This window comes from Nitrosomonas sp. Nm84 (genome assembly GCF_003201565.1).
Lineage (GTDB): Bacteria > Pseudomonadota > Gammaproteobacteria > Burkholderiales > Nitrosomonadaceae > Nitrosomonas.
The window spans coordinates 1-57671 of sequence record NZ_QJJP01000006.1 but is presented as its reverse complement, the minus strand read 5'-3'; the positions used below and the strand labels follow the sequence as shown (position 1 = coordinate 57671).

General features: G+C 47.2%; 47 protein-coding genes and 1 other RNA gene (1 of these 48 running past the window's edge). 27 read left to right on the top strand and 21 right to left on the bottom strand.

Annotation, left to right across the window (positions count from 1 at the left end):
* The 8 genes from gyrB to rnpB form a co-directional block, all read right to left on the bottom strand.
* On the bottom strand, nt 1-1007 hold the 5' portion of the coding sequence (gene gyrB, locus C8R34_RS04865; protein ID WP_110338378.1) for a DNA topoisomerase (ATP-hydrolyzing) subunit B. 1414 nt of this gene lie to the left of the window's left edge; the window shows 1007 of its 2421 coding nt (coding positions 1-1007); its start codon is at nt 1005-1007; its stop codon lies off the left edge, out of view.
* An 85-nt stretch (nt 1008-1092) separates the two neighbouring features.
* Nucleotides 1093-2208, bottom strand: coding sequence for a DNA polymerase III subunit beta (dnaN, locus tag C8R34_RS04860; RefSeq protein WP_110338376.1), 1116 nt, complete (start codon nt 2206-2208; stop codon nt 1093-1095).
* Nucleotides 2209-2477: 269 nt separating this feature from the next.
* Nucleotides 2478-3851, bottom strand: coding sequence for a chromosomal replication initiator protein DnaA (dnaA, locus tag C8R34_RS04855; protein ID WP_110338374.1), 1374 nt, complete (start codon nt 3849-3851; stop codon nt 2478-2480).
* Between the two features lie 68 nt (nt 3852-3919).
* Entirely contained in the window at nt 3920-4750 is an 831-nt protein-coding gene (panC, locus tag C8R34_RS04850) for a pantoate--beta-alanine ligase (protein WP_110338372.1), read from the bottom strand.
* 14 nt (nt 4751-4764) lie between these two features.
* Nucleotides 4765-5556, bottom strand: coding sequence for a 3-methyl-2-oxobutanoate hydroxymethyltransferase (gene panB / locus C8R34_RS04845; protein WP_110338371.1), 792 nt, complete (start codon nt 5554-5556; stop codon nt 4765-4767).
* A 24-nt stretch (nt 5557-5580) separates the two neighbouring features.
* The gene (gene folK / locus C8R34_RS04840; RefSeq protein WP_110338369.1) at nt 5581-6078 is read right to left on the bottom strand and encodes a 2-amino-4-hydroxy-6-hydroxymethyldihydropteridine diphosphokinase; all 498 of its coding nucleotides are present in this window, start codon (nt 6076-6078) and stop codon (nt 5581-5583) included.
* Nucleotides 6079-6090: 12 nt separating this feature from the next.
* Nucleotides 6091-7479: a polynucleotide adenylyltransferase PcnB gene (gene pcnB, locus C8R34_RS04835; protein ID WP_110338367.1), complete on the bottom strand. Its 1389-nt coding sequence runs from the start codon at nt 7477-7479 to the stop codon at nt 6091-6093.
* Between the two features lie 102 nt (nt 7480-7581).
* Nucleotides 7582-7882, bottom strand: an RNA gene (gene rnpB, locus C8R34_RS04830) — RNase P RNA component class A.
* A gap of 257 nt (nt 7883-8139) precedes the next feature.
* On the opposite strand from rnpB, the gene C8R34_RS04825 reads away from it, so the two are divergent.
* A complete protein-coding gene (locus C8R34_RS04825; RefSeq protein ID WP_258364362.1) occupies nt 8140-11484 on the top strand; it encodes a mechanosensitive ion channel domain-containing protein in 3345 nt (1114 codons plus the stop codon).
* 47 nt (nt 11485-11531) lie between these two features.
* Here C8R34_RS04825 and C8R34_RS04820 read toward each other — a convergent pair whose 3' ends face one another.
* Both C8R34_RS04820 and C8R34_RS04815 read right to left on the bottom strand, forming a co-directional pair.
* Nucleotides 11532-12881, bottom strand: coding sequence for a TolC family outer membrane protein (locus C8R34_RS04820; RefSeq protein ID WP_110338363.1), 1350 nt, complete (start codon nt 12879-12881; stop codon nt 11532-11534).
* A gap of 88 nt (nt 12882-12969) precedes the next feature.
* Nucleotides 12970-13623: a protein-L-isoaspartate O-methyltransferase gene (locus C8R34_RS04815; protein WP_110338361.1), complete on the bottom strand. Its 654-nt coding sequence runs from the start codon at nt 13621-13623 to the stop codon at nt 12970-12972.
* A 367-nt stretch (nt 13624-13990) separates the two neighbouring features.
* Here C8R34_RS04815 and thiC point away from each other — a divergent pair, with 367 nt between their 5' ends.
* The 6 genes from thiC to C8R34_RS04785 all read left to right on the top strand — a co-directional run bounded on the left by thiC (nt 13991) and on the right by C8R34_RS04785 (nt 22093).
* The gene (thiC, locus tag C8R34_RS04810) at nt 13991-15886 is read left to right on the top strand and encodes a phosphomethylpyrimidine synthase ThiC (RefSeq protein ID WP_110338359.1); all 1896 of its coding nucleotides are present in this window, start codon (nt 13991-13993) and stop codon (nt 15884-15886) included.
* 47 nt (nt 15887-15933) lie between these two features.
* A complete protein-coding gene (locus C8R34_RS04805; protein WP_110338357.1) occupies nt 15934-16758 on the top strand; it encodes an undecaprenyl-diphosphate phosphatase in 825 nt (274 codons plus the stop codon).
* Between the two features lie 292 nt (nt 16759-17050).
* Entirely contained in the window at nt 17051-17911 is an 861-nt protein-coding gene (locus tag C8R34_RS04800; RefSeq protein ID WP_132467069.1) for a hypothetical protein, read from the top strand.
* Between the two features lie 189 nt (nt 17912-18100).
* Nucleotides 18101-19525 (top strand): glutamate--cysteine ligase, encoded by a 1425-nt coding sequence (locus tag C8R34_RS04795; protein WP_110338353.1) that lies wholly within the window; start codon nt 18101-18103, stop codon nt 19523-19525.
* Between the two features lie 2 nt (nt 19526-19527).
* Complete coding sequence (locus C8R34_RS04790; RefSeq protein WP_110338351.1) at nt 19528-20547, top strand: M14 family metallopeptidase; 1020 nt, start codon at nt 19528-19530, stop codon at nt 20545-20547.
* 214 nt (nt 20548-20761) lie between these two features.
* Entirely contained in the window at nt 20762-22093 is a 1332-nt protein-coding gene (locus C8R34_RS04785) for a calcium-binding protein (protein ID WP_110338349.1), read from the top strand.
* Nucleotides 22094-22338: 245 nt separating this feature from the next.
* Here the strand turns inward: C8R34_RS04785 and C8R34_RS04780 are convergent, their stop codons facing one another.
* On the bottom strand, nt 22339-22791 hold the full coding sequence (locus C8R34_RS04780; RefSeq protein WP_110338347.1) for a rhodanese-like domain-containing protein: 453 nt from the start codon (nt 22789-22791) through the stop codon (nt 22339-22341).
* A 103-nt stretch (nt 22792-22894) separates the two neighbouring features.
* On the opposite strand from C8R34_RS04780, the gene C8R34_RS04775 reads away from it, so the two are divergent.
* Nucleotides 22895-23626 (top strand): pseudouridine synthase, encoded by a 732-nt coding sequence (locus tag C8R34_RS04775; protein WP_110338345.1) that lies wholly within the window; start codon nt 22895-22897, stop codon nt 23624-23626.
* 18 nt (nt 23627-23644) lie between these two features.
* Here the strand turns inward: C8R34_RS04775 and C8R34_RS04770 are convergent, their stop codons facing one another.
* The 4 genes from C8R34_RS04770 to C8R34_RS04755 are packed head-to-tail and all read right to left on the bottom strand — an operon-like array spanning nt 23645 to nt 28362.
* Nucleotides 23645-24277 (bottom strand): deoxynucleoside kinase, encoded by a 633-nt coding sequence (locus C8R34_RS04770; protein WP_181415476.1) that lies wholly within the window; start codon nt 24275-24277, stop codon nt 23645-23647.
* 22 nt (nt 24278-24299) lie between these two features.
* Nucleotides 24300-25268: a hypothetical protein gene (locus C8R34_RS04765; RefSeq protein WP_110338341.1), complete on the bottom strand. Its 969-nt coding sequence runs from the start codon at nt 25266-25268 to the stop codon at nt 24300-24302.
* Entirely contained in the window at nt 25265-26296 is a 1032-nt protein-coding gene (locus tag C8R34_RS04760) for an adenylosuccinate synthetase (RefSeq protein ID WP_110338339.1), read from the bottom strand. Before C8R34_RS04760 ends, C8R34_RS04765 begins: the two co-directional genes overlap by 4 nt.
* A complete protein-coding gene (locus tag C8R34_RS04755) occupies nt 26287-28362 on the bottom strand; it encodes a ribonuclease H-like domain-containing protein (protein ID WP_110338337.1) in 2076 nt (691 codons plus the stop codon). The genes C8R34_RS04760 and C8R34_RS04755 overlap by 10 nt, the downstream gene beginning before the upstream one ends.
* 201 nt (nt 28363-28563) lie before the next feature.
* Between C8R34_RS04755 and C8R34_RS04750 the strand changes: the two genes are divergently transcribed.
* The 5 genes from C8R34_RS04750 (at nt 28564) to C8R34_RS04730 (ending at nt 31494) form a co-directional block, all read left to right on the top strand.
* Nucleotides 28564-28791, top strand: coding sequence for a DUF2835 domain-containing protein (locus C8R34_RS04750; protein WP_110338335.1), 228 nt, complete (start codon nt 28564-28566; stop codon nt 28789-28791).
* A 102-nt stretch (nt 28792-28893) separates the two neighbouring features.
* On the top strand, nt 28894-30558 hold the full coding sequence (gene ettA, locus C8R34_RS04745; protein WP_110338333.1) for an energy-dependent translational throttle protein EttA: 1665 nt from the start codon (nt 28894-28896) through the stop codon (nt 30556-30558).
* A 91-nt stretch (nt 30559-30649) separates the two neighbouring features.
* Nucleotides 30650-30901, top strand: coding sequence for a type II toxin-antitoxin system Phd/YefM family antitoxin (locus C8R34_RS04740; RefSeq protein ID WP_110338331.1), 252 nt, complete (start codon nt 30650-30652; stop codon nt 30899-30901).
* Nucleotides 30898-31152: a Txe/YoeB family addiction module toxin gene (locus tag C8R34_RS04735; protein WP_110338329.1), complete on the top strand. Its 255-nt coding sequence runs from the start codon at nt 30898-30900 to the stop codon at nt 31150-31152. Before C8R34_RS04740 ends, C8R34_RS04735 begins: the two co-directional genes overlap by 4 nt.
* 12 nt (nt 31153-31164) lie before the next feature.
* A complete protein-coding gene (locus tag C8R34_RS04730; RefSeq protein ID WP_110338327.1) occupies nt 31165-31494 on the top strand; it encodes a nucleotide pyrophosphohydrolase in 330 nt (109 codons plus the stop codon).
* Nucleotides 31495-31562: 68 nt separating this feature from the next.
* Here the strand turns inward: C8R34_RS04730 and C8R34_RS04725 are convergent, their stop codons facing one another.
* On the bottom strand, nt 31563-32711 hold the full coding sequence (locus tag C8R34_RS04725; protein ID WP_110338326.1) for a class I SAM-dependent methyltransferase: 1149 nt from the start codon (nt 32709-32711) through the stop codon (nt 31563-31565).
* Nucleotides 32712-32949: 238 nt separating this feature from the next.
* Here C8R34_RS04725 and C8R34_RS04720 point away from each other — a divergent pair, with 238 nt between their 5' ends.
* Nucleotides 32950-35064, top strand: coding sequence for a bifunctional diguanylate cyclase/phosphodiesterase (locus tag C8R34_RS04720; protein WP_110338325.1), 2115 nt, complete (start codon nt 32950-32952; stop codon nt 35062-35064).
* A gap of 228 nt (nt 35065-35292) precedes the next feature.
* On the top strand, nt 35293-36627 hold the full coding sequence (locus C8R34_RS04715) for a DEAD/DEAH box helicase (protein ID WP_110338324.1): 1335 nt from the start codon (nt 35293-35295) through the stop codon (nt 36625-36627).
* 40 nt (nt 36628-36667) lie between these two features.
* Here the strand turns inward: C8R34_RS04715 and C8R34_RS04710 are convergent, their stop codons facing one another.
* On the bottom strand, nt 36668-37150 hold the full coding sequence (locus tag C8R34_RS04710) for a DUF192 domain-containing protein (RefSeq protein ID WP_181415475.1): 483 nt from the start codon (nt 37148-37150) through the stop codon (nt 36668-36670).
* Nucleotides 37151-37401: 251 nt separating this feature from the next.
* Between C8R34_RS04710 and C8R34_RS04705 the strand changes: the two genes are divergently transcribed.
* From C8R34_RS04705 to C8R34_RS04675, 6 genes are all read left to right on the top strand, one after another.
* Nucleotides 37402-37929, top strand: a complete 528-nt coding sequence (locus C8R34_RS04705) for a DUF2141 domain-containing protein (RefSeq protein ID WP_258364361.1) — start codon at nt 37402-37404, stop codon at nt 37927-37929.
* 9 nt (nt 37930-37938) lie between these two features.
* The gene (locus tag C8R34_RS04700) at nt 37939-38760 is read left to right on the top strand and encodes an alpha/beta hydrolase (protein ID WP_110338322.1); all 822 of its coding nucleotides are present in this window, start codon (nt 37939-37941) and stop codon (nt 38758-38760) included.
* A gap of 162 nt (nt 38761-38922) precedes the next feature.
* The gene (locus C8R34_RS04695) at nt 38923-39156 is read left to right on the top strand and encodes a type II toxin-antitoxin system Phd/YefM family antitoxin (protein WP_110338321.1); all 234 of its coding nucleotides are present in this window, start codon (nt 38923-38925) and stop codon (nt 39154-39156) included.
* Nucleotides 39157-39330 (top strand): type II toxin-antitoxin system VapC family toxin, encoded by a 174-nt coding sequence (locus tag C8R34_RS17335; RefSeq protein ID WP_375342114.1) that lies wholly within the window; start codon nt 39157-39159, stop codon nt 39328-39330.
* Nucleotides 39331-39666: 336 nt separating this feature from the next.
* On the top strand, nt 39667-39840 hold the full coding sequence (locus tag C8R34_RS04685; protein WP_258364360.1) for a hypothetical protein: 174 nt from the start codon (nt 39667-39669) through the stop codon (nt 39838-39840).
* Between the two features lie 348 nt (nt 39841-40188).
* Nucleotides 40189-40737 carry a hypothetical protein gene (locus C8R34_RS04675; RefSeq protein ID WP_181415474.1) on the top strand — a complete coding sequence of 183 codons (549 nt, stop codon included), beginning with the start codon at nt 40189-40191 and terminating at the stop codon, nt 40735-40737.
* 21 nt (nt 40738-40758) lie between these two features.
* Here C8R34_RS04675 and C8R34_RS04670 read toward each other — a convergent pair whose 3' ends face one another.
* The 4 genes from C8R34_RS04670 to C8R34_RS04655 form a co-directional block, all read right to left on the bottom strand.
* The gene (locus C8R34_RS04670) at nt 40759-43887 is read right to left on the bottom strand and encodes an efflux RND transporter permease subunit (RefSeq protein WP_110338319.1); all 3129 of its coding nucleotides are present in this window, start codon (nt 43885-43887) and stop codon (nt 40759-40761) included.
* A gap of 53 nt (nt 43888-43940) precedes the next feature.
* Nucleotides 43941-45521: an efflux RND transporter periplasmic adaptor subunit gene (locus tag C8R34_RS04665; protein ID WP_110338318.1), complete on the bottom strand. Its 1581-nt coding sequence runs from the start codon at nt 45519-45521 to the stop codon at nt 43941-43943.
* 24 nt (nt 45522-45545) lie between these two features.
* Entirely contained in the window at nt 45546-46895 is a 1350-nt protein-coding gene (locus tag C8R34_RS04660) for a TolC family protein (protein WP_258364359.1), read from the bottom strand.
* Between the two features lie 213 nt (nt 46896-47108).
* A complete protein-coding gene (locus C8R34_RS04655; RefSeq protein ID WP_110338487.1) occupies nt 47109-47450 on the bottom strand; it encodes a hypothetical protein in 342 nt (113 codons plus the stop codon).
* A 113-nt stretch (nt 47451-47563) separates the two neighbouring features.
* Here C8R34_RS04655 and C8R34_RS04650 point away from each other — a divergent pair, with 113 nt between their 5' ends.
* From C8R34_RS04650 to C8R34_RS04625, 6 genes are all read left to right on the top strand, one after another.
* Complete coding sequence (locus C8R34_RS04650; RefSeq protein ID WP_258364358.1) at nt 47564-48049, top strand: Fur family transcriptional regulator; 486 nt, start codon at nt 47564-47566, stop codon at nt 48047-48049.
* A 63-nt stretch (nt 48050-48112) separates the two neighbouring features.
* Nucleotides 48113-48436, top strand: coding sequence for a hypothetical protein (locus C8R34_RS04645; RefSeq protein WP_110338316.1), 324 nt, complete (start codon nt 48113-48115; stop codon nt 48434-48436).
* Nucleotides 48437-48584: 148 nt separating this feature from the next.
* Nucleotides 48585-50636, top strand: coding sequence for a TonB-dependent receptor (locus C8R34_RS04640; RefSeq protein WP_110338314.1), 2052 nt, complete (start codon nt 48585-48587; stop codon nt 50634-50636).
* Nucleotides 50637-50913: 277 nt separating this feature from the next.
* Complete coding sequence (locus tag C8R34_RS04635; protein WP_110338312.1) at nt 50914-53148, top strand: CHASE2 domain-containing protein; 2235 nt, start codon at nt 50914-50916, stop codon at nt 53146-53148.
* A gap of 262 nt (nt 53149-53410) precedes the next feature.
* Nucleotides 53411-56725 carry a tetratricopeptide repeat protein gene (locus C8R34_RS04630; protein WP_110338310.1) on the top strand — a complete coding sequence of 1105 codons (3315 nt, stop codon included), beginning with the start codon at nt 53411-53413 and terminating at the stop codon, nt 56723-56725.
* A gap of 14 nt (nt 56726-56739) precedes the next feature.
* Nucleotides 56740-57393 carry a hypothetical protein gene (locus tag C8R34_RS04625; protein ID WP_110338308.1) on the top strand — a complete coding sequence of 218 codons (654 nt, stop codon included), beginning with the start codon at nt 56740-56742 and terminating at the stop codon, nt 57391-57393.
* Nucleotides 57394-57671: the final 278 nt, after the last annotated feature.

Genomic DNA, 57671 nt, shown 5'->3' with positions numbered 1-57671 from the left:
GACAATACGCACGACAACCCTTCACGCATGTCATCACCGGCCGTTTCAATTTTGGCTTTTTTAGTTAATTCATTCTTTTCCATGTAGTTGTTCAGTGTACGTGTCATGGCAGCACGTAAGCCTGTCAGATGGGAACCACCATCTTTTTGAGGAATATTATTGGTAAAACACAGTACTTGTTCGGTGTAACTATCATTCCATTGCATGGAAACTTCGACGGAGATATTGTCTTTGGTGCCAATGGTGTAAAAGATATTGGGATGAAGTACAGATTTTGTGCGGTTGATATATTCCACAAAATTCTTGATACCACCGACAAAAGCAAATTTTTCCTCTTTTCCGGTGCGTTGATCGATCAAGTGAATTTTTACGCCATTATTTAGAAAAGAAAGTTCGCGTAAGCGTTTGGCAAAAATATCGTAGTGGTATTCGATATTGCCAAAAATTTCTTTACTTGCCAGAAAATGCACTTCGGTGCCATGCCGCTCGCTTTCCCCGGTAATTTCCAGTGGCTTGACCGCAACCCCTAAGCGAAATTCCATCTGGTTAATTTTTCCATCGCGGCGAATGGTGAGCTTCAACCATTCGGATAATGCATTGACTACCGATACACCAACACCGTGCAACCCGCCCGAAACTTTATAGGAATTATCATCAAACTTACCGCCAGCGTGTAGTTCAGTCATAACGATTTCCGCCGCGGAACGCTTCATTTCATCATCATGCTTGATACCGGTTGGAATACCCCGTCCGTTGTCCAGCACGCTGACTGAGTTATCCGGATGTAGTGTAACTGTAATCTCGTCGCAATGACCTGCCAGTGCTTCATCAATTGCATTATCGACGACTTCAAACACCATGTGATGCAAACCCGTACCATCACTAGTATCGCCGATGTACATGCCGGGTCGTTTACGTACCGCATCCAGGCCTTTTAATATCTTTATACTTTCAGAATCGTAATCGTTCTGACTTCCATTGGGTAAATTGGTATTGGGATCACTCATCAGTTGGGGTACTTTATAGTTGTGAAGTTTGAACGAAATGTTGTAACTTTTGAGGATTTTGATGCATTCCTGCCAGGAATTTCGATCAAATTCTCATCGGCATAACGATGTATTTAAATTCATTGTTTCCAGGTACTGTTATCAGGACACTGCTGTTGGCATTTTCAAATGCACAATGTACTGTTTCATTATCCACATTATTTAATAAATCCAGCAGATAAGTGATGTTTAAGCTGATGTCAATCGATTCATCAGCATATTTAATTTCCAATTCTTCCTGGGCTTCTTCCTGTTCATTGTTTTTGCAGATAATGCATAGATTATCTTTACTGACAATCAAGCGAACGCCGCGGAATTTCTCACTTTGGTTGGAGAGAATCGATACCCGCTGTAATGCTTGCAGAAAAATTAGGCGATCTATTGCAAACAGTTTTGTGTTTTTGGTTGGAATGACCCGATGGTAATCGGGAAATTTACCATCAATGATTTTGGATGTTAAAACAATGTCGGAGAAAGAAAATCGGATTTTGTTTTGAAAATACTCGATATTCACCGGATCTTCGCTGTCGTTCAACAATTTTGACAGTTCGAAAACAGCTTTACGTGGAAGAATGATTTCCTGTTTATTCTGAGTGTTATCCAAATCGGTTGCAATGTAAGCAAGACGGTGCCCGTCAGTGCCAACTCCAATTAAGTGTTTGTTTTCTATCAATAATAAAAGTCCATTCAGATAATATCGAATGTCTTGCTGTGCTACTGAAAATTGAACATGGTGTAACAGTTTTTTTAACTCACTTTGTTTCAGTGTAACAAGTACATCAGATTTCGATTCTTCAGCGATTTGCGGAAAATCCTCAGCAGGCAATATTTGCAGGTTGAAAGCGCTTTTACCTGATTTCACTTGCAGGTGATCATCTTGTCTTGTCAGTGCAATTTCTGCGTCGGATGATAGCGAACGCAGAATATCTTGAAGCTTCTTCGCTGAAATAGTCAGGGAAAAATTTTGTTTGGCCGAAGTATCTTTAGCAGTAGATGTCTTGATTTGTATTTCTAGATCAGTCGTTAAAAAAGACGTCTTTTCTTCGTCTTGTTGAATCAAAACGTTCGATAAAATGGGTAACGTTTGACGACGTTCGACAATTCCGGTAACTGTCTGCAACGGTTTTAGCAACGTATCTCTGTTGGTTTTTATTAAAAGCATTTATATAAAAAATAATAATAATTTAATAGTGTCTTCAATACTTCTGTATATCTTATGATACTTAATGAATATCAAAAAGATAGTACAAATTTCTTGTTTGTATGATCCTTGTATAATAATTGAATAGTTTGTGGATAAAAGCTGAATATTTTTATATTAACCACTTATGCACAAATTATTAAACAATTATTAACAGAGATAAAACTATCTGCGTTTCTTCGCCAGTTTTTGTCTGGCATCAACTGCTTCGAAAGCGTTTTTTCAACTACTTAACCTCTTAAAATCATAATCAGTGCATTAAAATCGCGGCTCACAGTAGGATCGGAAACGCGTAATTCGTTAATTTTCCGGTAACCGTGAAGTACAGTCGTATGATCTCTTCCGCCAAAGGCTTCGCCGATATCCGGCAAGCTCAGAGCAGTCAGCTCTTTGGCAATTGCCATTGCCATTTGCCGAGGTCTTGCGACAATGCGTGTGCGTTTTTTTGAATACATCTCCGATACTTTGATTTTGTAATAATCAGCGACGGTTTTCTGGATGTTCTCAATCGATATTTGACGGCTCTGTACAGCCAGTAAATCCTTTAATGCTTCTTTGGCCAAATCGAGTGTTATTTCCTGGCCGACAAAGCGTGAGAAAGCCAGTATCCGTTTTAATGCGCCTTCCAGTTCGCGTACATTCGAGCGGATATGCTTGGCAATAAAGAAAGCGACATTTTCGTCCAGTCGGATTTTTTCCTGCTCGGCTTTTTTTAATAGAATCGCAACACGCATTTCCAGTTCAGGCGGTTCTATGGCTACGGTTAGCCCCCAGCCAAATCGTGATACCAGTCGCTCTTCCAATCCGGAAATTTCTTTTGGATAGGTATCGCAGGTGATGATGACTTGCTTGTGCGTTTCTATGAGTGCATTGAAAGCATAAAAGAACTCTTCTTGGGTGCGATTTTTTCCGCCGAAAAACTGCACGTCATCAACTAATAAGAGGTCCAGTGAGTGATAATAAAATTTAAATTTATCAAAAGCTTTGTGCTGATAAGCACTCACGACATCGGAAACGTATTTTTCCGCATGCACATAGCGGATTTTCGCACTTTTGTTATTATCATGCACGTAATTACCAATTGCCTGGATCAAATGGGTTTTTCCTAATCCTACACCACCATAGATAAAAAGCGGGTTGTAAGCAATTCCAGGCGATTCTGCAACTTGGATAGCGCCTGCCCGAGCCAGTTGGTTGGCTTTTCCCGTAACAAAATTATCAAATGTAAAACTGGGATTCAGGCGGCTAGTATTTTTCTTTGACGGTGGATATGCCGTACTCGATATAGGTTTCGGTTCATTGGGTATAGGTACTGGCGCTGGGTCGGTTGGCGTATTTTTAACTTCAGGTTGATCTGCAAGCTTTAGGTGAAACTGGATTTTTTTAGCAAAATATCCTTGTGCCATTACTTCTATATGAGTAATAAAGTTATCTTTTACCCATTGTGAGACGAAACGGTTCGGGGCGATGAGTACGACTTCACTGTCGCTATTGAGCGTTGGATCGATTTGTAGTGGCTTGATCCAAGTATTAAATTGTTGTGCGTTAAGTTCTTTTCTGAAATGATCCAGGCAAGATAACCAGAAGGTGTTGAGTGATTGCATAATTTTTTGTTCTTTATCTGTCTGGTTTTAAAGGCAACAACAGTGCAATGTTAGCGTACAAAAAATATTTAATCGGTTATTTCCATATTGTCGATTAACCGTGTTTTATCCAACCAAGCCGCACCTAATATTACTAGGTCATTATCGTCGCTATGCGCAGGTAGCAACGAACTGCGTTTTTGGATTCGAATGTAATCAACTTTCCATCCGCGTTTCACAAGATTTTTAGTAGCGTTTTCTTGTAGTACCGGAAAATCTTTGCGGCCGGAAATAATTTCTTGCTTAAGCTGTAGTAGCGTTTGATACAGATTGCAGGCTTCCAATCGTTGCGCTTTATTTAGATATTGATTACGAGAACTTAACGCCAATCCATCGGGTGCGCGAACAGTTTCGCCGGCAATAATCTCAACTGGCAAATTCAATTGCCGTACCATTTCACGTACGATATGCAATTGCTGGTAATCTTTTTTACCGAATACAGCGAGACTGGGTTGAATGATATTGAATAATTTCAATACGATTGTTGCAACACCACGAAAAAATCCCGGACGAAATTCTCCTTCTAACGTATCTGCTACAGATGGTAATGCTAACAAGAATTCTTGTTGTGTTGGGAAAAGAATTTCTTCATTCGGTGCAAAAAGGGTATTGACATTTAGCTCGGCAAGCAATTTGCAATCATTGTCAAAAGTGCGCGGGTAACAGTCGAAATCTTCGTGTGGCAGAAACTGTAGCCGATTGACAAAGATACTGGCAACCACGCAGTCGGATAGCTGTTTTGCTTGTTTGATCAACGCGAGATGACCCGCATGCAAATTTCCCATGGTGGGTACAAAAGCGATACGTTGTTTATTGCTGAGGCTATTACGTAGCGCAATGATGTCGGTAAATGTTTTCACACAATGACAATTAATTAAAATTCATGTTCCTGGCCTGGAAATTGGCCTGTTTTAACAGCAGCCACATAGCTTGCAACGGCTTCCTGAATGCTATTAGCGCCTGCCATAAAATCTTTAACGAAACGGGGTTTTTTACCTGGATACAATCCTAGCATATCGTGTAGCACGAGAACCTGAGCGGAACAATCAACACCTGCGCCGATTCCGATAGTGGGTATTGTAAGCGCGTGAGTAATCTTTTTAGCCAGTTTTGCTGGTACAACTTCCATGACCAGCAGGCTTGCTCCTGCTTTTTCCAGTTTTTTTGCATCATCGAGCAATTGCTTGGCTGATTTTTCCGAATTACCTTGTAGTTTATAGCCACCTAGTTGGTGAACTGACTGCGGTGTCAGGCCAATATGAGCGCACACAGGGATACCTCGGCGGGTCATAAATTCAACAGTATCCGCCATGATGTGCCCACCTTCAATTTTGACCATATGCGCGCCCGCAGCAATAATTCTGACCGCATTCTCGAAAGCCTGTTCAGGTGAAACCTGGTAGCTGCCGAAAGGCATGTCGGCGATGATAAATGCCTTGCTGGCGCCGCGCGCAACACACCGGGTATGATAAATCATATCGTCCAGTGTCACGGCTAACGTGGTGTTTTCTCCGTGCAACACATTTCCCAACGAATCGCCCACCAGCAAAACATCCACCCCTGCGTTTTCCAGTATGCCTGCAAAAATCGCGTCATAACAGGTCAGAACCGTGAATTTTTCGTTGTTATCAACTATTCTTTGCAGTGTGGCGAGAGTGGTTCTCATGTGGTGTTTTAATTATTTATCTTGTTAAATTGCTTTAATTTGTTTTAACTGTTGCCCATTGCACGTTGCAAGCAGTGGGGCGATATGACCATGTCCCGGAATATGACAGTCCGGGGCGATTTCCATCAGCGGTTTCAGGACAAATGCGCGTTGTAGCATACGTGGATGCGGTAAAGTCAATTTCTCATCATGACATTGCAGATCATCGTACAGCAGAATGTCGAGATCCAATGTACGCGGTGCATTCAAAGATTCGCGTACACGTCCATGGTTTTGCTCGATAGCCAGCAATGCATTGAGCAGATCATGCGGTGCCAGACAAGTTTTAATGAGTGCCACTGCATTGATGAAATCTGGCTGGTCCAGGCGCCCGACTGGCGCGCTTTGATAAAGTGAAGATTGTTTCATCAAACATGTACCGGGAAGTTGTTTTAATTCTTCAAATGCCTGTTGTATCTGGGAAATCGGGTTTTCCAGGTTACTGCCCAAAGCGATGAATGCCTGGCTTGGTTGTTTATTCATAGAAAGACTAGATCAACCGTGATCGTTTTTGATTGAATTTTCCGCAACCAAGGCGGGATTGGGTGAAGCTTTTTTGCGCCTGCGCCGTCTTTTGCCTTTTTTTTCTGAAGGCTGGCTGGATAACATTTTTTCGCGCTGGTTGTGGTCTGCTGATAGAAAGGTTTTCCACCATTCGCCCAATTCCATGTTCAGCTCACCACTTTCGCAGCGCAACAGCATGAAATCATAAGCAGCGCGAAAACGCGGGTGGGTAAGTAAACGAAAGGGTTTCTGTCCGGCACGAGCCTCAAAACGCGGCTGCATCGTCCAAATTTCTTGGATAATTGCATCAAAGCGACGCGGAATAGCCAGCTTTTTATGCTGTATCGAAAGAATTTGATCAATTGCTGTAAATAAAGCGGGCAAAGGTTTTTCCCCGGAAGCTTGGAGAGAATTCCAGTTTGATAGCACTTCGTGCCATAACAGTATGGCAAACAAGAATCCTGGTGAAACCGGTTTATTTTCTCTGATCCGCTCATCGGTATTTTTCAGCGCAATGGTGACGAAACGTTCACCCAATGGTTGTTCCAGTATGACATCGAGCATGGGCAGAAGCCCATGATGCAAACCGCGTGCGCGTAAATCAACAACGCAAGACAGCGCATGCCCCGATAATAGTAGTTTCAACATTTCATCAAACAAACGGGACGGCGGAACATTTTGCAATAATGGTGCCAAATCGCCAATGGGCTTGGCGGTTTCCGCTGCAATTTGCAAATCCAGTTTTGACGCCAAGCGCACGGCGCGTAACAGGCGCACGGGATCTTCCCGGTAACGTTGTATCGGATCTCCGATGATGCGTAGTTTTTTGGCTTTGATATCTTCATAGCCATTCAAGTAATCTAGAATTTCTTCTTTGGCAGGATCATAAAACAGTGCATTGACCGTGAAATCACGGCGCATGGCATCTTCTTCCTGACTACCGAAAACATTGTCGTGTAGTAGGCGGCCGTGCGCATCGGTCAACTGGATCGACGTAGAATCGTCATCCTCATTCGATGAAGGGCCACGAAAAGTTGATACTTCCACGGTTTCAGCGCCACACATGACATGAACCAGGCGAAAGCGCCGCCCGATGATGCGTGACCGGCGGAAAATACTGCGTACTTCTTCAGGTGTCGCATTGGTTGCAATGTCGAAATCCTTGGGGGTCAATCCCAGTAGCAGATCACGCACCGCGCCGCCGACAATGTAAGCTGAAAATCCGGCTTGCTGTATTTGGGTGGTTATTTTTAATGCACAAGGGGCGATTAAGTTACGCCGAATACCGTGACGTTTACAGGGAATAACGCTCAGCTTTGCGATCGACTCAGAAGCCGGCGCTTTGCGGCTGAATACCTTGCGGAGAAATTTACGGATCATTTCGAATTATTGAAAGCATTCAGTACGAGTTATACGCCGGTATCCATTTTGCATGATGTTTGCGCGATCAACTTGGGCTATATAGTTCATCAAATTATTATCAGTTGAAGTTGGCCGATAAGCCGGGTTCTGTCGTGGACAGTCATTCCTCTAGATGCACAGTTACCTGTACATTCCTGCAACCTACCCGCAAGCTCTGCGAGCAACATCATCGCTTGCCTATTTGGTCTTGCTCCGGATGGAGGTTACCGCGTTTCACCGTAACTGAATACGCTCGTCTCTGTGGCCCTATTCCTCACCTCACGGTGGACGGTCGTTAACCGTCATCCTGCTCTGCGGAGCCCGGACTTTCCTCCCCCTGTATTCAAGAAGAATCGCAGGCGGCGACTGTCTGGCCAACTTCGCCGGTTATTCTATCACTTGCAAAAATGATCGGTTGGGGAAATAATCAACCAATGATTTTGAATCTGCCTACAAAAAGGCTTGATGCAATCCTTATCCGTTAATTCGGTATTTATAGTAGGTATGGCGCTCAACCAATACATTTTTCCGGTTTTGGATGATTGCCGTACCTCTTCACCAAGACTATTGACATCTATGTTGTTAAAACCTGTGTTCAGTTTCAAATCGCTTTTTTTCGTGTTTTTGTGCAGCGCATTAGTGTTGCTGTTCTGGTTGCCCGGCAATGCGTACTCACAAAAGCAGTCATCGGCCTACAAAGCTATCGATAATGCACGCGCAGCGGTCAATCGCAGCAAGATGGATGAAGCTCAGCGGAAGGCAGCCATTGAGCAACTTGATGCTGCACGTGCCGATGAGCGCGAAGCGGAAGCGCTGAGTGAGCAATTAACAACGTTGCGTGCGGAAGCTGCCGATCAACCTGTGCGGATGGAACGTTTGAATAAAGCATTGGCAACAGACCGTGAGCGGGAATTACTCGAATGGTCCAAGCGCTTACCGACTGACGCTGATGGTGAAACACTGGAGCAGATCCTGGAGCAGGAACGCACGACCATCACAGATCTGCGCGCACAGATCGGGGTCGCCGGTGCAGATTTGGCCCAGATGCTATCGCGCCCGGTTCAGGCAACCGATGAAATCGCCGCATTGTACCGCCGCAACGAAGAATTAGCAGCGCCGCTCGTGGTTCAAGATGGTGAACCTGCTGCATTATTTGATGCGCGGCGCTTGCGCCGCAGCAGCGAGCAGCACCGTTTGCAAGCAATGTTGGAACTGCGTCTTGCTGAGCAGGATACTGCCACGCAACGTCAGAGTTTGCATGAATTTACGTTGCGCGAGTTGCGCTATCGCCTGGGATTGCACGAGAAACGCGTGGAACAGTTACAGCAGCTCATTACCAATCGTGCCCGGCATGAACTGGAGGCGCTGAGCGAACAATTAATCAAACGCGAACAAGAATTGGCTGGAGATGCTTTTGTACTCAAATCCGCTGCTGTTGCGAATCGTGCCATGGGTGCGGAGTTGATACAACAAAATGAGTATTTGGCGCGGGATCGCACCGCTTTGGCCAGTATCGAACAAGCTAGTGAGCACGTTACCGTGACCTTGCGCGATAGCCGCACCCGGCTTGACATTGGTGGAACCAGTGAACGCGTTGGTCGCTGGTTGTGGAGTGAGCGGCGTCAATTGGAGGCGCCCGCTCGCCTTGAGATGCGTCTGGAATTGATTCATAACGATCTGGCGGATTTGCGGCTAGAACGGATAATGCTCAATGAACAACAACGCAGCCTGCTGGATATGGGCGCCATTGCCCGAACGTTAGTTAAGGCACATCCGCAAGCGGATGAGGGGGGGCGCAGCAATGAAAATATTCAGGACTTGTTGTTGCCTTTGCTGCATAAACGTACCGAGTTGTTGGCGTTGCTCGAGTCTTTGCTGCAACGACGTGTTGCGGCGCTGGAAAAAAGTGAACAGGCTTTGCAGCAACAGATCCAAAATGCTCAGGAATTGCAGCAGATGCTGGATCGTTATTTGCTATGGATTCCCAGCCATGGTGTGGTCAATGGTGGTTGGCTGCAGCGTTTGCCGGATGGATTGGATGATTTGATCAAACCGTCGCGTTTCACTACGTTAATAAAGCTGAGTACGCAAAACTTTTATCAGCAACCCATGCCTTGGTTAGGTAGCTTGCTGCTCATACTGGTTTTATTGGAACTTCGGCGTCGCGCCCCGGCACATATCGAGGCCCTGGCGGTTAATACCTACGATATTCGTAAAGACAACTATCAATCAACCCTCAAAGCAGTGGGATGGACCCTGTTGGCCGCGTTACCCGGCCCTGTTACGCTAGTCTTGCTGGGAAACCTACTACAAGGTGTCGGCAATCTTGGACGATTCAGTCACTCTTTTGGTCAGGCCTGTGTGTCACTGGCGTTACCGCTATTGACAGTGCAGCTGCTGCGTTGGATCAGTATGGAGCGTGGCTTGGGGCACGCACATTTCCGTTGGACCCGGCAGCGCCGTACCGCATTGTACGATTGGCTACCGAGGATCGCTGCGATCGTGCTGCCGCTATACTTTGTCGGTTCGCTGGCATTTATCCGCAGGCTGGATCTCACTATCGATGTGCAGGCGCGTATGGCGATCGTACTAAGTTGTGTGGTGCTGGCGTGGGCTCTCTGGGTGCTGCTGGATGTCGGCCGGCTCTGGGTTATTCGAGGTGTAAACAGCGAACCGTCGGTTTTGCGTAAGTTATTGCGTGTGCTGCTGCCCGCATTCCTGCTGGCCGTCGCGATATTGGCGTTGACAGGCTATATTTATTCTGCAGGCATGATACTACGGTCGCTATTCGCCAGTTTTAGCGTGATTGTCATGACTACCATTGGACTGGGGCTGTTGGCACGCTGGTTTTTACTCGGAGAGCGGCGTTTAATGCTGCACCGCATGGATGAAAGTCGCTTGGCGGCAGAGAATGCCGCTGAAGAATCTGGGGAGGTATTGAAGCCGGAAGAGAACATCACGCTGGAACAAGTCAATACCCAGACCCGAAGGTTGCTGCGCGCATTACGGTTAAGTTTGCTGGTATTGGGTTTGATTTGGGTTTGGGCCGCCATACTACCCGCCATCACGCGTCTGGACGAAATTGCACTATGGCATATCAACGATATTGACGTTGATGGCGCCAAGATCCTGCAACCCGTCACACTGATGGCAGTATTGTCGGGTGTCTTTGCACTGCTGCTGACAACAGTTGGCGCCAGAAACCTGCCTGGACTGATCGAGATCAGCCTGTTGTCGCATATTCGTATCGATGCTGCGTCACGGTATGCCATCACCAGCGTGTTGCGTTACGCGATCGTGATTGGCGGTACCTTGGTGGGATTGAGTTTTCTGGGCATGCGCTGGTCGCAGTTACAATGGATGGCTGCTGCCTTGACAGTCGGACTTGGATTTGGCTTACAGGAAATCTTTGCCAACTTTGTATCCGGCATTATTGTGTTGTTTGAGCGACCGTTCCGGGTCGGTGATGTGATTACAGTCGGCGATCTTTCCGGTCGGGTTACCCGTATTCGTACACGAGCGACTACAGTTCTTGATCCGGATAATAAGGAAATTGTAATTCCCAATAAAACTTTTATTACGGGTCAACTGATCAACTGGACATTGACGGATGCAACCACCCGTGTTGTCATTAAGGTAGGTGTTGCTTACGGAACAGATGTTGATAAAGTCCGGAACTTGCTATTGCAAGTTGCCAGAGAAGATGAACGAGTGCTGGCAGAGCCGGAACCAACAAGCTTGTTCCTTGCTTTTGGTGCAAGTTCTCTTGATTTTGAGCTGCGTGTTTTTGTTGGCGCTTTAAATCACCGATTGGAAGTTCAGGATGCTCTCAACGCGCGAATCGCTGTACTATTTGCTGAATATAATATTGATATTGCTTTTCCTCAGCTTGATCTGCATGTGCGGGATTTGCCCTCTGAATTGGTTCGAAACCAGACATCTGCAGCGATAAAGAATGAACAGGCGAAGACAAACCAGTCTTAGTAAGAAATTGTCTAAGAAACAATTAATCGTTGTTGAAAGACTGTCAATTACTTGATGAGCATTGCATTAATTTGCGTCAGCGTATCCTCGTCCAGCTCACCGGCCTCCGCGCTCAGGCGCAATCTGGCCATTAGGTAGCTGTGGTAGGCCTTGGCCAGATCGCGCTTGGCGGCATACAGTTGCTGCTGGGCATTGAGCACATCGACTTCGGTTCTAACCCCGACTTTCTGTCCGAGAATGGTCGAATCCAATTGGCTTTGGCTGGAAACCAAGGCTTGTTTAAGCGCGTTGACCTGTGCAATGCCGTTGGTTACGTTCAGATACTGCTGACGCGTTTGTATGGTGATGTTGCGCCGAGTGTTTTCCAGATCGTGCAATGCCATATTTTGCAGCGCCATCGCCTCGCGTACTTGGGATTGCACTGAAAAGCCCTGAAATAAGGGCACATTGAGCTGTAAACCGATGGATTGAGAGGTGAGATCGATCCCGCGTCCGGTAATCGCAGCGCCGACGCCGATTTGATTGCTGTATTGTGCGACCAGATCCAAGGTCGGGTAATGTTGCGCCCAGATTCTCTTTACGTTTTGATGTGCGGATTCATAGGCCGCTTGCTGGGTTTTAAGCGAAAAGTTTTTTTCTTCGGCTACACGCACCCATTCATCCATGCTGCTATATTTTAAATTAGCTAGGTTACCGGCAATTTCCCTGGCGCCGAAGAGATTCTCCGGGAGGCGGTCAATAATGCCTTGCAAAGTGCGTTTTTTGATTTCCAATGTATTGCGCGCGGCGATTTCCTGCGACAGCGTCAAGTCATGACGCGCTTGCGCTTCATTGGTATCGACGATGGTTGAAACGCCTACTTCAAAGTTACGCTTGGCTTGCGCGAGCTGAATCAGAATGGCTTTTTTCTGCGCTTCGTTGACTTCGACATCGATTTGCGCGTCCAGTACGTCGAAATAAGCTTGCGCTACGCGCAAAATGAGGTCTTGCCCGGCAGTGATGAATTGTGACTCAGCTTTGCTGACTTCGATTTTTGCTTGCTGATAAATGACGATATTTTGCATGCGGAAAATCGGCTGCGTTGCCGAGATCGTGATACCGCCACTGTGAATGATATTGGAGCCGGGATTGGTGGCCTGTCCGGTTGTCGAATTGAGAACTTTGCCGACATCAACTTCCTGTATTTGGCGCGTGCCAGACAAGGTGATGTTCGGTAAAAAACCGGCCTTGCCTTGCGGTATTTTCTCCTGAGCCGCTTCATAAGCAGCTCGCGCAGACTTGAACTGGGCGTCTTGTGCTAGCGCTTCCTGATAGATATTCATCAGGTCGGCGGCTTGCAGCGCGGCATGCGATAGCATCCCGATACAGGCAGCCAAAACGAATGGCATAAATTTCATAGTGATTTCCGGCAATTGTCCGGAGCCGTTGATATTTCAGCTATAGGTTGATTGCTGTAACAAATGACACGCGGGCTTGCTTGAATGCTCAAAAGATAAACCTTATCGGTTGCTGCGCATTGATCAGGGGCGCCGTGCTGGTTTCAAATAACTGAGTGGTGGTGAATTCACCAGGTGCTATGCAGGTGATCAATAACGCTTCCATCACCGGGTCTTCGCCGACAATTGCAAACAAACGTCCGCCAGGATTCAGGCTGTTTTGAAAAGCAGCCGGTAAAATCGGGGTCGATGCAGTCAATACAATCACGTCATAAGGTTCATGATTGGTCCAGCCACGCGCCGCATCACCTTGTTCGAGGGTGACGTTGGTGATGTTATGCGTTTTCAGATTGTTTTCCGCCATTGCTTTCAGTTCAGGAATGATTTCAACGCTGTATACATGTGCACCGCTGTCAGCCAGCAATGCCGTCATGTAGCCGCTGCCGCTTCCGACTTCAAGAATTTTGTCCGTTTTCTTGACGTGAAGTTCCTGTAGAATGCGCGCCTCCATTTTCGGGGTCAGCATCACTTGGCCGTGACCAAGCGGAATTTCCATATCGACAAAAGCCATGGCTTTATTTTCCGCTGGCACGAATTCTTCGCGTTTTACTTTATACAGTAAATCCAGCACATTATCGTCCAAGACATACCAAGTGCGAATTTGCTGCGCAACCATATTAAACCGGGTTTCTTCAAGATTCATTTCTAGATCCGTATTGTTAATCGAGGTAAGACTTGCAATTATTTCACATTTCCATTAGCTTCACAGCATCAGCTAGGGGTCCGTTTTCAGAATCGAATGTTCTGAGAGAATTGGGTGCCTCTAAAAACCCAGAATTTTAAACCAAGCAAGGTAAGAGCAAAAATGTTGACGTCGCTCGCTAGCGTATAGCTGATAGGTGAGGAAACATTGTTTGCGGGTAACGTGCATTGTAACGAAGTTTGGGTTTTTAGAGGCACCTAATCGGTGAGATAGTCCCTTATTTACCTGACGCGGATAATGCCGCCGTAGGGAAGCTGGGATTTATCCTCCCGCTCTTTATGGCATTTACTTAAGGAGCAATACTATTATGAGTATTACAGTTTTAAACCAAAAAAATTTTTCCAGCGCCACAGCACAAGTCGATGAAGCAGCCATAAAACCACTGCCCAATTCACGCAAAATCTATGTACAAGGGGCGCGCACCGATATTCAGGTGCCTATGCGGGAAATTTCCCAAAGTGACACCGCCGCCAGCATGGGTGCGGAGAAAAACCCGCCGATCTGGGTCTACGATACTTCCGGCCCGTATAGTGATCCGGCCATAAAGATTGATATTCGCTCGGGACTACCTGCATTGCGCGAAAAATGGATTGTCGAGCGTAATGATACCGAAATATTATCCAGCCACAATTCTGCATACAGCCAAGCGCGCTTGCAAGATCCCAAATTGGCGGATATGCGCTTTAACCTTCAGCGGCAGCCACGTCGCAGCAAAACCGGATTGAATGTCACCCAGATGCATTACGCGCGCCGCGGCATCATTACGCCGGAAATGGAATATATTGCCATTCGTGAGAACCAGCGTGTCGAAGCGCTCAGTGGTCAACATCACGAATTACTGACGCGCCAGCATGCCGGACAGGATTTCGGTGCATCGCTGCCGAAAATGATTACCCCGGAATTTGTACGTGATGAAGTAGCACGTGGGCGCGCCATCATTCCGGCCAATATCAATCATCCCGAATCCGAACCGATGATTATCGGGCGCAATTTTCTGGTGAAAATCAACGCCAATATCGGCAATTCAGCTTTGGGTTCAAGTATTCAGGAAGAAGTGGAAAAAATGACCTGGGCGATTCGCTGGGGCGGCGACACGGTGATGGATCTGTCTACCGGCAAGAACATTCACGAAACGCGCGAATGGATCATCCGCAACAGTCCGGTGCCAATCGGTACGGTGCCAATTTATCAGGCGTTGGAAAAAGTCGACGGCAAATCGGAAGATTTAACCTGGGAAATTTTCCGTGATACGTTGATCGAGCAGGCCGAACAAGGTGTCGATTACTTTACCATCCATGCCGGTGTGCGATTGGCGTATGTGCCGATGACGGCGAAACGCATGACCGGTATCGTGTCGCGCGGTGGTTCGATCATGGCAAAATGGTGCCTAGCGCATCACAAGGAAAGTTTTCTGTATACGCATTTCGAAGAAATTTGCGAGATCATGAAAGCGTATGATGTCAGTTTTTCGCTCGGCGATGGTTTGCGCCCCGGTTCTATTTATGACGCCAACGATGAAGCACAATTTGCCGAACTGAAAACGTTGGGTGAATTAACCAAGGTAGCCTGGAAACATGATGTGCAAACCATGATCGAAGGGCCCGGCCATGTGCCGATGCACCTGATCAAGGAAAATATGGATTTGCAGTTAAAGTATTGCGATGAAGCGCCTTTTTATACGCTCGGCCCGCTGACGACAGACATTGCTCCTGGTTATGATCACATCACTTCCGCCATTGGCGCTGCGATGATCGGTTGGTATGGCACGGCGATGTTGTGTTATGTGACACCGAAGGAACATCTGGGTTTGCCGGACAAGGATGACGTCAAGGATGGCATCATTACCTACAAAATCGCCGCACATGCCGCGGATCTGGCGAAAGGCCATCCCGGCGCGCAGATTCGTGATAATGCCTTATCCAAAGCGCGTTTTGAATTCCGCTGGGAAGATCAATTCAATCTCAGTCTGGATCCTGATAAAGCGCAGCAATTCCATGACGAAACCTTGCCGCAGGATGGTGCAAAAGTAGCGCACTTCTGCTCGATGTGCGGCCCGCATTTTTGCTCCATGAAAATCACCCAGGACGTGCGGGAATATGCAGCCAATCAAGGTGTTGCTGAAGATGAAGCCTTAAAACTGGGAATGGCGCAAAAATCGGCGGAATTCAAGGAAAAGGGCGCGGAAATTTACAGCAAACTGTAAGGCTGGTCCAAAATTATCAATTTTATTAAAGTATAGCAACAACGTGTATGGATATTATTTTATTGTTTAAGGCTTTGATCCTGGGCGTTGTTGAAGGATTGACCGAGTTTCTACCGGTTTCCTCCACCGGTCATTTGATTCTGGTCGGTGATCTGCTCGATTTCAACGATGAACGTGGCATGGTTTTTACCATCGCAATTCAATTGGGTGCAATTCTGGCCGTGTGCTGGGAATATCGCAGCAAGATTGCCGAAGTCATTCGAGGCATCGGTACCGACTCGGCAGCCAATCGCTTTGTGATCAATTTGCTGATAGCCTTTTTACCGGCCGCCATCATGGGGTTGCTGTTTATTAAAACCATCAAATTCTATCTGTTTCATCCGATTCCGGTCGCGCTGGCTTTGATTATTGGTGGCTTCCTGATTTTATGGGCAGAACGCAGAGAACATGTGATTGAAGTCGAGCAAGTCGACGACATGGATTGGAAACACGCGCTGAAAGTCGGCTTGGCGCAGTGTCTGGCGCTGATTCCAGGCACCTCGCGCTCGGGCGCCACGATTATCGGTGGTTTGTTTTTTGGCCTGTCGCGCAAAGCCGCCACCGAGTTTTCATTTTTCCTGGCGATTCCCATTATGTTTGCCGCCACCTTCTATGATGTCTACAAACACCGCGAGTTTTTGGAATGGAATGATCTGGGCATGTTCGCAGTAGGTTTTATCGCCGCTTTCCTGAGCGCACTGCTGGCGGTGCGTGGCCTAATACGCTTTATCAGCAGCCATGACTTTACCGTATTTGCCTGGTATCGCATCGTATTCGGCTTCATTATTCTGGCAACGGCTTATACCGGTGTTATTGCTTGGTCGGAGGCATGAGTAATATTCAAGTCTGAGAACTACAAATCCGCGTTACCTGTCAAAGGATCGTACCGGCACTGAATTAATTTTAATCTCTACGGGTTCAATTCCCCGCTGCTTGCGGCGGGGTGCTTTATTTGTGAATGGCATATACTTAATTGACCATTTCTTAAAAATTTTCGTATTACCGCGAGAGAGGTGTGGTTCTGTATTTAAACTTGCAATTCCCCGTGGTCTTGCCACGGGGTCGTTTATTACAAACAATAAAGGAGAAATAACGTGGTCAACCATCAACCATCAACCATCAACCATGAATAGAGTGTCGATTTCAGAAATGTTATGCGTTGGTCTTTTGGCGATATGCTTATGCTGCAATGTTGCATTCGCGCAAGAAGTTATTAAAGACTCGTACATCATTTTGTTCCAAGAGAACGCAGGATTGATTGATCCGCCTAATCCAGCAAATGCGGGCAAAGTTCCGATGGGCCAGCCGACTTCGGGGCAGAGCAAGGAAGAACTTGCTGTAACGCTGGGATTGAATGGTGAAATTGTTGCCATTCTGGAAGCCAATAATGGCATCGTCGTTAGAATGAATGAGCAGGAAGCTCAGAAATGGCGTAATGATGGACGTGTTCAGTTGGTTGAGCAAGATTTAAAAATACCAGCAGCATTTGATACCGCGCTTGAGGATCAAGGCAATTATCCGGCCTATCGCGACGGCACATTGACTGTGCCTCGTGTCGATACCGATGAGCAAGTGGGAATTTTCCAAGGTGGCGTGTTTCAGTATGATGCCTCGATCAATGCTTGGCGGTTACAGGATTACGAGATAGCACCGGTGGTTGATATTTTCTTGTTGGAAGAAGACAGCGTGGAAGTAATCGTCAAAGAGGCATTGCCGACTCAGGTCTTCTTGAAAGTGAAAGGCAGTTTTTCTGATCCCTGTCAGAAGATTGGCAGAATCAGTCATCGTCTGAAGGGCAATCGTTTTGAAGTGGTCATCAGTACTGTAAGCACGACTTCGCCTCTTGCTCTTTGTGCTGCTGTTGTAACGCCGTTTGAGAAAGTTATTTCGTTGCCCGTGTATGGTTTATCTGCCGGAAATTATGAATATATCGTCAATGGAAAAATTACCGGTAGCTTTGAATTGAAGAGTGACAATAATCTATAAGTTAACTTGCGATTCCCCGTGGTCTTGCCACGGGGTTGGGTTGTTTATTTAAGTTATCTGGTCGCCTCTGAAAAAGTATCAAACAACAATTAGCATCTGGGTGATTTGCAAGTGTTCGTCTATGTGTAGGCTACTTTTCATAAAGGTGTTGCTGCCAACAAACCTGAATAATTAATTCGAGAGGTCGCGATGGGCCAGGAAATCAACCAAACGCAGTTTAATGATCAGGTTTTCAAGGAATATCAGCGTCGCTTATGTGATGAAACTGAGCTATTAAGGAACCGGCTCTCGGAAGGATGTTTTTCGGGTATTGGTGAAATTGGCGGCTATGAGCTCGAATCCTGGCTGGTGGATCACAATTATTTTCCATCGCCAATCAATCAAGCGTTCCTGACGCGTCTGGACAATCCTTTTGTCGTGCACGAGCTTTCCCGTTTTAATGTTGAGCTCAACGGCGCGCCTTTGCCACTTAAAGGCAATGCCTTGTCTGCCATGTTTCATGAACTGAACCGGAATTGGCAGGAATGCCAAGACGTTGCGCACGGAATGGATAGCGTGTTGATGATGATCGGCATCTTGCCGACCGTGCGGCAATCCGATTTGTGTCTGGCGAATATGTCAGAACTTAAGCGTTACCGGGCTTTGAATGAGCAATTGCTGCAGCGGCGTTGTGGGCGGCCGCTGCATATTTGTATCGACGGTCGCGAACATTTGGACCTCAATCATTCGGATATGATGCTGGAAGCTGCTGCCACATCGTTCCAGATACATTTGCAAAGCGCACAACACAACGCCGTACGCTATTTCAATGCATCCATCATTGCAGCTGGGCCGCTAATTGCAGTGGCAGGAAATTCGCCCTTGCTATTTGATGCTGATTTGTGGGACGAAACGCGTATTCCTCTGTTTGAACAGTCGGTCGAAATTGGCGATCAACCTAATCAAGGAAATCGTCGTGTCAGTTTTGGTCAGGGTTATGCGCGCGAATCCTTGTTCGAATGTTTTGCGGAAAATCTTGCCAATCATGCGGTGCTGCTGCCCATTCTGATGGACAGTCCGCCGCAACAGTTTGCGCACCTAAGATTGCATAATGGCACTATCTGGCGCTGGGTACGGCCACTCATCGGTTTTGATCCAGACGGCACGCCGCATTTGCGCATTGAGCAGCGCGTTCTGCCTGCTGGTCCTACGATTGTTGATATGATGGCCAATACCGCCTTATTTTACGGCTTGGCGCGTTTTCTCGCCAGTATGTCTGAGGCGCCGGAATCCGCATTCAGTTTTGACAAGGCCCGCGATAATTTTTATGCAGCAGCGCGCGATGGACTCCAATCCAAGCTTATTTGGTTGGATGGCAGCACAACCGATGCCAGGAGCTTGTTACTGGAAGAAATTCTGCCGATGGCGCGGCAGGGTTTGGAATCGCTTGAAATCGATTGTGATGAAATCGATCAAAATCTCGATATCCTGGAATCCCGGATTAAAAGTGGTCAGACCGGTGCCGTGTGGCAGCGTGCTTATCGTGAGAAGTATCAATCCGACAGTCTGCATCTCGTTGCCGCTTATCTTGAGCGACAACGCAGCGGCGCACCGGTACATGAGTGGGCATTGTAAGCATGCTTACGGAGTTAGATTATCTGCCTGAAAAATTTCTGCAAGTCGAAGCCAGCGAATTGCACACGATACTGCGCGGCCCTACCCTGATTCACCTTCCCGGCAGGCGTGACGCACCGCTGTTCGTGTCGATTCTGCTGCATGGCAATGAAGATACCGGTTTGAAGGCTATGCAGGCGGTCTTGAAAAAATATCAGAATCAGTTGTTGCCGCGCGCACTGTCGCTGTATGTCGGCAACATTGAAGCAGCGCGCGCCGGTATGCGTCGCCTTGAAGGGCAATTGGATTACAACCGCGTTTGGTCATTCGATGCGGATTCAGTCATTACAGCAGAGCACCGCATGATGCAAACAGTGATCAGTATCATGGCGCAGCGCGGGGTATTTGCCAGCATCGACATTCACAACAATACCGGATTGAATCCACATTACGCCTGCGTTAATCGCCTGGATGATGCTTTCTTGCATCTTGCCACGATGTTCTCGCGCATCGTGGTGTATTTCACCGAGCCCAAAGGTGTTCAGTCAGGAGCCTTTGCGCAGCTTTGCCCGGCGGTCACATTGGAGTGTGGCAAGCCGGGTGGAATTGGCGGAGCCGAACATGCCGCTTCCTTTGTCGAAGGCGCACTGCATTTATCCGCTTTCCCGACGCATCCTGTGGCCAATCACGACCTGGAGCTTTTTCATACGGTAGCCATAGTTACGGTGCCGAATACTGTCAGCCTGAGCGTGGGAGATATCTCAACGGATTTATGCTTGATAGATAATATCGATTATTACAATTTCCGCTTACTGGAGCCCGGCACGCGTCTGGGAGTCGTAGCATTCGGCTGTAAAAGACCTTTGCAAGTTCGCAATGACGCAGGCAATGACATGAGCGATCATTATTTTGAAAACCGAGAAGGCAATCTTCTGACCAAGCAGCAGGTGATGCCAGCCATGCTGACACGCGATATCCGCATTATTCGTCAGGATTGTCTGTGCTATTTGATGGAACGTTTGGAAAGAAATTCAAGTGCTTGATAATTTCCAAAGCGATTATCAATATTCTTAACTCTACGCCCACGGCAATCCCGCCGGCTTTCCAGCCGGAGGTTTCTCCGATGGTTTTGTTCATTCCCAATTAAAATTCCCGATAGCTTACAAAAAAATAATCAGCAATATTCATACAAATTCGTTGACTGAATAATTAATAATTAACATAATATATTTTTATGATTTGTTGAGAGAGCTGAAAATGACAATTAATGCAAAGGCGACTACATTTACATTTGGAACGTCTGGAAACGACATCATCAACGCACAATATTTGCTGGGTGACTTGATTGATGGTTTGGCGGGCGACGACACGATTACGGGGCTCGATGGCAACGATACGCTGATCGGCGGTACGGGCAAAGATGCGTTATACGGTCTTGGCGGTAATGATTTGCTTGATGGCGGTTCAGGCAACGACCGGCTGCTCGGTGGCGCCGGAGATGATCTCCTTCGTCCTGATAGCGGGTTGATTGGCAATGATTATATTGACGGCGGCGATGGCATCGATACCGTTGATTATGGCTTATCAGGGGCCACTCGCGGTGTGCGTGTCGATCTGCGGATCACTACCGTACAAGATACGCGTGGTGCGGGCAAGGATACGATTATCAATGTCGAGAATATTACGGGTACCAAGTTCAACGATACGATTATCGGCTCAAATGTCGCCGATCTTCTTTCAGGCGGCGACGGTAGTGATAGCTTGAATGGCGGCGATGGTCATGACGTTATCGAAGGTGGAAGTGGTAACGATAATCTGAACGGTGGTATCGGAAATGACAGGATTGTTTCTGACAATGGAGCAATCGGAAATGATGTCGTGAATGGCGGAATTGGCATCGACACGGTTGATTATCGCAATTTAGGGGCAACTCAAGGTGTTCAGGTTGATCTGCGGTTAACTGGAGCACAAGACACGAAAGGCGCTGGAATCGATACGATTCTGAATATCGAACAAATTTATGGTTCCAACTTTAACGATACGATTATTGGCACTGACGGCGATAACTGGATGCATGCCAGCAAAGGCAGTGATAGCCTGTTTGGAAGCGATGGCAACGATTCACTGTTCAGCGACCCGGTTGATACTGCCGGTGATAGTTTGGATGGCGGGAATGGCAACGACGCGCTTCGGGGTGGTTTCGGCAATGATATGCTTACAGGTGGTGCGGGAGATGATCGCCTCACCGGGTCTTGGGGTAATGACCTGTTGTCAGGTGGAGCTGGCGCAGATGTATTTACCTTCTCGGGCGAGGTTGAATCCAAGGTCACGGCCCCCGATCAAATTCTCGATTTCGACGGCGCTGAAGATGTCATCAGCTTGCAATCTTGGCTTATAACGGCGACACGCGCTTTCATCGGTAATAGCGCGTTCACAGGGACGGGTATCACGGAAATTCGCGTAACCAGCGATGGCGTAACGCAGCTTGTCGAAGTCGATTACGATGGCAACGGCAGTGGCGATGTTGATATGGCTATCAAGGTTGTCGGCACAACGCTAGGGTTAGACGATTTTATTTTCGCGAACTAGTTTCAGGAAATTTAACAGACCGTTGAAAAACGTTTTCGAGACAGCCGATACCAGGTAAAAACAGGCAAAGAAGCGCAGTTTATGCGTAATCAATGAGCATTCTGAGCCTGTTTTTAGCGCCGTAGCGGCAACGCAGATAGGCAGCCACCTCTCTTGCACAGTTGCGATAACTGATGCCCATTGATACGGTAAATCCGGATTTTAATCTTCCGGTTTTTTGAAGCCAGTAGTAATAATACTCGCCCTCAACTCTGCACCCACGGCAATTCAGCCGCTTTCCAACCGGAAGCTTTACCGCGATGCCCCTGTTCATCTCTATCGCCTTCAAAGCCTTCAAGAATGTTATAGCAGTCGGTAAAACCGGTCTGGGTGGCCATTATCGCCGCCTGATTCGAGCGTGAACCGCTGCGACAAATAAATAGAGCGGGGGATGTTTTATCAACTTGTTTGACCAGTTGATCGAGAAAATCCGGATTGGGCTGCATGCCAGGGTATGCCCGTAATTCAATTTCTATTGCGCCCGGAATGCGCCCAACCCAATCCAATTCAGCGTGCGAACGTACATCGACCAATTGTGCTTGCGCAGATTCTTGTAAAATTCGGTAAGCCTCCATCGGGAGCAATGCACCTTTGTAAGGAAGCTCCATTTCGTCAGCGCGCTGGCGCGCTTTTTCCAGTATTGCTGCGGTCGTTTCCATAATATTACCCTTTGATAGTTATTAAAAATGATAGAGCAATTGGCTTTATAATAAGCAACTAACTTTGCATTCATCCTTTCTACTTCTCTCATTATAGCGCCTCATGGAAAAAATCCGCTTATCCAAATTGATGTCCGAACAAGGCATCTGTTCGCGCCGTGAGGCGGATCGCTATATTGAGCTGGGTTGGGTGTTTGTCGATGGCGAGCAGATTTCCGAACTGGGCACTAAAATTTATCCCACGCAGAAAATCAAATTGAACAAAGCGGCGCAAGCACAGCAAACGCAGCTGGTTACCATTTTGCTGAATAAACCGGTGGGCTATGTTTCAGGGCAGCCGGAACCGGGTTACCAACCCGCTGTGGTGCTGATCAAACCGGAAAACCAGTTTATTCCTAAGCAGTCGGTCAAGCGTTTTCAGCCCGTACATTTGAGAAATCTCGCCCCAGCCGGGCGGCTGGATATCGATTCGCAAGGTTTGCTGATTTTTACGCAGGACGGCCGGATTGCCAAGCAGTTAATCGGTGAGAATTCTACGATTGAAAAAGAATATCTGGTGCGGGTCGAGGGCGCTCTGCCGCCTGCAAAACTGGCACTGCTGAATCATGGGTTGAGTCTGGACGGTCAGGCGTTAAAATCGGCGCAGGTGAGCTGGCAAAATCAGGATCAACTGCGCTTTATCCTGCAGGAAGGTAAAAAGCGCCAGATCCGCCGCATGTGCGAACTGGTTAATCTGAGAGTGACCGGCTTGAAACGAGTGCGTATCGGCAAAGTCAAACTGGGCAATTTGCCTGAAGGTCAATGGCGCTATCTGGAGGATGGTGAGGTTTTCTGAAATAGTTGTTGGCTAATTTCAATAGATTTTTTCGTATTTGGATGTTTCCAAAGAGAGGTTGGCGCTGATTTGATCGAGTACCGATTGTTTTATGTCTTCCTCGTGCGCAAAATCAAGCAAACTGCTATTAATAACAAGTAGTTTTTTAAGATGTGCTTTTTCATTGAGAATTTTCTCTAGTTGGGTATTTATCTGTTGTAAATATTCAACGGTTATCGAATTCTCGACATCCCTTCCTCGTTCTCGAATTCGTTTTAATTCTATTTCTGGATCGCATTGAAGGTGGATAAGTAAAGTGGGCGCGCCTAGTTCTTTTTCCACTTCCCGGTAAACAGAAAGAAAAATTTCTCGTTTATCTTGCGGGAGCGTGACATGTGCATAGGCAAGATCAAGGTATATGGAGAAATCGGTTACTATGGTGTTTCCATTTTTCCTTGCTGTTTTGATTTGATGATAATGTTGCAGAAGAAACGTTATTTCTGTTTCAAAAGCTGTGCCGATGGGATCGGCATAAAAAGCGCGCCAGAAGGGATTGGCTTGAAAACTTTCCAGAATTGGGTTGACACCTAATCTTCCTAATAAATTAGCAAGGGTAGTTTTTCCTGAGGCGATACCTCCGCATAATTCAATGCGATGAGTCTGATGACTCATTGTTATGTGATTAAATATACCTCTATTGATTATCATTGAAATTTCTTTCTGTTTTTTTCATTAATTCAGTAAGAGATTCAATTTGTATCTCTAAAGATTCAATTTTTTGTTTTGAATTATTGAGCTCCTTGCGCATACTTGTCTCAAGATTACGAGCTTCATCTAGTTTTTCAAAGGCATCTTTAATTAAAGACACAGAGGGTAATACAACACTCAAAATACTAACAAAAAGAACTATACCGCCACCTAAAGTCCATGTTTTATATTTCTTAAAATCATCTCTTGTTTTTTTTATCTCACCGGGAATAGAGCTATTAGCTGGCTCTCCTTTGAGAGATGCTTTATAAAAATATTCTCTAACAGGAATATCACTTTTACGTTCAGGGAATTTAATATAATTAGCGCTATTCTTTCGGGCAGAAGAACTCCAATTTCTATGAGGTGATAGTTTTGTAAATTCAACCCAAATTAACCCTTCTCCTCCTTTAATAACATAATCTTCAGAAGTCAGATTATGAAGAGGTATTAATAGCCGACCAACAAAACCAGGATCAACTAATGGTCCTGTCCCTAGTAATAATCCTCTGTGTACATGTGTAATTTTTAGATTAAATCGGATTGCTATGTAATCCGGTAGAAAAAATTTCGTTTCAATATAAAGAAAAACTATAGAATTTTTTTTGAGGATAAAAGGTCTGTGACGCACAAGATATTCACATTCCGATTTACCGGTTTTTTCATTTATGTAATGAACTTCACCCATAAAATCAATTTCATAAGAAGCTGATTTTAGCTTCTTTTTCTCATTGTTTTCATCAAATGGAAATACCATGCTCGTAATGCGTGCGTAGTCATAAATATCTCCCGAATTTAAAAGAGCAGGTCGTACCTCCGGCAAAGGATCTTTGGATGAAAATTCTTTAAAGCGATCTTTAGCTTCTGTTTCATCTTTTGCAACCTCATATTTATAATAATCTTTGCTTTCACTCATGCCAATTTCATACAATCTTGTATTGATATCAGATGATCAGAGCTAAATCCAGCATACGCGATACGACATCCAATCTCCTCTTCAAAATGTCGCAATAAAGAAAAGGTTTCTGGGGTGTAATTCTGAAAAGCTGTATTTTTTACATCAATATAATCAAGATGATTTAAAACGATACGAGTTGGTCTGTTGTACATGATCGCCTGACGCACGATTTCCGGATCGAATCGTGCGACCCGCCTCATATTTTTTGTGACCGATGTATATTCAATTATTGGTGAGTTAGAGCCGGATTCAGTGGTTAATTCCTTCCAGGAGAATTCGTTGGGGAGCGGCCCCGAATTACCCGCAACTCGGATTGGAAATGCTCTGATGACCAATATAATGTCATCAACATCCAACGGGCTTAATCCAGCTTCGGCAACAAAGCCGGCGGCGGTGGTATCCCGACTTGTCGCAAAAGGATAATCCTGAGCATGCAGCACGGAAAGACCAAATCCTTGCGTACCCTCAACGATAATCCTTTCGTTTTTATTCAACCGTTCTCGAAGAAAAGGAGTGACTGGTCTCACAAAAGGTTTAAGGCTTTCATCCTCGCGTGCTAACCTAACATTCCCGAGTCTGTTGATCCGTGCAGATACCGCTGCGCCTGTTCCGCTTAGAGTTGAACCGATCGCTGATCCAAGTTTGGAATTCTTTTCTTCTTCAAGATTATCGTGAGTAATAACGACGGCGTTCGGATCAATGAGAAGGTGGGAAGGTGCGAGGTTTGCAAGCCGCATTTCTTCAAACAGAATGGCAGGAGAGAGATAACTTCCTGCGGGAAGAACGCATATGACATCGGATAATATGGCTGCCGTGGGTAATTGCTTGAAAATTATCGGGCCTTTTTCAGAAATTACCGTATGGCCTGAGTTCGGTCCTCCGACTCTGATTGCAACGGATGCGCCCATTGCTCTGGCAAAGAAATGCGCTACCTTGCCTTTTCCTTCAGAGCCAAATTGACCGCCGACGATAACTGTTACTGGCATTTAAGTCTCGATAAGTGATGTGAAATCAAATGCTCTACCTTCGAATACAGAGTTTGAATCTCACCTTCGTTTGAAATTATCTCATGTGCTAGTGGACATAACATTGAAATTTGTTGCTCTACCGGGTGAGCTTCTGCTTCTTCAAATGATGTCTCGTTAGTTTCACGATTTTCGAATCGTGTTTTGCGCAATTCTACCGGAGCTTCCAAATGAATATGATAAAAAGCCGGGCCGAATGTTTCGATCCAAAATGCATGATCATCGGTAAATCTAAGACCGTCAATGACGATACTGCCCTGATCAGGCAGGGTTTCCAGAAGTTTGCGGCCAAATTCGCGTTGTCCAATTTGGTTATATATCTGATTCCCAAGTTCCTGTAAAGCTGACCGGGTAGGCTCCTTGCCTTGGTCGCGCATCATCGCGGCCAACACCATACTATAACGTGTGTAGTAAAAGCCCTGAGTTTCCAAGTATCGCGCAAGTGTTGTTTTGCCAGCAGCAATGCAGCCGCTGATTCCAATAATTTTCCTATTATTCCAGATGGTTGTATCCGTTTCTAGGTCTGGAATGATGAGTGCTTCGTCGCCTTCTATACCTAGTGCTTCAAATTTTCCGCTCCAGAAAAAAGTGCCTACTATAGAAGATGTAATTGCATCGAGTTCATCGTGCGTCAGTTGTTCTTTCAAAAAACTACCATGAATTCCAAATTCTTTGAGACCTTCGCAAAGCATATCCACGCTGGCGCGCTTTCGGGGTATTCCCATAATATCCTGTGCTGCGCCAGGATAACTTTCGATTACCGGCACGCCTTTGTTGCGCAAAAGTGAAGCTAATCGTATGCCCCTCGCGGTGAGTTTTTGCATGCTGGGAATAAGTGCAGGATAGACATTGATTCCTCTTTTTTTTAGCAATCGCTCGCAAAATCTCATAATACCGTATTGGTGCCTGCCTGGATCATCATCCAGTACCGAGATTCTGCCTTGCGGTAAGGAAAGAGGTGAGTCGATAGATACGATGTGTGGTTGCGCTGCTAAGGTATTTGAAATCAAGTCTTCATCGCTTTCGATTAAGCAAGTTGAGGCTTCGGCGCCATCTAATAAGCACCAGCCTGACGGTTTTTTTGGGGAACCGGTCAGATCAATGCCAACTACTCTTAAAGGAGTTGCTTTTGTAATAAAAAGATTTCCGTAAGTAATTTTTGGCCCAGAATCGCCTTTATAGGGAGGAAAATTAATTTCCTGAAATAATTTATGAGCAGCTCCCTTTTTAGAAGGCAGAGATTCATTACGGTTGAAGAATTTGGGAAGTTTTTTACTTATATGAGCAGGCAATTTATGCTGCTTTATAATTAGTGCGATAACTTTGTCAAAGATAAACTTCATACCTTGAATATCACAATAGTTATATTCAGTAAGAAGTCTGAGAGCTTCTAAATCGCCACGGCGATACTGATGCCAAAGAAGTGGTGCACTTTCTCCTTTTATTTCAATTAAGTGGGACGGTCTTTTAAAGCCAACTTCATTTTCTATTGATTTTTGTCCACCTGAAAGGAGTACTCTTTTGGCAAGAAATCTGAGATCTATATGTATGGGCGGAATCGGTAAGTCTGTGAAACCTTCACGAAGAAAAGGCAGGTCAAACATTGAACCATTAAAAGTGACAATAACGCTAGCATCAGCGAGAGCAGTTCTTAAGGGTTGCTCATCATCGCCTAAAATAAAGCTATTATACTTTCCTTGATAAGACCATCCAACTAGTGTAATGACATCATAATAACGACTTAATCCCGTTGTTTCGATATCCAGGAAAAGAGTTTTTTCCGGAAAAGATAAGGGAATTCTATAGTATTCCCGTCGATCTAAGAGGTTCGCGAAGTAGATGGCATCTCTGGTTTCAAAAGCGGTTCTTGCTTTTGCAAAAAGATGCCCATAATCTGCAAAGAGGCTGTCTTGCGGGGTTAAGTATCGTTCAAGGTTTTCCCACGAAAAAATTCCTTGTTCCCAATACTTAGCCTCACGATTTGCACTGACACCACGTAATAAGCGTTGAAAAGTCATACGAAGCATGTCGATACTACAAATCCTATTTTAAATATAGCCTAGTATGATGTGAATATATTTCTGGAATGACTTTAAGTATACAGGAACATAAAATCAGTTAGAACCTTAAACAGCTACGAGCTTAGAATGATAAATATTCTTGCGAAAAGAACTTATTTTATATGGTTTACATTTTAATTATCAGCTTGAAACGGGTGAGGTTTGCTTATGTATCAGCGTTTGCATGTTGTGCTTAAAATTCCAGCCTATCAGCTTTTGTATTATTACGAAGGTGAAGTGGATACTGTGGCTGCGAAGGCAGTCGATGGCCGCATTATCCATTTTCCCGCCAATATCTTGCGGTCCGTGGTACGGAATAATGGCGTGTACGGCACGTTCGAGCTGGTTTTCGATGAGCATAATAAATTCGTGTCTATCAGCCGCGTGAGTGATTGATCATAATCCAGGCAATCGCGGCTTTCATTGCCTGATAACGTACGCTAAACTCTCTATCTATCAAGTCTTAAACTTTTTCCTAAATAAACAAAGATCAAACTCATGGCTCAATATGTAATGTCGATGCTCCGCGTGAGCAAAATAGTTCCTCCCAAGCGTCAGATTATCAAAGATATATCACTCAGCTTTTTTCCCGGCGCCAAGATCGGTTTGCTGGGATTGAATGGCTCCGGCAAATCTACTGTGTTGCGCATCATGGCGGGCGCGGACAAGGAATTTGACGGCGAGGTGCAACGCCTGCCCAATATTCGCATCGGTTATTTGCCGCAAGAACCGCAACTGAATCCCGAACACACCGTGCGTCAGGAAGTGGAAGAAGGCCTGGGCGAAGTGATGCAAGCACAGAAAAAACTCGACGAGGTGTATGCCGCTTATGCGGAAGAAGGTGCTGACTTTGATGCGCTAGCGGAAGAACAAGCGCGCCTGGAAGCCATTATTGCCACAGCCGGTAGCGATGCCGAGCACCAGATGGAGATTGCCGCCGATGCATTGCGTTTACCACCGTGGGATGCGGTGATCGGACATCTTTCCGGCGGTGAGAAACGTCGTGTGGCGTTGTGCAAATTGCTGCTGGAAAAGCCGGATATGCTGTTGCTGGATGAGCCGACCAATCACCTGGATGCGGAATCGGTGGAGTGGCTGGAGCAATTCCTGGTGCGCTTTCCCGGCACTGTGGTGGCGGTGACGCATGATCGCTACTTCCTCGACAACGCCGCTGAGTGGATATTGGAACTCGACCGCGGCCATGGCATTCCGTGGAAGGGTAATTATTCCAACTGGTTGGAACAGAAAGAAGCGCGCTTGGAGCAAGAAAACAAGCAAATTGACGCACACATGAAATCGATGAAGCAAGAGTTGGAATGGGTGCGGCAAAATCCCAAAGGGCGACAGGCAAAATCCAAAGCACGTCTTGCTCGCTTTGAGGAACTCAATTCGCAGGAATACCAGAAACGCAATGAAACCCAGGAGATTTTCATTCCCGTCGGTGAGCGTTTGGGTAATGAGGTCATTGAGTTTACCGGTGTCTCCAAATCGTATGGCGACAGGCTGCTGATCGACAATCTGAGCTTCAAGATACCGCCGGGTGCGATTGTCGGCATTATCGGCCCGAACGGCGCGGGTAAATCCACCTTGTTTAAATTGATTACCGGCAGGGAACAGCCGGATTCCGGCGAAGTGAAAATCGGCCACACCGTTCAGATTGCGCACGTCGATCAGGCGCGCGACTCACTGGAAAACGACAAAACCGTGTTCGATGCCATCTCCGGCGGCAACGACAATCTCGTGGTTGGCAAATACACCACGCCAGCACGTGCTTATTTAGGACGCTTTAACTTCAAAGGCGGCGACCAGCAAAAAATCATCGGACAGCTCTCCGGCGGTGAACGCGGACGCTTGCATCTGGCGCAAACACTGATTTCCGGCGGCAACGTGCTGCTGCTCGACGAACCTTCCAACGATCTCGACGTGGAAACGCTGCGTGCGCTGGAAGATGCATTATTGGAATTCGCCGGTTGCGTGCTGGTTATCTCGCACGACCGCTGGTTCCTCGACCGCATCGCCACGCACATCCTCGCCGCCGAAGGCGAATCGCAATGGACCTTCTTCAACGGCAATTACCAGGAATACGAAGCCGACAAGAAAAAACGTTTGGGCGAAGAAGGTGCGAAACCGAAACGGATACGGTATAAGCCGATTAGTCGGTAATCGTCAGGCGCTTTATAGTCATTTAAATTGACGTTCTGAGTACGCATGCTAAACTTGCTGTACTTTATTCTGTACTGTAAATGAGATTATTATGGATGCTATCAGTTATACAGCCGCTCGTGCCAATTTAGCCAAAACAATGGAACAGGTTTGCAATGATCATTCGCCTGTCATTATCACTCGCAAACGGGAAGCGCCCGTAGTGATGATTTCCTTGGAAGATTATCAGGCGATGGAAGAAACGACCTATTTACTTCGCTCACCTGCCAATGCACGTCATTTATTGGAATCTATTGCTGAGCTTGAAACAGGGAAAGGCATTGAGCAAAAACTGAGTGAATGAATCTGATTTTTTCCTCTAAAGCTTGGGAGGATTATCTGTACTGGCAGGCAACTGATAAGCCTATGCTAAAAAGAATTAATCTTTTGATTAAAGCTATTCAACAACATCCTTTTGAGGGGATTGGCAAACCAGAGCCGCTGAAGCATAGCCTATCGGGTTATTGGTCAAGGCGTATCAATGATGAGCACAGAATTGTCTATAAAGTTGCTGGTAATGATTTGTTCGTTGCCCAGCTCCGTTATCACTATTAACGCTCACTTCAAATGAACGACATCCAACAAATCACCGAAGCCCTCCTTAAATTTCGCGATGAGCGCGATTGGGCGCAGTTTCACAACCCAAAAGATCTTGCGCTGGCGCTGAATATTGAAGCTGGTGAATTGTTGGAAGCTTTTTTGTGGAAGTCTTCCGAGCAAGCGGATATCGACAAAGTGAAAGAAGAATTGGCCGATGTTTTGGCGTTTGCTTTTCTGCTGGCTGAAAAGTACGATTTGGATGTGAAACAAATCGTACTGGAGAAGATTGAGAAAAATGCGTTGAAGTATCCGGTTGAGAAATCCAAGGGAAGCGCAAAAAAATACACAGATTTATAGACCGTTTCTAAAAATACAGACTTCATCCCTGCTGTATTGCAGGAAAATTCTTGCTTACCTACCCATCGTCATTTTGTGGTTAGCCGCCATAACGAAGTAAGTTCCGCAGCACGGGCAGCATGCAGTGGGTCGCTGGTATCCGAGACACGCGGATGATGGGGTTTGATATCGGTTTTACTCAAGACTTTCAAGCTTGCCGCGTCAATCGCGGACAACAATTCATCACGTGTACGTAACCCCAAATGTTGGGCAAAATCGGACAGGATCAGCCAGCCTTCGCCGCCGGGTGCCAGATGGGTGTTGAGGCCGTGCAGAAATCCGCGCAGCATGCGGCTTTCCGGGTCGAATATTGCGTGTTCCAGCGGGGAACTGGGTCGTGCCGGAATCCACGGCGGATTGCATACGATCAGCGCGGCTTGCCCTGTGGGGAAAAGGTCAGCTTGAATGACGTCAACCTGGTTGATGAGGCCAAGGCGGGTCAAGTTGTCGCGCGCGCAGTTCAAAGCACGGCCATCCTGATCGGTGGCGATGATGTGTTGGATGCCGCGACGCGCCAGCACAGCAGCCAGTATGCCTGTCCCGGTGCCGATATCGAAAGCGACCGATTGCTGCGCAACAAGCTGGGGTAATGGCGCTTCTGCAACCAATTCCACATACTCGCTGCGAATCGGCGCAAAAACGCCATAATGTGGATGAATCCGTGCGCCCAAGGCCGGAATTTCAATGCCTTTCTTGCGCCATTCGTAAGCACCGATCAATCCCTGCAATTCGCGCAGTGAAGCGATATACGCTTCGGTACTTGGGCCATACGCTTCCAAGCAGGCTGCGCGTACATCGGGCGCGCGACGTAATGGAATGCTGTGGTCGGCATTGAAGGGGATGAGTAAATTACCCAAGGTGCGGGCACGCTGCGATTGCGTCTGGCGATGCAGATGAAAGGTTTCTGCGGGGGATGCTGCTAATTTTTCGGTTTTTTTCGTTGGGCGTTTTTTATCGATGCGCCGCGCCAATGCCTGCAATAATTGGCGCGCATTTTGGAAATCGCCTTGCCACAACAGCGCGGTACCTTCACAAGCCAAACGGTAAACCGTATCGGCTGTCATGCGATCATCGATAACTTGTACACGCTTGGGTGGCGGCAAGTCCTTTTCTGAATGCCATCGAGCTGATTTCTCCTCCCCTGCTTCATGCCAACAAATGATTGAGCGATCGCTCATATTATTCCTGGTGATTAATGCTTGTGAATACTGCCATAATTTAGGGTTATTTTTGAACCAGAAAAATTTAAGATTGAGTTATGGTCGACATAGGGTGCTGTAATATAATAATATTATTTGGGTAGTAAGCGGAATTAACGTATGCATATATGTTTTGGAAGTAGTGTGTGATCATTCAAGAAAAAGCTTGTGCAAACGTTATATGCTTTTCTTATAACTGTTTCGGTAATAAATCTCGATGCATGCCACTACCTATGATTATTGGCTTGTTGTGTCGTCTTTTTTAGTCGCCACACTTGCTTCTTATACTGCGCTTGATCTGTCGAGCTACATATCCGCATTGGCCGGGCGCCGGATCCGCCATGCTTGGCTTGTTGGCGGCGCGGCGGCAATGGGTATCGGTATATGGTCGATGCATTTCATTGGAATGCTGGCTTTCTCGTTGCCGATCCCGCTAGGTTATGATTTGATAACAACTGGTTATTCGTTGATCATTGCAATATTCTTCTCTTATTTAGTGCTCTATGGTGTTACCCAAACGGAATTGACGACTTTGCGACTTATCGCGAGCGGAACTCTGATGGGCGTTGGCATTGCCGCCATGCATTATACCGGAATGGCGGCCATGCAGATGCATCCCGCTATTCAGTACGATCTGGCGTTGCTCACCATTTCAGTTGTAATTGGCATTAGCGCAGCTAATATAGCGCTTTGGGTCGCCTATAAGTTCGATAGCACAAATCAAAAAAGTGTAATCACCAGGCGTATTGGTGCAGCCTGCGTGATGGGTATTGCAATCACAGGAATGCATTACATGAGCATGGCCGCATCTCATTTTCCGAGCGAATCGGTAAGCGGCGCCGCCAGCAGCTTCGATTCGCAATGGCTTGCAATCACTACTATCTTATTCACCTTTGTAATTCTGAGTGTGACGCTGATATTGTCACGCTTCAACGCCAGGGAAAATTTTCTGCTCGGCTCGGTATCTCAACTCAACAGCAAAATCGTCCACATGGCAACATTCGACCTGTTGACGGGATTGCCTAATCGATGGACGCTGATGGAGCGGATCAAGCATACGATTATTATTTCCAAGCATCAAAATAATATGTTTGCTATTTTTTTCATGGATCTCGATGGATTCAAGGCGATCAATGATTCATTAGGGCACTCTGCCGGTGACGAAATCTTGAACACATTTGCGCAAAGATTATTGCAATGCGTCCGTAGCGGCGATACCGTCGCACGGCTGGGTGGCGATGAATTTGTTGTGCTACTGGACAATCTCGCATCTCCGGAAGCTGCCGCTGAAATGGCGGAAAGCGTGTTGTATCGTATGCGTACAGATCTGTGGATTAATCAACAGTCACTGCAGGTAACACCCAGTATCGGTATTTCCATATTTCCTCAGGACGGCGAGACAGCAGAAATCTTGTTGAAAAATGCGGATACCGCAATGTATGAAGCAAAGCGCGGCGGGCGCAGCACTTACCGTTTTTTCGAAACCAGTATGAATGAGGCGGCTGTCCGAACACTGGAAATTCAGAGTGTTTTGCACGAAGCGATTAAGGTCGGCAATTTTTCTTTATGCTTTCAGCCCAAATTTCGTGGTGACAATGGCAAACTGACCGGTACTGAAGCATTGCTTCGCTTGCATCATCCCAAACTGGGTTTTTTGTCGCCCAAGGAATTTATCCCGATTGCCGAGCGTTCCGGGCAAATTATTCAAATTGGCTACTGGGTAGTACGCGAAGTATGCCGGCAAATATGCCGCTGGAAAGCCAGTGGGTTGCCGCTGATTAAAGTGGCTATTAATTTATCGCCGCGGCAATTGGAGCAACCGGATTTGGTTCAAACAATGCTGAATATCCTTGATCGCGAGCAAGTTTCAAGCGAAAAGATCATGTTTGAAATCACCGAAACCGTTGCGATGCAAGATGCGGCTAGGACTGCTGAAATGATTCATGAATTCCAGAAAAATAACTTTGAAATCGCAATCGACGATTTTGGAACCGGTTATTCAAGTCTTGCCTATTTACAGCGCTTTCGCGTCAAGCAACTGAAGATAGATCGATTCTTCATCAATGGCTTGGATGAATATGATCACGAAGGTAGTGCTATTGTTTCTGCGATAATCAAACTGGCCCATACTCTTGAAATGGAGGTTGTGGCCGAAGGGGTCGAAACCGATTCACAGCTTGCAAAGCTAAGAGATATGGGATGCGACGAGATACAAGGGTATCTCCTTGGTAAGCCGATGGCAGCCGAAGAATTCAATATGTTGTTACTACATCAACAAGAGAGTCAAAATTTAAACATACAAAGCCAGTTCGTAACGAATGTATGCGGTTAATCATAAATTTTGAATCTGTTTCACACAATAGCTTTAAGAAACACTCAATAAGCTGTCGAATAAGTATATAGAAGTATGAGGGAAATTTATCGGTTATTGTTGAGATTTTAATATTCGGCCATATTATACTCCTCACAAGATTTGGATTTATGGCGATACTCTTCATCCGCTTCCCTTACCTGTTATGCCATAATCGGGCTGACAGACCATTTACCTTCCTGGAGTTTTATGTCTTTTTCTGCTTTCGGCTTGTCCGATGAAATTATTCGTGCTGTCACTGAACGTGGCTACACGGTTCCCACTCCGATTCAAAAACAAGCCATTCCAGCCGTATTGGCTGGCGGTGACTTACTGGCCGGTGCACAGACCGGCACCGGCAAAACGGCCGGTTTTACGCTGCCTATCCTGCATCGCCTTTCCGATAGAAGTATCAAAGGACCATCCAGCGGGCGGCCGCCGATACGGGCTCTGATTCTTGTTCCCACGCGCGAACTCGCGGCACAAGTGGAAGAAAGCGTGCGTGATTACGGCAAATACCTGAAATTAAGTTCGATGATCATGATCGGCGGCGTCAATATCAATCCGCAGATCGCCCGCCTGAAAAGCCGCGTGGATATTCTGGTTGCGACACCAGGGCGGTTGCTGGATCATGTACAGCAAAACACGCTGAGTCTGTCGCAGATTGAGATTCTCGTGCTGGATGAAGCCGACCGCATGCTGGACATGGGATTTATCCGCGACATCAAAAAGATTCTCGCATTACTGCCGAAGCAACGGCAGAATTTATTGTTTTCAGCCACGTTCTCGAATGAAATTCAGACCCTGGCGGATAGCCTGCTCAACAAACCGGTGTTGATCGAAGTAGCGCGTCGCAATGCGATTGCCGATAAAGTGACCCATGTGGTGCACCCGGTAGATCGTGAACGCAAAAAAGAACTGCTTGCTCATTTGATCAAACAACACCGCTGGTCACAAGTGCTGGTGTTTACCCGTACCAAACATGGCGCCAACAAGCTGGCCGAGTTTTTGACGGCGAATGGCATTCAATCGCTTGCCATTCATGGCAATAAAAGCCAGTCGGCACGCACGCTGGCGTTGGCAAAATTCAAAACAGGTAGTTTGCAAGTACTGGTGGCAACCGATATTGCTGCGCGTGGTATTGATATCAGCGAGCTACCGCACGTGGTTAACTATGAACTGCCCAATGTGGCTGAAGATTATGTTCACCGCATTGGCCGTACAGGCCGTGCAGGTGCAGAAGGGGATGCCGTGTCGCTGGTGTGTATCGATGAATTGAAGCTGCTCACAGGGATCGAAAAGCTGGTCAAGCGCGAAATACCCAGTCAGGTGATTGCCGGTTTTGAACCTGATCCACGCATTAAAGCCGAGCCGATAAAAAATGGCCGCGGTGGCGAACCGCGCGGCGCGATACCTTCACGCAACAAGCCGAAAAACCAAACCACTAAAAAACCGGCAGTTAAAAAACCTGTTGTCGCTGGCTTTGCACGCCCTACGACAAATCGCGCGCCTGCACCGCGTCGTGCCGGGGGACGGGGACATTAGCAGGTTATTCAAAAAAGCTGCCAGAACCAGAATTACGTCATCACTGCGCGTCTGTCGGTTTGAATAGCTTCCCGCGCAGTTTGAAGCCGGGTTTCAAACCGCGTTTGTCGAACCAGCCCTGATTCATCTCCAGCGCGTAACGTACCGGTCCAGCGGAGCAGTGCGAGATCTCGGTTTTGGGCGCCATGTCCTTAAGGTTCACGATGCTGCCATCGTCGGCGATGAAGGCAATGGTCAGCGGCAACAGCGTGTTGCGCATCCAGAAGCAGCGTACCTGTAGGCTGTCATAGATGAACAGCATGCCTTCGTTGATCCCCATCGTCTGGCGGTGCATCATTCCGATGGTCTGCTCCCTTGGAGTTTGCGCCACTTCTGCTTGAATAACGTACATGCCGGCTGTCAATTGGATCGTCGGCAGTCGCGGTTGCGGACCATCCTGAGCCAGAACGCTGGTCGCAACCAGAAAACCCAGAAACGCTATCATGCCTCGCTGTAGCAAGGTCTTTGTGGTGTTATCAATCATATCGTTTCCTATTTAGGCTTTACCTGTTGACTGTATTTGATATCAGAAAAATCAGCAATTTTAGGGAGGATAAATCTCAGCAGCGGTGTAGCATATTCGCTCGACTTCAGATCGGCTTCGAGTTTTTTCAGTTGCTCCTTGTTCATGGATTCCCGGAACGAACGGCATTGCACTTCGGTCGTAGTTTTATTAATCTAAGCGATGCGGTTATAGTAAACCATTCACTCTTTACAAAACAAAAAATCCTATCGATGAAAACCATGCTATCCCATATCACTTCCCTGTTATCTACACCATTCGCTAAACCGGCTCTGATCTTCACATTGGGCTTATTGATTTCCTCACAAACCCATGCATCCGAAGCACTGCGCATCATGCCGCATGAAGCGCCGGATGCCTGTAACGCAGAAGTGGCGCAGATCCGGGTGACTGTCAATAATGTTGGAGTTGGCGGTGTTTTAAACGTTGAATTGTATGATGATCCGGATAATTTTCTGTTCAAAAAAGGGCGCAAACGCAAGGTTCGTATCCCGGCGGCAGAAGGACAGCAGAAGGTCTGCATGAATCTCGACCAGCCCGGCACATACGCAGTGGCCGTCTATCACGATAAAGACGGAGACCGTAAATTAAAAAAACACTGGAATCTGTTGCCACGTGAACCTTTTGGTTTATCGAACAATCCGGAAAATCTGAATGGCTTTCCGAATTTCAGCGATTCTGCATTTACCACCGGTAAGCTTGGCGTGGATATCGTGATTAATTTACGCGAATCTGAGTAACACACAAGCATGCGCATGCTGCTTGGTTTGTTCGTGATGTTTGGGGTCGCGTATCTGGCGGTAGTGCTGCTGGTGTATTTTGGCCAATCCCATCTGGTGTATTTTCCGCAGCAGCCAATCAGCCAAACGCCCAAGAAAATCGGCCTGGATTACACCTCGATGCATATCGCTACCAGTGATGGCGAAACGCTGCATGGCTGGTGGGTGCCCGTGCCAGACGCCAAGGGGACAGTGCTGTTTTTTCACGGCAACGCTGGAAATATTTCCCATCGCCTGGATTATCTGACAATGTTCAAGCAGCTTGGCTATAACACGTTACTGTTGGATTATCGTGGCTATGGTCAAAGCAGCGGTACTCCCTCGGAATCCGGCACGTATCTGGATGCGCAAGCTGCTTGGCATTATTTGACTGAAACCCAAGGCATTGCACCGGCGCAAATTGTACTGTACGGCGAATCGCTGGGCGGTGCTGTAGCCGCCTGGCTGGCTGCGCGTGAAAAGCCTGGCTTGCTGGTGCTGGCTTCCACATTCACTTCCGTTCCCAACTTGGCCGCAGAGATTTACCCATTCTTGCCGGTGCGCTGGATCACCCGTTTTCAGTACAACACGCTGGAATCACTGCAATCGGTGACTTGCCCGGTGCTTATCGCGCATAGCCCGCAAGATGAGATCATTCCGTTTGCGCATGGACAACAGTTGTTTCAAGCAGCCTCAGAACCCAAGCAGTTTTTGACGCTGGAAGGCGGGCACAATACCGGGTTCATTTTTATGCAACCGGAATGGGTAAAGTCGTTGGGAGCGTTTATGGGTACGAATAAAGCTTTACGTTAGGGGCATCTTGAATAATCCGCACTGTCATTCCGAACGTAGAGAGGAATCTTTGTTAATCAATAATAGAGTGGCATCCTACTCAAGTCGTACCATCATTGCTGTAACTAACAACCGGTCGTATAATTCTTGACTAACTAATCCTAGCCAAGTCAGGCTAAATGTATGAAAACCTACACGATCTATACTGCAAAAACACATCTTTCCCAGCTTATCGAACAAGCCTGTGCGGGCGAAGAGGTGGTGATTGCCAAAGGTAAAAATCCTGTTGTTAAACTGGTGCCAGTGATTTCATCGTCGCACAAGCGGCAGTTTGGTGCAATGCGAGGCAAGGCTACGGTCACCGAAGCTTTTTTCGAACCATTGCCGAACGAAGAATTAGCAGCTTGGGAGCAATAATTGAAAGCTTTGCTGGATACGCATACTTTGCTTTGGTGGCTGGACGGCGACGAGCACTTATCATGGACAGCTCGCAGCTGGATCGAAACGACCGAGCACCGTATTTTGGTCAGTGCGGCATCTGCTTGGGAAATTGCCATGAGGATGTTGCTACGAGCTTCTATGAATGCCTGATCAGCCAGGGGTTCACGCTGCTTGACATTACTAGCGATCACGCTTTGCGCGCCGGTAGTTTGCCCGGGCCTCACCGCGATCCATTCGATCATTATGTTGATTGCACAAGCACAGGCTTTGAACATACCGCTCATCAGTAATGAAAGTTTATTCGATCATTATGGTATCCGGCGTATTTGGTAAAAACCAAAGATTCAGTGCAGCACAAAATCCTCCGTGGTCTCTGTGTAAATTGTAAGGCACGCCTCCTATGCCCCGCAATCGCCGGTACAATTAGCCGATGTAAAACACGCGACACCCCGAATCATCGAGCGTCTCGATGCCAATTTTTTCCGTGTGCGCTTTGATCGACTGACCCCGCGTGAAAAAGACTATCTGCGCGCTCTGGCTGAGTTGGGCGCAGAACCGCAACGCTCCGGCGATGTCGCCGCCGTATTTACCGTACCTTTGTTTGATACCTTTATGAAGCGTGCCATGCCGCAATTGCCGGCCAAGGGTGGTAAAGCATGAGCACCATGCCATTATTGTTGACTGATCAATTCGACACTGGACAACCGCCGAAACGGAAAAGAAATCAGGCCGTGGTCGAAGTGGGAAATGGGGTAAATGTTAAGGTATCAAGAAACTGCGCGAGCTGATTCTGGAACTGGCTGTGCGGGACAAGCTGGTACTATAAGAGCCGAATGATGAACCGACCGGTGAATTGCTGAAGCGCAGACAGACGGAAAAAGCCAAGTTGCTGGCTGATGGGAAGATCAAGAAAGATAAACCACTATCGCCAATTCCAGTCAATTGCAGAAAAAACTGGCAGATGTCATCGTGGAACAAGCCATATCGTAAAAAGGAGGAAACTGAATAATGGTCGCCAAGAAAATTAACCCAACCTGGACTGATGTTAAAGCCAAATTGGCGCATTTTGACCGAGATGGCTTGCTGGGACTGGTGCAAGATCTCTACGCCGCTAATAAGGACAACCAGATTTTTCTGCACGCCCGCTTTAATCTGGGTGGTGATGTATTGAAGCCCTACAAAGCAACCATTAGTCGTTGGGTGTGGCCTGATGTTTTTAAGGATCAGGACTATTCGGTGACTAAAGCGAAAAAGGCGATTAGCGATTACAAAAAAGCCATTGGCCAGGCGGAAGGGGTGGCTGAGTTGATGGTGTTCTATTGCGAGTGTGCAACGGGTTTCAGCAATAATGTCGGTATTGAGGATGAAAGTTACCTGGATGCGCTGATACGAATGTTCGAGCAAGCACTGAAAGCCATCGCCGCTTTGCCTGAGGCGCAACGCGATTCTCTGTGGACGCGGTTAGACGCTGTGCGCAACATTAGTCACAATAACTTCGGCTATGGCGTGAGTGAAGATATGGATGACTTGCTGGCCGAGTACAGAATCGATGGCTGACTGAAGCCTATTAAGGCTGATTTAACCGTTTTTCAGCGCTCGCCGTATCGAAACCCCCTTCACCACCGCATACACCGCCGGGAAGATTATCAAAGTTAAAATCGTCGCCGAGACCATGCCGCCGACCATAGGCGCGGCGATGCGGCGCATGACTTCGGAACCCGTCCCGGTGCTGAGCATGACCGGCAGCAAGCCGACCACGCTGCCGACGATGGTCATCATCACCGGGCGGATGCGATAGACAGCGCCTTGTACGACGGCTTCATACAGATCCGTCAGCGTGACTTTCTCGGCCATCGATTTGCGTTGCCGGGTGATGGTGGTCAACGATTGGTCGATGAAGGCCAGCATGACCATGCCGGATTCCGCGGCGATGCCGATCAGGCCGATGAAGCCGACCACTGCGGCGATGCTCAGGTTGTAATTCAGCCAATACATCAGCCAGATGCCGCCAACCAGAGAAAAAGGTACCGACAGCATGACGATCAGCGTTTCGGTTAAGCGGCCAAAATTCAGGTACACCAGCAGAAACACCATCAAAATCGTCAGCGGTATTACCAGTTTCAATTTCTCGGTGGCGCGTTGCATATATTCAAACTGTCCGCTCCAGGTCGCATAGTATCCGGGCGGGAACTGCACTTGCTCGCGCACGGCTTGTTGCGCATCGGCGATATAGCCGCCGATATCGCGGTCGCGGATATCGACGAAAATGTAGGCGGATAGCAGCGCATTCTCCGTGCGGATACTCGGCGGGCCTTGCACCAGCTTGATTTTCGCCAGTTGACCCAGCGGAATCATGGTGCCTCCTTGGGCCGGCACCAGCACTTGCGTGGCGATGGCTTGCGGGTCGCTGCGCAGTTCGCGCGGATAGCGGATGGCGACATCAAAACGCTCGCGGCCTTCCACCGTGGTGGTAATGACGGCGCCGCCCAGCGCCACCGAAATGACTTCGAGCAAATCGCCGACCGCCAAACCGTAACGCGCCAACGCCAGACGATCCGGTTCGATATCCAGGTAATAACCACCGGTGATGCGTTCGGCATACGCACTGGCGGTGCCGGGTACGGTTTTGACCACGGCTTCGATCTGCCGGGCGAGCGTTTCGATTTCATTCAGGTTGTTGCCAAACACTTTGATGCCGACGGGTGTGCGGATGCCGGTTGCCAGCATGTCGGTGCGGTTTTTGATCGGCATGGTCCAGGCGTTCGCGACACCGGGGATTTGCAACGCCTGATCGAGTTCGGCAATCAATTTGTCGATGGTCATGCCGGGGCGCCACTCCTGTTCGGGTTTCAGGTTAATGATGGTTTCGGTCATTTCCAATGGCGCAGGATCGGTCGCGGTATCGGCGCGCCCCGCTTTGCCGAAAACCGACGCTACTTCAGGGAAACTCTTGATAATCTTATTCTGCGTCTGCATGGTTTCTGCCGCTTTGGTCACGGAGATTCCCGGCAATGTGACGGGCATGTACAGCAGCGTGCCTTCGTTCAGCGTTGGCATAAATTCCGTTCCCAGCTTCATCGCCGGATAAACTGTAGCGCCCAGTACAACCAGTGCAATGACCAGAATGGATTTTTTCCAGCGCATAACCCCAGCCACAATGGGTTGATACCAGCGAATCATCAGGCGCCCCAGCGGATTATCGGCTTCACGTGGAACATGACCGCGGATCAGCAGCAAAATCAGCACCGGAACCAGCGTAATGGACAGGATTGCCGCGCCTGCCATGGCAAATGTTTTGGTGTAGGCCAACGGCTGGAACATGCGTCCTTCCTGCGCTTCTAGCGCAAATACCGGAAGGAACGACACGGTGATGATCAGCAGGCTGAAAAACAGCGACGGGCCGACTTCCTTGCAGGCAGTAATCACCGCATTGGTACGGGATTCGCCCGGCCTGAGACGCGCCAGATGCTTGTGCGCATTCTCCACCATGACGATGGCGGCATCGGTCATTTCCGCAATCGCCAGCGCAATACCGGCCAGACTCATAATATTGGAATTGATGCCCAGCTGCGCCATGGCGATGAACGCGATTAGCACGCCGATCGGCAACATGATGATCGCCACCAGCGCGCTACGTGCATGCATCAGAAATACCGCGCAAACCAGCGCGACAATGACGATTTGCTCGATAAATACTGCTTTCAGCGTCGCAATAGCGCGATGAATCAACTCGGAACGGTTGTAAACCGATTCAACCGAAACATCCTGTGGCAAACCGGATTTGATCTGATCTATTTTCGCTTCGAGATCATGAATCACATCCAGCGCATTCTCACCATAACGCGCCACCGCAATGCCGGATACCGCTTCGCCTTCGCCATTCAGTTCGGTGATGCCGCGGCGTTCGCTGGGAACCAGTTCGACGCGGGCGATATCGCGTAGCAGCACGGGCTTGCCGATATGCGCACGGACCACCAGATTTTCCAGGTCGCTGATGCTGTGTAGATAGCCGCGGCCGCGCACCATATATTCGGTTTCGGCCAATTCGATAACACGCCCGCCAACATCGCGATTGCTGGCGGCAATGACTTCGGTGATGCGTTTCAGCGGAATGTCATAGGCTTGCAGGCGGCGCGGATCGACGGTGATTTGGTAGGTTTTGACAAACCCGCCGACACTGGCGACTTCCGATACGCCGGACACGGTGGTTAATTGATAGCGCAGGAACCAGTCCTGGATGGTACGCAATTCGTCCAGCGTGCGATCCTTGGCGGTGACGACATATTGATAAATCCAACCGACACCGGTGGCATCCGGGCCCAGTGCAGGCCGCACATCCCGAGGTAGCTGGTTGGCGGCAAAATTCAGATATTCCAGCACGCGCGAACGCGCCCAGTAAATGTCGGTGCCGTCCTCAAAAATGACATAGATGAATGAAACCCCGAACGCGGATTGACCACGCACAACTTTGGATCTAGGTACAGCGAGCATGGCGGTGGTGAGCGGATAAGTCACCTGGTCTTCGACTACTTGCGGCGCTTGACCAGGGTATTCCGTATAAATAATAACCTGCACATCGGACAGATCCGGAATCGCATCGATCGGCATTTTCGATAATGCGTAAATGCCCCAGCCGACGATAAAAGTCGTACTCAGCAACACCAGAAAAACGTGCCGGATCGACCATTCGATGATATTTCTAAGCATGTTGGCGCTCCTCTGGCGTTTGTCGGATTCTCAGTCTCAATTCCGGCAAACGCTTAATGATCGTGAAAGGTAGCTGCTGGCTGGATGCGCACAATGACAAACTCGCCAGCCGATTCTTCGGCGATTTCAAAGATAACTTTCTGGCCGGGCTTGAAAGATTGCAGTAACGCCGGCTCCAGAAAACGGAAGTCCATGGTCATTGCCGGCCATTTCAAACTTTCAATCGGGCCATGTGCGAGGGTAACGGTCGCGTGCGTGAAATCAATCGCTTCAATGCTGCCTTCCCCGCGATACTGCACTTGTGAAGCCGACAGCACCGCTGAACTGGGTTCGATTTCCTGCTCACCGGACACCGGGTAATAGGTGGTATGGCCAAAACTGTTGAGTGCGCTTTTAAAATTGCTTTCCGCGTCGATCAAGAAATTCGCCTTGACCACCACCGTTTCACCGGTCCGAAGTCCGCCCAGTACTTCAGCATAACCATCGGCGTGCATACCCAGCTTCACCGTGCGCGGTTCATAACGACCCGTGCCGAGATCGACCAATACCACCCGGCGGGTACCAGTATCCAGTACAGCGGAATCCGGTATGGTCAATACTTTGTTTTTGCTGTGGAACGATGCAAATTCGGCACGTGCATACATGTCGGGCTTCAACAGCCCATCGGGATTAGGCAGCACGATGCGCACAATGGCGGTGCGCGTCTCGGGCGTTACCGTCGGATAAACAAATGCCACTTCGCCGTTGAAAACCTTGTCGGGATAAGCATCCACCCGAATGGTGACCAACTGGCCGGGATGGATCATGCCCAGGTCTTGTTCGAACACATCGGCCAGCATCCACACACTCGATAAATCGGCGATTTGATACAGCGTTTCACCTGGCATAAAGCGCTGCCCCATGATGGCCTTCTTTTCCAGCACCACGCCGTCAGCTTGTGCGCGCAAAGTCATGTACTGCTGCACGTTTCCGGTTTGCTGCAGGCGCCGCAATTCAGCTTCCGCGATATCCCAGTTGCGCAATTTTTGCAGCGCACCGACAACCAGCCGTTGCATCGCGGCGCGTACATCCGCATCGCTATCGGCGACTGCTTGCAAACCGCGTACCGCAATCAGGTATTCCTGTTGCGCGGTAATTAACTCAGGGCTGTACACATCCATCAGCGCATCGCCTTTCTTGACCGCTTGCCCGGTGGTATTGACGTACAGCCGGTGAATCCAGCCTTCAAACTTGGTCACCACAGTGGATTGTTTGCGCTCATCGGTCTGAACCGTCGCCACCGCGCGTACAGTGCGTATCAGCTCGCGCAACATCGCTGCTTCGGTGCGCACGCCGAGCTTTTGCACTTTTTCCGTGCTGAGGGTCACGATGGCTTGATCCGACGGCGATTCATCGCCTTCGCCTTCATAAACCGGTAAATAATCCATGCCCATCGGATCTTTTTTGGGAATCGGAGATGTGTCGAGCAACCCCATCGGATTGCGGTAATAAAGAATCTTTTTTTTGACGTTGGCCGCTTGCGGTGAAGTAGCTGCGGCGTCTGTCTGTGATTGCGTATGGCCCCACCAGTAACCTGTGGCCAGCGTGGCAATCAGCGCAATTGCAGCGATGATCAGTTTTGCAATGGTTTGCATAGAAAACTCCATAATCGGTATCAGTTAGTGCTGTTTTTTGCCAACCAGCCAATCGATTTCCGCCAATGCTTTGTTGTAATTCGCCATCGCGGCGATGAGATTGGTCTGGTAATCGAATACCGTCATCTGATTATCCAGCAGGGTCAGAAAGTCGATTCGATTCACTTGATAAGCTGCCAATGCGGATTCAACCGTCAATTTCGCCTGTGGCAAAATGGCGGTTTGATAGAGTTTTATCGATTTCAGGCTTTGTTCCGCCATAGCGATTTGCTGGCGCAGTCTTGCCGCGATTTCATTACTTTGCGCTTGATATAAACTGGTCGCCTGGTCGCGCATCGCTTCAGATTCCATGATGCGCGGCTGGATTTTATTGCCGCGCCATACCGGCAGATTGACGGCTACCGTCATGCTGACCATGTCGTCGCGCCGGGTACCGTCCAGCATGTTGTCACGTTGGCCATACGATAAGCGCACATCGAAATCCGGGTAATATGCCTTACGTGCCAAATCGACGGATTTCTCACTGCGTGCAATCAGACTTTGCAATGCCAGCAATTGCGGGCGCTGCGCCAATGCTTCTTGTTGCAACGTCTCCAGCATCAGAGGGACTTCTTGAATGTGCAGCGACATCGGAAGCGGAATCTCGCCCTTGGCGTTGCGTCCCAGGACACGGATCAATTCCGCCTCAAACACCGGTTGCTCGCGTGCCAGACCCAGCAGCCTGTCCAGCATTCTCGATACTTGTGTCTGCGCTTTCAGCACGTCAGCCTGACTACCTTGTCCTACTTGATAGCGCTCTTCAGCAATATGCAGAAAATGTTCGAGTGTTTGTTTGTTTTTTTCAACCAGCTTGATCATTTCCAGCGTTAACCCCAGATCAAAATAGGCTGTTTTGAGATCATGCACGACGCGATTCACTGTTTCATGATAGCCCTGCTCAATCGCGTCCGCATCCTTGCTGGCAACCTCTTTACGCAAACCGCGTTTGCCGGGAAAAGGCAGCCGTTGGGACAGGCCGATCATTTTCATGGTCATATCCTCGCGATTGAATGGCGACGACGCCAACGGCGCATTGATCACCCCCGCTTCGAGCATCGGATCATCCAGCGCTTCTGCCGGTGCTATGCGGTGCTGGGCCGCTTCGCGCTCCTGATGCGCGGCTTGAATTTCCGGATTATTTTCCAGTGTTTCGGTAATCAAGGCTGGCAGCAGTGTGGTATTGCGCGAGCTGGATGCTGCAAAGGTTTTTTGTGGGATAGATTGCGTAAGAATTGCTGTGCCAGTTTTGCTGGCAGCAATTTCCTGTCCCTGCGCAGTGGTTGTAATCGCGATAACAGTCAGCGCAATCATGGGCATGCCCGCCGCGCGCTTCACCGTGAGCTCCTGATGCAATTGCGTTGTTGCTGATGCGTGTTAATGACGAATCTAAGGAACATGTCAACCTCCTGATAGGTAATCCCATCGGCGTTGCTGTTATTAAAAAAGCACAGCTGATGGTTTGCGATCATGCACCATCTACGTATCCCTTTCATTGGGGCGCAGAATAGATGCGAGTAATGGTTTTTTGCCCGGATTACAGGCGGATTTCTACAGAGAGGCAGTCAAAGGAGGACGTTGCGGTTGTTCCGGCACAAATGAGACGAAGCCGGAATTCAATGCGGTGATAATGGAAGTATCGGTAGTCAGCACGGACGCCGTATAGCCCGACAGAATCGGTGTATTACTGTAAGCATCACAAGAACTGTTGTCGCATGGCAAGCTGGCTAACAAATGATCGATTGTATTATCAGCTGTTTGCTTATGACAATCATCGTGATGATGACTGTCGACGGTTATCGTTGATTGGTCATGATGACTGTTGACGCTTTTTTCTTGCACACACACCGACAAAACAGCTGCTGCCGCGCCTTGCGCTGGCAACCATAACATGAAAAAAACCAATATCCATTTGTAGTTGTGCACTTTCATGTTTTTTATTATAAACAATTTCCACTTTATCGCGAGATAAACTTATTCGCTCCCAGCGCTGAATAAATCATCGATTGCATCGAGAAATTGATTCCATTACAATCCATGCAACATTGTTGCGTTTATATTTAACCATGCTTAATCAGTTACACATCACCGCTGAAGATATGATTCAGCAGAACGGCGGTCGGGCAACGGCAGGCAGAATTGGCATACTGGCTATTTTGCTGGCTGAACAGCAAGCGATGACACATCGGGAAATTGAACAACGTTTACCGGAAGCAGTGCAGCTGGATCGAGTGACTTTGTATCGCGCGTTGGAATGGCTTGCCGGGAAAAATCTGATCCACAAGGTAACCAGCGATGACCGGGTGTGGCGCTACCATGCCAATCGTGGAGTGCATAATACGCATCAACATGCGCACTTTAAATGTATGTGTTGTGCACAAGTGATTTGTTTGGATGCTTTAACGATTGAACGAAACTGGCATCTGCCAACGGGTTATCGATTTCAGGAAATCGAATTAACGGTAAAAGGCCTGTGTGCCGACTGTGGTTGAAAAAGCTTATGTTGCAGGAAGTCGGGAGAATTTCTGTGGTTATACAATCCGTTTGAAACTTCAATGATACGCAAAAGCTTATTTCTATTTTTAACGCTCGCATTATTGTCTGTGCCGGTCTTTTTGATGGCACATGCTTTTACACATTTTGCACAAACCGATGTGCTCGATGTTGCTGAAACCGACAGTGATGAAGGCGTTGATCTCGATGAAATCTGCCTGGAGTGCCTTGCACTTGCCGCACTAAATATTATCTTGATCGCTGCAGGATTATCCCTGAGCGATTCAGCATCACGTCGCCGCTTGTCATTCTGGGCGATGGAACGTCGTTTTGACAACCCAATCCTTCCCTACCATTCACGCGCACCGCCGTTTCACATTCTTTGATTTATTAAACAGCTAATCCTGATCTGAATCAATTATCAGGCAGTCGTCTATGGATTGCCATGATGTGTATTCATTACTGATGATTGTTCAGTTCCATTGATGCAACCGCAGTTGCATAACAAATACCCTATTAAATTAGGAAAGCTGCATGGATTATTCTGATCTCAAATTAAATAATGTCAGTAGGCTGTATCAAGGTGAGTTATTGGTAGTCATCCTGGTACTTTTACTGCTGGATATACCTGCTGTTCACGCACAAAGCGTTAATAAGAACATCGAGTTACCAGGTGTCGTGATTACCGCACCTATTACAAGTTCGGCTGAATCGGCCGGAATCAAGGCGGATACTGTCGTGCAAGGTGATCGTCTGCGTCGGAACCGTGAGACTAATCTGGGCGATACGTTATCGCACGAACTGGGGGTTTCTTCGACTAGTTTCGGACCCGGCGCTGGCCGTCCGATTATTCGAGGCCAGGATGGCCCGCGCGTGCGGGTATTGGAGAATGGCATCGGCACCGGCGATATTTCAACGATCAGCCCGGATCATGCGGTGGCCACAGAAACGTTGAGTGCTTCGCGCATCGAAATCCTGCGCGGACCGTCCACATTGTTATATGGCAGCGGTGTATCGGGTGGCGTGGTTAATGTAGTGAATGAGCGCATTCCTGATCGTTTGTTCAAGACCCCGCAAGCTAACTTTGAAGGACGTTTCAATTCCGCCCTGGAAGAGCGCAACGGCGCGCTGACTGCATCGGGAAGTAAGGGGCGAATGTCCTGGAATATCGAGGGCGTCAAAAGAAAAACCAATGATGTGCACATTCCTGGCCATGCCAATATCAACGATCCCAATAGCGATGTCGGTTTTATCAAAAACAGCGCGATCGATTACAGTAATTTATCAGTGGGTAGTGCGTATATTGGGGAGCGCGGTTTTATGGGGATGTCGATTTCACGGCTGGACAATTTTTACGGCATTCCCGGTGCGGAAGGCGCCAAAATTGATATGGGTCAGACCCGCTATGGCTTGGCCGGTGATCTGGATAATCCGCTCAAGGGGTTTGAACAACTGAAAGTACGCTTTAATTATAACGATTACCGGCATAATGAATTGACAGAGCATGAAATCGGTACTCGATTTAAAAACAGGGAATTGGAGGGACGCGCAGAATTGGCCCATGCGCCGATAGCAAACTGGCAGGGCATCATGGGCATTCAACTGCAAAACCGTGATTTTTCCGCAAAGGGTGAAGAGGCGTTTGTGCCACCCAGTTTGTCGCAATCCGCCGGATTATTCATGCTTGAAAAACGCCATTGGCAGCGTTGGCAATTCGAAGCGGGCGGGCGTTTTGAACATACCATGCATAATCCGCAAGCGGCACTGCTGCAAACACGTGACTTTAATCTGTATAGTATTTCCGCAGTAAGCGCCTGGAAATTTATCGACGGCTATCAGATTGACTTGACCGCCACGCGCGGACAGCGTGCCCCGAATACTGTCGCACTGTACGCCAACGGTTTTCATGTCGCGACCAACACGTTTGAGCAGGGGGATCAAGCGTTGACTAAAGAGACCTCCAATAACTTCGACATTGCGTTGCAAAAAACCACAGGCATGGTCACAGGAAAGGTGAATGTATTCTACAACTATGTCAATGATTACATTTTCCAGCAAAGCCGCGATAGCAACGGCGATGGGTTCGCGGACAGGGTCAATGATGAGGGCGTGCTGGATAGTCGCGGTGCTTTTTTGGTACAGGATTTTGCACAAACCCGCGCGAAATTTTACGGCCTGGAGGCAGAAGCTATTGTGACATTACTGCCCGAAATGCTTAATTTGCGCTTATTTACCGACATCGTTTACGGTCGGTTGAAGGATAACGGCAATATTCCGCGGCTGACGCCGCAGCGATTTGGTTTTGATGTCGATTTCAAGAAAAATGCCTGGTCGGCTAATTTCAACCTGACGCGTGTAGTTCAACAAGATCGCGTGGCTGTGCTGGAAACGGAAACCCCCGGCTATACTTTGATGAATGCGGAAATGGGTTATCACATGAAACTTACCAAATCTGTTAATTACACCCTCTTCTTGCAGGGCAGGAATTTGCTGGATAGTGACATGCGTGTCCATACCTCTTTTTTGAAGGATATTGCACCGTTGCCAGGGCGCGCTATTGTTGGAGGAATTAGGGGATCGTTTTAACAGGCCGTTGAAAAACTATCTCGTTGCCGCTACGGTGTTAAAACAAGCTCAAAATGCTCATTTATTACGCATAAACTGCGTTTTCTCGCTTGTTTTTGCCTTGTATCGGCTGCCTCGAAAACGTTTTTCAACGGCTTGTTAACAGCCTGTGAGCAAGCAAGTGAACATAAGCTGAGCAGTCTTGCTGGTTAATAGGATGAAAAAATTGCATAATGCCTCAGAATCGTTTCTTGGTTTGTAATCTTCAGTAAAGCAAAACCGGTAAATTCAACCTGACATGGCAAAATGGTTCAAGCAGTTTCTTTTGGGGTGTGTGATCGGTTTTCTGGGAGTGCTGGCGTATTTTTTGCCGCTTGAAGAAAAATTTGGCTTATCTTGGTTATTTCATTTACGCGGTGCGATAACTGCACCCGCGGATGTGATGGTCGTTGCAATCGATCAACCTTCCGCTACGCAATTGGATTTATCGATTAAACCCAGATTGTGGCCCCGCGATATCCACGCTCGCCTAATCGATAAACTTGTGCAAGCCGGCGCGCGCATCATCATTTTTGATCTTATTTTTGATACGCCGAGTGCCATATCCGGAAGCGATGAGCAGTTAGCACACGCCATTAAGACAGCGGGTAATGTCGTATTGATTGAGCGATTGATTTATCAGGATTCGGAGTTGCTCATCGACCATAATAATGCTTCACGCCACCGCATTATCCGGGAAGGTTCCGCGCAACTCTTGCCATTGATTGCAGATGCCGCAAAAGCGCGCGCGCCTTTTGCGCTGCCTAAAGCGGAGCGGGTCAATCATTATTGGACTTTTAAAGCGAGTGCCGGTGATATTCCCACGGTCCCCGTGCTTGTGCTGCAAATTTTTACCTTGCCCATATACGATGATTTTGCTCGATTGCTGCATGCGGTAGATCCGGCATTCGTTGAGCAGATACCTGCGCAAGCGCATGGTATTGAAATCGAGGATTTGGTTTTTAGGCTTCGCCATATTTTTGTCGATCAACCCCGGATAATCCCGAAAATACAAGCAGCGCTCAATCTTGATTCCAAAATAAGTCTTGCCGACAAAAAGCTGATGACTTCATTGTTCAACTTATATACTGGTCATGAAAAAAACTATCTGAATTTTTATGGCCCACCGCGCAGTGTTACCACCGTGCCTTATTATCAGGTGTTACATCTTGGTGAAGGACGTGCTGCGGAAGGTTTGCCGCAGGGGATTGATTTTAAGGATAAGGTCGTTTTTGTCGGATTCTCGGGAGCGACTCAGTCTGAACAGGACATCGTTCGCGATGATTATCATACGGTATTTTCTAATCCCGACGGACTGTTCATTAGTGGTGTTGAGATTGCAGCAACGGCTGTTGCCAATTTATTGGAGAACAAGCCCGTCAGACCGCTGCCCCTTCCGGGTAGCTTAGCTTTTTTATTCCTATTCGGTTTATTTGCCGGCGTTACCTTACAAATATTGCCCTCTCGCAGCACCATTGCTGTGGGCGTTTCCGCCATATTTATCTATACCTTTATTGCGTATTCTTTCTTCAAAGAAGCGACGATTTGGTTGCCATTGATCATTCCAATCCTGCAAATTGTATTGGCTTTAATGCTGGCTTGGGTATTAAAAATCCTTACGCTCGAGACATTTGTCGGTGGTTCTGGCCCTGATGAAGCGCTCGATCAGATCATCAATAAAAACAAGGGACGATTTTATGGCCCATGCTTGGCAACGGATATTGCAGGCTACACAACGCTATCGGAATCTATGAATCCATCGGATCTTGAAAAGCTGATGGTGGATTATCGTGCTCTATTGAGGGATACGATTAGTCAGCATACGGGAAGGATTATGGATACTACGGGAGATTCGTCCCTTTCGGTGTGGATCAAGGAGTCTGCCAATCCGGTTGTGGAGGGACTGTTTAAGTGGATCAACAAACCTGTGAATGTGGATGCTCGGATTGAAGCATGCCGGGCATCGCTCGATTTAAGTGCTGTGATTGAGCATTTTAATAAATTGTATAGCCCACCGCTGCCGACTCGAATTGGCTTACATTTTGGCAGTATGTCGATGAGCGAGAAAGATGGGGTGTACAGGGTTACAGGCGATGTCGTAAACACAGCAAATCGAATTCAAGGTGCGAATAAAGTTTTAAAAACGCACATTTTGCTATCGAGTGATGTGCTGGATGGATTGAATGGTTTTCTAGTACGTCCATTAGGCGAGTTTTTATTGCCTGGAAGACTACATCCGGTCAATTTGTTTGAACTCATTACTTACCAACAATTGGCCAGTAAAGAACAAGTATGGTTATGCGAAATTTTCGCACAAGCCTTAAGTGCCTATCAGTTACAAGCATGGGCTGAAGCCGGTCAAGGCTTTGGCGATATTCTCCAGGTGTTTCCCGCCGATGGTCCCGCGCAATTCTTTCTTGCATTATGCCAACGATACAAAAACGAGCCTCCCCAAAGCGCATGGAATGCTATCTCAAGAATAGACAGCAAATAATCAAAATACCTCTCAAAAAAACAAATCCCAGGGACGAAAGCCTGTATGTGAGAATTCTCACATACAGCAAATAGGGTTTTTTACTACACTTTGATGCAAACTCGATAAATATCGAATGCCCGGATTAGGTATAAGGTCATTGGCTTTGTATAATAAACGACTGGTTGCATTGGCTAAGTTCTCGAGTATTTGGTTTTTCTGCAATTCAATATTATACGGTGCTCATTTTCTTGAGCTCGTACAAGCAAAGAAAGATTAATTAATGAAGACATGCTGGTCAATTGCGACTTATCTGTGTCACAGAAAACTCTCGAGCATGCTATTCACTGTTTTTACAGTGACTTTTTGGGGAATTCATATTGGTAAGGCGCATGCGACAACATCTTGCAAATTGGAAGTTGCACGAATTGTATCGATGCAGGGGATTATCGAGTTGCGGCGAATGCAAGAGACAAAGTGGCAACAAGCCGAGATGAATACAACGCTGTGCGCAGGAGACATGATTCGCGCCCGGTCACATAGCCGCGCAGCGCTACGTTTGAGTAACGACAGCATGCTACGGCTTGATCAAAAAACAAGTATCACATTTCCGCAATTGCAGGAAGAAAAAGGCACTTCTTTGCTGGATTTATTGGAAGGCGCGATCCATATCATCACGCGCACGCCGAGACCCTTTAAAATCAGGACACCGTTCGTCAATGCGAGTGTGGAGGGCACGGAATTCTTCGTCGGCACTCGTGAGGACAATGCCGAAGTTGTTGTTTATGAGGGTAAGGTATCTGTCAGCAATGATGTGGGCGGTCTTGTACTAAACGATCACGAAGCGGCGATTACCTTCAAGGATCAAGCGCCGCGAAAAGAGATCGTCATCCGCCCAACCGATGCCGTACAGTGGGCGTTGTATTATCCGGCGATCGCAGATTATTGGCAGCGTGTTGAAGTAAAAAAAGCACAGGATGCCGGTAGCTTGATCCAAGAGGCGGGGCGTTTGCTGACTGTCGGGCAAGCGGATGAAGCCAAAAAGAATGTCCAGCAAGTACTCCAACTTGAACCTAATAACAGTGATGCACATGCGCTACTTGCAGTCATTGCCGTGACGCAGAACGAAAAAGGTCAGGCACTGGATCTAGCCACTAAAGCAGTGACGCTCGATCAGCAATCCGCCGCTGCGTATTTAGCGCTTTCCTATACACAACAAGCGCATTTTGAAATTGAAGCAGCGCTGAAAAGTGTACAAAAAGCAGTCACACTCGACTCAGACAATGCGCTTGCCTGGGCACGGATCGCTGAATTGCAGATGTCGCAGGGGGATTTGGATCGTGCGCTGGATTCCGCACGACATGCGGTAAATTTGCAACCCAATCTGGCTAAAACGCAAACTATATTGGGTTTTGCCAATCTGTTGAAAATCGATACCCAAACAGCAAAAACGATCTTCACTCAAGCGATTGCGTTGGATCAAGCGGATCCGATGCCGCGGCTGGGTTTGGGGCTGGCTCTGATTCGCGAAGGTGAGTTGGAAGCGGGTCGCATAGAACTGGAAATTGCCGCCAGCCTGGATCCGGCAAATTCACTGATCCGCAGCTACCTGGGTAAAGCGTATTTTGAGGAAAAGCGTTATCCACTCGCCAGCACGCAATTTGACCTGGCCAAAGAACGTGATCCGAAAGACCCGACACCGTGGTTTTATGATGCCATTCAGAAGCAAACGCAGAATCGGCCTATCGAGGCTCTGCAAGATATTCAAAAATCCATTGAACTGAACAATAACCGCGCAGTGTATCGATCCAAATTGCTGTTGGATCGCGATGAAGCGGCGAGAGGCTCAAGCTTGGCGCGAATCTTTGAGAATTTGGGGTTTGAAAAGCGCGCATTGATGGAGACCGCCAAATCACTGAGCTTTGATCCATCAAACCATTCTGCGCATCGGTTTTTATCCGATACTTACGCCAATACTCCGCGCCATGAAGCCGCTCGTGTCAGTGAACTGTTGCAAGCGCAGCTTTTGCAACCGATCAATGTAAACCCCGTGCAGCCCCACATGGCAGTTGCTGATCTCAATATCATTAACAACACCGGCCCATCAAATCCAGGATTTAATGAGTTTGCACCATTGATGGAACGTAGTAAGCCGCAACTGGTGACCTCAGGGGTTGTTGGCAGCAATGGTACCTTAGGCAATGAAATGGTTTTTTCGAAGTTTAATGAGCGGACTTCGATTAGTTTGGGGCAATTTCATTATGAGACCAACGGGTTTAGAAGAAATAACGATCAAAATCACGATATTCTCAATGCTTTTGTTCAGCATGCACTAACTCCTAAGTTGAACATCCAAGCTGAAGTACGTACTCGCTCATCTGATCTTGGTAATTTATTTCTTAATGTTGATAGGGATTCTGCAGATTCTGAATTGTCGAAAAATCGATTTCGTCGAAAAATTGATGAAGACTCGGTGCGTGTGGGTGTCAGGTACGACTTGGCATTCAACCAAAATATTATCGTATCTGGTCTATATAATGATAGAAAAGTCGACAACACCATACCCTTGGATATATCCAGTAATATTGTTACTGATGGAAAATATAAAGGATATCAAACTGAAATTCAATATCATCTTCGTAATCATCGGTTTAATGTACTAGCAGGATCTGGCGTTTATCGTACTAATGTTGACCAAAACACAAAGGAGATAAATATAATTTCTAAACGAACAGACTGCTGCACACCAGAGAATTTTAATAATGACAAGACAAATGGTTATGTCTATGCCAATCTGAATTTTAATCCCAGTCTAAATGCCACACTGGGTTTTAGTTATGACTCTTATAAGGATGGTCAATTATCTATTGATAGATTCAATCCTAAATTAGGTGTGCAATGGAATATTGTCAGTAATTTACGATTACGGATTGCCTTAATTGAAACGATTAAAGCGCCTCTAACTACTAATCAGACTATTGAGCCAACACAAGTTTCTGGTTTTAACCAATTATTCGATGATCCAAACGGCACTAAATCACGACGATTGGGTATCGGGTTCGATACACATTATGGGAATAAGATATTTAGCGGCTTCGAAATTTCAAGTCGAGATTTAAATACTCCTACATTTTCCGGGAAGAGTTTCGGATTTATAGATCACAAAGAAAATTTATATTATGGTTATCTATATGGGGCATTACATAAAAACTGGAGTGCAAGAAGCGAGGTTCGTTTTGAAAAATTTTCTCGATCACAAAAATCCAATGGACCAGATCAGATTAATACTTTAAGCATTCCTATCGGTGTTGATTATTTTAACCCACAAGGATCTTTTGCAAATTTAACTGGCACATTTGTTCATCAGAAAGTTGATCCTCATGACACTAAAAATGATGGAATTGAAAAATTTTTCCTGGTCGATGCGTCGATTGGTTATCGACTTCCAGGTCGGCGAGGAATTTTTAGTTTGGAAGCAAGGAATATTTTTGATGAGTTTTTTTTATTCCAAAACCTCAATTTCCAAACATCTGAGCCTGTTATATCTCGTTTTGTACCCACGCGTACTATTTTTGCACGAGTGACATTAAATTTTTAAAAAAGGAGGAAAGTATGTTCAAAGTTAATATAATTATGCTGTTTCTGTTGATGCTTAGTATAGTAGGTTGCTCCAAAAATATACCACCCCAACTTTCTGACGAGCTTGAGAAGATTTCAGATTTTAAAATTGGTTTCATTGCTCTTGTAGATAGTGACACTGGACAAACTGAGTTCTTAAAGAATACGAAAGCTGAAGCGGATTATGTTAAGTCTCATCAACCCGCATCTGAAATAAGAAAAATCACATCGGTTTCTATCGTTGGTGTTTCAGGAGTTAAATTTAGAGATATGAGTTATAGTTCTTGCAGCTACATTAGTTTCGATAATCAGAGGGAATTAATTTGCGCAAACAATGAGAATCAAGACCATCAACCGTCTCCAAATATAACTGATATATCTGCCGACCTTGCGGATGAGCTTGGCAAAGCTGGGAAGATAAATAATATCGGTTTCCTTGTGCTTACCGATTTTAAAAGTGGAGAAACAAAACTACTAAAGAACAAAGATTACATTAGTTTACCTGCTAACTTACCTCAACCTATATCAGCAATAAAAAGTAGTAGTTCATGGAGCACGATATTTTACAAGAAGAATCCTTGCTATATGTTGGTAGATAAAGGAGGTGGTAGATTGGAATGGGTGTTCTATCCAGATAAACATTGTTAACTTCAGATAGCTCATGGTGATTTATTAATATTCTTCAATCAGCTGCTTTCAGTCGGCTGATTGAATTTTTGTGTTGAGAATAAATCACCCTGCCTCAAGTAGCGAGGCATTTAACCGCATCGCGAAAATCACGGGGGCTTGCCCCCGAGCTGGATAGTCTACAATGCGATAGGCCATTGTAGACTATCCAGCTTATGGAACTGCAGAGACATAGTCATCATGTATTCAGGTTGATGTATCACTTTGTATGGATTCCGAAATATCGTCATAAAGTATTT

Coding starts and splice junctions, on each gene's coding strand:
- dnaN (WP_110338376.1), bottom strand. CDS start 2,208: ATGCTTTTAATAAAAACCAACAGAGATACGTTGCTAAAACCGTTGCAG.
- dnaA (WP_110338374.1), bottom strand. CDS start 3,851: ATGCAATCACTCAACACCTTCTGGTTATCTTGCCTGGATCATTTCAGA.
- panB (WP_110338371.1), bottom strand. CDS start 5,556: ATGAGAACCACTCTCGCCACACTGCAAAGAATAGTTGATAACAACGAA.
- folK (WP_110338369.1), bottom strand. CDS start 6,078: ATGAATAAACAACCAAGCCAGGCATTCATCGCTTTGGGCAGTAACCTG.
- pcnB (WP_110338367.1), bottom strand. CDS start 7,479: ATGATCCGTAAATTTCTCCGCAAGGTATTCAGCCGCAAAGCGCCGGCT.
- C8R34_RS04820 (WP_110338363.1), bottom strand. CDS start 12,881: ATGAAATTTATGCCATTCGTTTTGGCTGCCTGTATCGGGATGCTATCG.
- C8R34_RS04815 (WP_110338361.1), bottom strand. CDS start 13,623: ATGAATCTTGAAGAAACCCGGTTTAATATGGTTGCGCAGCAAATTCGC.
- thiC (WP_110338359.1), top strand. CDS start 13,991: ATGAGTATTACAGTTTTAAACCAAAAAAATTTTTCCAGCGCCACAGCA.
- C8R34_RS04805 (WP_110338357.1), top strand. CDS start 15,934: ATGGATATTATTTTATTGTTTAAGGCTTTGATCCTGGGCGTTGTTGAA.
- C8R34_RS04800 (WP_132467069.1), top strand. CDS start 17,051: ATGAATAGAGTGTCGATTTCAGAAATGTTATGCGTTGGTCTTTTGGCG.
- C8R34_RS04795 (WP_110338353.1), top strand. CDS start 18,101: ATGGGCCAGGAAATCAACCAAACGCAGTTTAATGATCAGGTTTTCAAG.
- C8R34_RS04790 (WP_110338351.1), top strand. CDS start 19,528: ATGCTTACGGAGTTAGATTATCTGCCTGAAAAATTTCTGCAAGTCGAA.
- C8R34_RS04785 (WP_110338349.1), top strand. CDS start 20,762: ATGACAATTAATGCAAAGGCGACTACATTTACATTTGGAACGTCTGGA.
- C8R34_RS04780 (WP_110338347.1), bottom strand. CDS start 22,791: ATGGAAACGACCGCAGCAATACTGGAAAAAGCGCGCCAGCGCGCTGAC.
- C8R34_RS04775 (WP_110338345.1), top strand. CDS start 22,895: ATGGAAAAAATCCGCTTATCCAAATTGATGTCCGAACAAGGCATCTGT.
- C8R34_RS04770 (WP_181415476.1), bottom strand. CDS start 24,277: ATGAGTCATCAGACTCATCGCATTGAATTATGCGGAGGTATCGCCTCA.
- C8R34_RS04765 (WP_110338341.1), bottom strand. CDS start 25,268: ATGAGTGAAAGCAAAGATTATTATAAATATGAGGTTGCAAAAGATGAA.
- C8R34_RS04760 (WP_110338339.1), bottom strand. CDS start 26,296: ATGCCAGTAACAGTTATCGTCGGCGGTCAATTTGGCTCTGAAGGAAAA.
- C8R34_RS04755 (WP_110338337.1), bottom strand. CDS start 28,362: ATGCTTCGTATGACTTTTCAACGCTTATTACGTGGTGTCAGTGCAAAT.
- C8R34_RS04750 (WP_110338335.1), top strand. CDS start 28,564: ATGTATCAGCGTTTGCATGTTGTGCTTAAAATTCCAGCCTATCAGCTT.
- ettA (WP_110338333.1), top strand. CDS start 28,894: ATGGCTCAATATGTAATGTCGATGCTCCGCGTGAGCAAAATAGTTCCT.
- C8R34_RS04740 (WP_110338331.1), top strand. CDS start 30,650: ATGGATGCTATCAGTTATACAGCCGCTCGTGCCAATTTAGCCAAAACA.
- C8R34_RS04735 (WP_110338329.1), top strand. CDS start 30,898: ATGAATCTGATTTTTTCCTCTAAAGCTTGGGAGGATTATCTGTACTGG.
- C8R34_RS04730 (WP_110338327.1), top strand. CDS start 31,165: ATGAACGACATCCAACAAATCACCGAAGCCCTCCTTAAATTTCGCGAT.
- C8R34_RS04725 (WP_110338326.1), bottom strand. CDS start 32,711: ATGAGCGATCGCTCAATCATTTGTTGGCATGAAGCAGGGGAGGAGAAA.
- C8R34_RS04720 (WP_110338325.1), top strand. CDS start 32,950: ATGCATGCCACTACCTATGATTATTGGCTTGTTGTGTCGTCTTTTTTA.
- C8R34_RS04715 (WP_110338324.1), top strand. CDS start 35,293: ATGTCTTTTTCTGCTTTCGGCTTGTCCGATGAAATTATTCGTGCTGTC.
- C8R34_RS04710 (WP_181415475.1), bottom strand. CDS start 37,150: ATGATTGATAACACCACAAAGACCTTGCTACAGCGAGGCATGATAGCG.
- C8R34_RS04705 (WP_258364361.1), top strand. CDS start 37,402: ATGAAAACCATGCTATCCCATATCACTTCCCTGTTATCTACACCATTC.
- C8R34_RS04700 (WP_110338322.1), top strand. CDS start 37,939: ATGCGCATGCTGCTTGGTTTGTTCGTGATGTTTGGGGTCGCGTATCTG.
- C8R34_RS04695 (WP_110338321.1), top strand. CDS start 38,923: ATGAAAACCTACACGATCTATACTGCAAAAACACATCTTTCCCAGCTT.
- C8R34_RS04675 (WP_181415474.1), top strand. CDS start 40,189: ATGGTCGCCAAGAAAATTAACCCAACCTGGACTGATGTTAAAGCCAAA.
- C8R34_RS04670 (WP_110338319.1), bottom strand. CDS start 43,887: ATGCTTAGAAATATCATCGAATGGTCGATCCGGCACGTTTTTCTGGTG.
- C8R34_RS04665 (WP_110338318.1), bottom strand. CDS start 45,521: ATGCAAACCATTGCAAAACTGATCATCGCTGCAATTGCGCTGATTGCC.
- C8R34_RS04655 (WP_110338487.1), bottom strand. CDS start 47,450: ATGTTATGGTTGCCAGCGCAAGGCGCGGCAGCAGCTGTTTTGTCGGTG.
- C8R34_RS04645 (WP_110338316.1), top strand. CDS start 48,113: ATGATACGCAAAAGCTTATTTCTATTTTTAACGCTCGCATTATTGTCT.
- C8R34_RS04640 (WP_110338314.1), top strand. CDS start 48,585: ATGGATTATTCTGATCTCAAATTAAATAATGTCAGTAGGCTGTATCAA.
- C8R34_RS04635 (WP_110338312.1), top strand. CDS start 50,914: ATGGCAAAATGGTTCAAGCAGTTTCTTTTGGGGTGTGTGATCGGTTTT.
- C8R34_RS04630 (WP_110338310.1), top strand. CDS start 53,411: ATGAAGACATGCTGGTCAATTGCGACTTATCTGTGTCACAGAAAACTC.
- C8R34_RS04625 (WP_110338308.1), top strand. CDS start 56,740: ATGTTCAAAGTTAATATAATTATGCTGTTTCTGTTGATGCTTAGTATA.